The 57671-nt window shown below is 61.5% G+C and carries 50 protein-coding genes (2 of these 50 cut by a window edge); 12 read left to right on the forward strand and 38 right to left on the reverse strand.

Translation table 11 applies throughout. The features are described 5' to 3' along the window. The 3 genes from ACEXP3_RS09850 to ACEXP3_RS09860 form a co-directional block, all read right to left on the reverse strand. Window positions 1-281, reverse strand: partial view of an ABC transporter substrate-binding protein gene (locus ACEXP3_RS09850; RefSeq protein ID WP_377297101.1) — the 5' portion only. The gene continues 1318 nt to the left of window position 1, outside the view; 281 of the gene's 1599 nt are visible here — the first part of the coding sequence; the start codon lies at window positions 279-281; its stop codon lies off the left edge, out of view. 83 nt (window positions 282-364) lie between these two features. Next, the gene (locus ACEXP3_RS09855) at window positions 365-994 is read right to left on the reverse strand and encodes an SGNH/GDSL hydrolase family protein (protein ID WP_377297102.1); all 630 of its coding nucleotides are present in this window, start codon (window positions 992-994) and stop codon (window positions 365-367) included. Window positions 995-999: 5 nt separating this feature from the next. Further along, window positions 1000-2148 carry a mandelate racemase family protein gene (locus ACEXP3_RS09860; RefSeq protein ID WP_377297103.1) on the reverse strand — a complete coding sequence of 383 codons (1149 nt, stop codon included), beginning with the start codon at window positions 2146-2148 and terminating at the stop codon, window positions 1000-1002. 253 nt (window positions 2149-2401) lie between these two features. On the opposite strand from ACEXP3_RS09860, the gene ACEXP3_RS09865 reads away from it, so the two are divergent. From ACEXP3_RS09865 to ACEXP3_RS09880, 4 genes are all read left to right on the forward strand, one after another. Then, window positions 2402-3094, forward strand: coding sequence for a hydrolase (locus tag ACEXP3_RS09865; protein WP_377297104.1), 693 nt, complete (start codon window positions 2402-2404; stop codon window positions 3092-3094). Window positions 3095-3154: 60 nt separating this feature from the next. Continuing rightward, window positions 3155-3448, forward strand: a complete 294-nt coding sequence (locus ACEXP3_RS09870; protein WP_210106625.1) for a XapX domain-containing protein — start codon at window positions 3155-3157, stop codon at window positions 3446-3448. Window positions 3449-3756: 308 nt separating this feature from the next. Next, complete coding sequence (locus ACEXP3_RS09875) at window positions 3757-5370, forward strand: MFS transporter (RefSeq protein WP_377297105.1); 1614 nt, start codon at window positions 3757-3759, stop codon at window positions 5368-5370. Between the two features lie 267 nt (window positions 5371-5637). Next, a complete protein-coding gene (locus ACEXP3_RS09880) occupies window positions 5638-6474 on the forward strand; it encodes an alpha/beta fold hydrolase (RefSeq protein WP_377297106.1) in 837 nt (278 codons plus the stop codon). A 78-nt stretch (window positions 6475-6552) separates the two neighbouring features. Here ACEXP3_RS09880 and ACEXP3_RS09885 read toward each other — a convergent pair whose 3' ends face one another. Further along, entirely contained in the window at window positions 6553-7167 is a 615-nt protein-coding gene (locus ACEXP3_RS09885; protein WP_377297107.1) for a hypothetical protein, read from the reverse strand. Window positions 7168-7436: 269 nt separating this feature from the next. On the opposite strand from ACEXP3_RS09885, the gene ACEXP3_RS09890 reads away from it, so the two are divergent. From ACEXP3_RS09890 to ACEXP3_RS09905, 4 genes are all read left to right on the forward strand, one after another. Further along, entirely contained in the window at window positions 7437-8267 is an 831-nt protein-coding gene (locus tag ACEXP3_RS09890; protein WP_377297201.1) for a helix-turn-helix domain-containing protein, read from the forward strand. A gap of 461 nt (window positions 8268-8728) precedes the next feature. After that, window positions 8729-10117 carry an efflux RND transporter periplasmic adaptor subunit gene (locus ACEXP3_RS09895; protein WP_377297108.1) on the forward strand — a complete coding sequence of 463 codons (1389 nt, stop codon included), beginning with the start codon at window positions 8729-8731 and terminating at the stop codon, window positions 10115-10117. Then, on the forward strand, window positions 10114-13233 hold the full coding sequence (locus tag ACEXP3_RS09900) for an efflux RND transporter permease subunit (RefSeq protein ID WP_377297109.1): 3120 nt from the start codon (window positions 10114-10116) through the stop codon (window positions 13231-13233). The genes ACEXP3_RS09895 and ACEXP3_RS09900 overlap by 4 nt, the downstream gene beginning before the upstream one ends. Continuing rightward, window positions 13230-16349: an efflux RND transporter permease subunit gene (locus ACEXP3_RS09905; protein ID WP_377297110.1), complete on the forward strand. Its 3120-nt coding sequence runs from the start codon at window positions 13230-13232 to the stop codon at window positions 16347-16349. Before ACEXP3_RS09900 ends, ACEXP3_RS09905 begins: the two co-directional genes overlap by 4 nt. 150 nt (window positions 16350-16499) lie before the next feature. Here the strand turns inward: ACEXP3_RS09905 and ACEXP3_RS09910 are convergent, their stop codons facing one another. From ACEXP3_RS09910 to ACEXP3_RS09970, 13 genes are all read right to left on the reverse strand, one after another. Beyond that, window positions 16500-16757 (reverse strand): hypothetical protein, encoded by a 258-nt coding sequence (locus tag ACEXP3_RS09910; RefSeq protein ID WP_377297111.1) that lies wholly within the window; start codon window positions 16755-16757, stop codon window positions 16500-16502. Window positions 16758-16952: 195 nt separating this feature from the next. Then, window positions 16953-17726: an SDR family NAD(P)-dependent oxidoreductase gene (locus ACEXP3_RS09915; protein WP_377297112.1), complete on the reverse strand. Its 774-nt coding sequence runs from the start codon at window positions 17724-17726 to the stop codon at window positions 16953-16955. Next, window positions 17723-19033 carry a histidinol dehydrogenase gene (gene hisD, locus ACEXP3_RS09920; RefSeq protein WP_377297113.1) on the reverse strand — a complete coding sequence of 437 codons (1311 nt, stop codon included), beginning with the start codon at window positions 19031-19033 and terminating at the stop codon, window positions 17723-17725. The genes ACEXP3_RS09915 and hisD overlap by 4 nt, the downstream gene beginning before the upstream one ends. Window positions 19034-19087: 54 nt before the next feature. Beyond that, on the reverse strand, window positions 19088-20023 hold the full coding sequence (locus ACEXP3_RS09925; RefSeq protein ID WP_377297114.1) for a 3-hydroxyacyl-CoA dehydrogenase: 936 nt from the start codon (window positions 20021-20023) through the stop codon (window positions 19088-19090). Window positions 20024-20028: 5 nt separating this feature from the next. After that, window positions 20029-20919, reverse strand: coding sequence for an N-acyl homoserine lactonase family protein (locus ACEXP3_RS09930; RefSeq protein WP_377297115.1), 891 nt, complete (start codon window positions 20917-20919; stop codon window positions 20029-20031). 49 nt (window positions 20920-20968) lie between these two features. Continuing rightward, complete coding sequence (locus ACEXP3_RS09935) at window positions 20969-21514, reverse strand: hypothetical protein (protein ID WP_377297116.1); 546 nt, start codon at window positions 21512-21514, stop codon at window positions 20969-20971. Then, entirely contained in the window at window positions 21514-22533 is a 1020-nt protein-coding gene (locus tag ACEXP3_RS09940) for a LacI family DNA-binding transcriptional regulator (RefSeq protein WP_377297117.1), read from the reverse strand. Before ACEXP3_RS09940 ends, ACEXP3_RS09935 begins: the two co-directional genes overlap by 1 nt. A gap of 136 nt (window positions 22534-22669) precedes the next feature. Next, window positions 22670-23881 carry a sugar ABC transporter substrate-binding protein gene (locus ACEXP3_RS09945; protein ID WP_377297119.1) on the reverse strand — a complete coding sequence of 404 codons (1212 nt, stop codon included), beginning with the start codon at window positions 23879-23881 and terminating at the stop codon, window positions 22670-22672. A 42-nt stretch (window positions 23882-23923) separates the two neighbouring features. Then, complete coding sequence (locus ACEXP3_RS09950; protein WP_377297120.1) at window positions 23924-24940, reverse strand: ABC transporter permease; 1017 nt, start codon at window positions 24938-24940, stop codon at window positions 23924-23926. A 2-nt stretch (window positions 24941-24942) separates the two neighbouring features. Beyond that, window positions 24943-25884, reverse strand: a complete 942-nt coding sequence (locus tag ACEXP3_RS09955; protein ID WP_377297121.1) for an ABC transporter permease — start codon at window positions 25882-25884, stop codon at window positions 24943-24945. A gap of 59 nt (window positions 25885-25943) precedes the next feature. Next, on the reverse strand, window positions 25944-27503 hold the full coding sequence (locus tag ACEXP3_RS09960; RefSeq protein WP_377297122.1) for a sugar ABC transporter ATP-binding protein: 1560 nt from the start codon (window positions 27501-27503) through the stop codon (window positions 25944-25946). A 182-nt stretch (window positions 27504-27685) separates the two neighbouring features. Further along, window positions 27686-28759 (reverse strand): four-carbon acid sugar kinase family protein, encoded by a 1074-nt coding sequence (locus ACEXP3_RS09965; RefSeq protein WP_377297123.1) that lies wholly within the window; start codon window positions 28757-28759, stop codon window positions 27686-27688. Then, window positions 28752-29525 carry a DeoR/GlpR family DNA-binding transcription regulator gene (locus ACEXP3_RS09970; RefSeq protein ID WP_377297124.1) on the reverse strand — a complete coding sequence of 258 codons (774 nt, stop codon included), beginning with the start codon at window positions 29523-29525 and terminating at the stop codon, window positions 28752-28754. Before ACEXP3_RS09970 ends, ACEXP3_RS09965 begins: the two co-directional genes overlap by 8 nt. Window positions 29526-29676: 151 nt before the next feature. On the opposite strand from ACEXP3_RS09970, the gene pdxA reads away from it, so the two are divergent. Further along, the gene (gene pdxA, locus ACEXP3_RS09975; RefSeq protein WP_377297125.1) at window positions 29677-30690 is read left to right on the forward strand and encodes a 4-hydroxythreonine-4-phosphate dehydrogenase PdxA; all 1014 of its coding nucleotides are present in this window, start codon (window positions 29677-29679) and stop codon (window positions 30688-30690) included. A 113-nt stretch (window positions 30691-30803) separates the two neighbouring features. On the opposite strand, the gene ACEXP3_RS09980 is transcribed toward pdxA, so the two are convergent. From ACEXP3_RS09980 to ACEXP3_RS10055, 16 genes are all read right to left on the reverse strand, one after another. Beyond that, a complete protein-coding gene (locus ACEXP3_RS09980) occupies window positions 30804-32015 on the reverse strand; it encodes an MFS transporter (RefSeq protein ID WP_377297127.1) in 1212 nt (403 codons plus the stop codon). Continuing rightward, complete coding sequence (locus tag ACEXP3_RS09985) at window positions 32012-33631, reverse strand: GMC family oxidoreductase (protein WP_377297128.1); 1620 nt, start codon at window positions 33629-33631, stop codon at window positions 32012-32014. Before ACEXP3_RS09985 ends, ACEXP3_RS09980 begins: the two co-directional genes overlap by 4 nt. Before the next feature lie 4 nt (window positions 33632-33635). Further along, window positions 33636-34484 (reverse strand): fumarylacetoacetate hydrolase family protein, encoded by an 849-nt coding sequence (locus tag ACEXP3_RS09990; protein ID WP_377297129.1) that lies wholly within the window; start codon window positions 34482-34484, stop codon window positions 33636-33638. After that, entirely contained in the window at window positions 34481-35182 is a 702-nt protein-coding gene (locus tag ACEXP3_RS09995; protein ID WP_377297130.1) for a hypothetical protein, read from the reverse strand. The genes ACEXP3_RS09990 and ACEXP3_RS09995 overlap by 4 nt, the downstream gene beginning before the upstream one ends. A 5-nt stretch (window positions 35183-35187) precedes the next feature. Further along, the gene (locus tag ACEXP3_RS10000) at window positions 35188-35988 is read right to left on the reverse strand and encodes an ABC transporter ATP-binding protein (RefSeq protein ID WP_377297131.1); all 801 of its coding nucleotides are present in this window, start codon (window positions 35986-35988) and stop codon (window positions 35188-35190) included. Then, on the reverse strand, window positions 35955-36734 hold the full coding sequence (locus tag ACEXP3_RS10005) for an ABC transporter permease (RefSeq protein WP_377297132.1): 780 nt from the start codon (window positions 36732-36734) through the stop codon (window positions 35955-35957). Before ACEXP3_RS10005 ends, ACEXP3_RS10000 begins: the two co-directional genes overlap by 34 nt. 68 nt (window positions 36735-36802) lie before the next feature. Continuing rightward, window positions 36803-37801 (reverse strand): ABC transporter substrate-binding protein, encoded by a 999-nt coding sequence (locus tag ACEXP3_RS10010; RefSeq protein ID WP_210106649.1) that lies wholly within the window; start codon window positions 37799-37801, stop codon window positions 36803-36805. 73 nt (window positions 37802-37874) lie between these two features. Next, entirely contained in the window at window positions 37875-38918 is a 1044-nt protein-coding gene (locus ACEXP3_RS10015; RefSeq protein WP_377297133.1) for an NAD-dependent epimerase/dehydratase family protein, read from the reverse strand. Between the two features lie 72 nt (window positions 38919-38990). After that, complete coding sequence (locus ACEXP3_RS10020) at window positions 38991-39647, reverse strand: TetR/AcrR family transcriptional regulator (RefSeq protein WP_377297135.1); 657 nt, start codon at window positions 39645-39647, stop codon at window positions 38991-38993. 338 nt (window positions 39648-39985) lie between these two features. After that, window positions 39986-40837: a 2-hydroxy-3-oxopropionate reductase gene (locus ACEXP3_RS10025; RefSeq protein ID WP_377297137.1), complete on the reverse strand. Its 852-nt coding sequence runs from the start codon at window positions 40835-40837 to the stop codon at window positions 39986-39988. 3 nt (window positions 40838-40840) lie between these two features. After that, the gene (gene otnI, locus ACEXP3_RS10030; protein WP_377297138.1) at window positions 40841-41626 is read right to left on the reverse strand and encodes a 2-oxo-tetronate isomerase; all 786 of its coding nucleotides are present in this window, start codon (window positions 41624-41626) and stop codon (window positions 40841-40843) included. 11 nt (window positions 41627-41637) lie between these two features. After that, window positions 41638-43350 (reverse strand): ABC transporter ATP-binding protein, encoded by a 1713-nt coding sequence (locus ACEXP3_RS10035; protein WP_210106653.1) that lies wholly within the window; start codon window positions 43348-43350, stop codon window positions 41638-41640. An 8-nt stretch (window positions 43351-43358) separates the two neighbouring features. After that, complete coding sequence (locus ACEXP3_RS10040) at window positions 43359-44534, reverse strand: ABC transporter permease (protein ID WP_210106654.1); 1176 nt, start codon at window positions 44532-44534, stop codon at window positions 43359-43361. Window positions 44535-44543: 9 nt separating this feature from the next. Continuing rightward, on the reverse strand, window positions 44544-45530 hold the full coding sequence (locus ACEXP3_RS10045; protein WP_210106655.1) for an ABC transporter permease: 987 nt from the start codon (window positions 45528-45530) through the stop codon (window positions 44544-44546). A 28-nt stretch (window positions 45531-45558) separates the two neighbouring features. Continuing rightward, the gene (locus ACEXP3_RS10050) at window positions 45559-47673 is read right to left on the reverse strand and encodes a family 10 glycosylhydrolase (protein WP_377297139.1); all 2115 of its coding nucleotides are present in this window, start codon (window positions 47671-47673) and stop codon (window positions 45559-45561) included. A gap of 103 nt (window positions 47674-47776) precedes the next feature. Beyond that, on the reverse strand, window positions 47777-49705 hold the full coding sequence (locus ACEXP3_RS10055) for an ABC transporter substrate-binding protein (RefSeq protein ID WP_377297140.1): 1929 nt from the start codon (window positions 49703-49705) through the stop codon (window positions 47777-47779). A 210-nt stretch (window positions 49706-49915) separates the two neighbouring features. On the opposite strand from ACEXP3_RS10055, the gene ACEXP3_RS10060 reads away from it, so the two are divergent. After that, complete coding sequence (locus tag ACEXP3_RS10060) at window positions 49916-50932, forward strand: LacI family DNA-binding transcriptional regulator (RefSeq protein WP_377297141.1); 1017 nt, start codon at window positions 49916-49918, stop codon at window positions 50930-50932. A gap of 130 nt (window positions 50933-51062) precedes the next feature. Here the strand turns inward: ACEXP3_RS10060 and ACEXP3_RS10065 are convergent, their stop codons facing one another. Continuing rightward, window positions 51063-51854: an aldolase gene (locus tag ACEXP3_RS10065; protein WP_377297142.1), complete on the reverse strand. Its 792-nt coding sequence runs from the start codon at window positions 51852-51854 to the stop codon at window positions 51063-51065. Window positions 51855-51870: 16 nt separating this feature from the next. Continuing rightward, window positions 51871-52572: a haloacid dehalogenase type II gene (locus ACEXP3_RS10070; protein WP_377297143.1), complete on the reverse strand. Its 702-nt coding sequence runs from the start codon at window positions 52570-52572 to the stop codon at window positions 51871-51873. 87 nt (window positions 52573-52659) lie between these two features. Here ACEXP3_RS10070 and ACEXP3_RS10075 point away from each other — a divergent pair, with 87 nt between their 5' ends. Next, entirely contained in the window at window positions 52660-53517 is an 858-nt protein-coding gene (locus ACEXP3_RS10075; protein WP_377297144.1) for a LysR family transcriptional regulator, read from the forward strand. Window positions 53518-53561: 44 nt separating this feature from the next. Beyond that, window positions 53562-54317, forward strand: a complete 756-nt coding sequence (locus tag ACEXP3_RS10080) for an SIS domain-containing protein (protein WP_377297145.1) — start codon at window positions 53562-53564, stop codon at window positions 54315-54317. Window positions 54318-54421: 104 nt separating this feature from the next. Here the strand turns inward: ACEXP3_RS10080 and ACEXP3_RS10085 are convergent, their stop codons facing one another. The 3 genes in view from ACEXP3_RS10085 to nagB are tightly spaced (at most 43 nt apart) and all read right to left on the reverse strand, a layout consistent with a single transcriptional unit that may run on beyond the window. Then, a complete protein-coding gene (locus ACEXP3_RS10085) occupies window positions 54422-56044 on the reverse strand; it encodes an ABC transporter ATP-binding protein (protein ID WP_377297146.1) in 1623 nt (540 codons plus the stop codon). An 11-nt stretch (window positions 56045-56055) separates the two neighbouring features. Then, entirely contained in the window at window positions 56056-57588 is a 1533-nt protein-coding gene (ggt, locus tag ACEXP3_RS10090) for a gamma-glutamyltransferase (RefSeq protein WP_377297202.1), read from the reverse strand. Window positions 57589-57631: 43 nt separating this feature from the next. After that, on the reverse strand, window positions 57632-57671 hold the end of the coding sequence (gene nagB, locus ACEXP3_RS10095) for a glucosamine-6-phosphate deaminase (RefSeq protein WP_377297147.1). Its footprint extends 746 nt past the window's final position; the window shows 40 of its 786 coding nt (coding positions 747-786); its start codon lies off the right edge, out of view — the gene reads right to left on this strand; its stop codon occupies window positions 57632-57634.

Here is a 57671-nt window from a genome sequence, read left to right on the forward strand (position 1 = left end):
TGGAAGCGGATCGACATGCGATCCTCGGCAATCTCCCATTTCTCCGCAAGCCGCGGCTGCAGGTTGCGATCCTGGGGCGAGAGCGTGACCAGCGTATCGTAGACATTGTTGAGAACCTGCACCGTTTCCCGGCCGGTGATGGCAGCAGGATCAAGTGTGAGGATGTTGCTCATGGTGGTGGCGACCACCAGCTGATCCTTCGGCGTTTCGGCAAGGCCGGCCAGCGGCGACACGCCCGACAGAAGTATGGCAAGCGCTGCGGATATGACAAAAGTCTTCATGCTTCCTCCCTTTCGGCCCCACTCCCTGATGGCGGCCTTTGACATGGCGATCCAGCGGCTACTCCTCCTCGGATGTGGCCGGATCAAGCGAATATGGCTCTGACGGGCGCGGCAAGTGCCTGCCCGAGAGCACGCGTGCTGTCGGCGCTCAAGTGCACGCCATCGATGGGCGAGGCGCTTGCATGACGGCCGGCATCGAAAAAGGCATGGCCGAGCTCCTCGGCAAGCGCCTGGTAAAGCGGGGCAAGCCGCTTGGATTCGTCGATCCTGCGGCCGGCAGCCGGGGTCCCGGCAGGGCCTGCGACGCAGGGCGGCGGCGCTACGATCAAAAGCTTCGGAATGGCCGATTTCGGCTTGTAAGGAAAAGTCTCGACGATCTGCACCAGCCGCCGCATGCCCGAAACCGCCGGCTCTGCCTGTCCTCCATAGACCGGCTTCAGGTCATTGGTGCCGAGCATGATGATGACGAGATCGAGCGGCATGTGGCTGGCAAGCGCGACCTGAAGCGCCTTGGCGCCATTGCGGCAACACGGTCCGGTATGATCGTCATAGCACGTGGTACGCCCGCCAAGCCCTTCGCTGATGACCTTTGCCTGCCCGCCGAGCGCCCCCTCCAGCACTTCCGGCCAGCGTGCATCAGCCGGGTGGCGAAGACCCGTTGCAGGATCGGCGCCCCAGGTCAGGCTGTCTCCGAAGGCAAGGATGGTCCTCATCACGCTCATCCGATCCGGTTGTTCTCGATGAAGTCGAAATCGATATCTTCGCCGAGACCGGGACGATCGGGCACATGCACGTAGCCGTCGGCATCCATCGGGTCGGAAAGCGATTTCAGATAGTCGTGGCCGTCGTCATAGTCGAGGAAGGGATGCAGCAGGCCGCGCTCGTACCAGCGGCAATTCTTCGAGGCCGCCACCACATGCAGGTTCATGGCCGTATTGCCGTGAACCTCGCAATCCATGCCGAAGCATTCGGCCATACGCATGGTTTTCAGCGCAGGCGTGATCCCACCGACATCGTTGACGCCGGTGCGCAGGATATCGCAGGCGCCGGCCTTCACCCATTCGGCCCGATGCCAGTGTTTGCCGGCTGCACTTTCAGGGCCGACGACCGGAATATCGAGATTGTCCGCCAGCCATTTGTAGGAGGACATGGACTGCTCATCCATGGGCTCCTCGATCCAGTCGAAGCCGAGCTTTTCCAGCCCGCGGCCGAGCTCCAGCGCATCGGTGCGCGAATACCAGTGGAAGGCATCGATCATCAGCCGGATATCGGGACCGACCGCCTCGCGTACGGCCGCGCAGGCCTTCAGGTCCATCTTCACATCCGGCGCCCAGCTGACGGGTGGCATCCAGGTGTGCAGCTTGATGCCCTTGTAGCCACGCTTGACCAGCGTTTCTGCAAAACGACCGTAATCATCCGGGGTGGCAAGGCCGCCTTCCAGTTCGTCGCCGCACATGACGGACCCATAGGCCAGCACCTTGTCGCGATAGGCCCCAATCAACTTGTACACGGGTGTGGAGAGCGTGCGGCCTGCCAGATCCCAGAGTGCGCAATCGACCACGGCGAGCGTCCGATCCGTCAACTGGGCCGCCGAGCCGCGTTGCCAGTGGGCAAGATCCTGCCACAACCGCTCGCGATCCCGATGATCCTGTCCGACCAGAACCTTCTTGACGAATTTATCGATCACATGCGGGCGTACAATCTCCGATGCCGTGAAGGAATGCCCTTCGTGTCCATCTTCCGTGCGGATCGTCAGCATGGCCTGCTCCACCTCATGCGGCGGACCAGGATGCGCATGGCCGGCGCTATCGGAGTGGCGGCGCGTGGTCGTGCGGAACCTTCGCACGAAGACATCGGTAATGATCATGAGACTTCCTGTTCACCTGCTACGACAGCCCATCACAAGCATGTCTGATAGGTTTAAGCCATAATCACTAAAAATGTCAAATCTGTATTACAGATTTTCGAAATCCTGGCGCTTTGTGGATGAAGTGCCGAAAAACCCGCATACCATTCCCGGCGAATGTCACTTTCAGACAATTGGCCGGAAGAACGTTCAAGACGGTGCGGGCGCCCTGCGGCATTTCCTTTCCTCAGTTCAATCAGAAGGAACAGGCACGATGTCCAGCAAGCTTCAGGTTCTCACCCCTCAGAACAGCCAGATCATCTTCATCGATCAGCAGCCGCAAATGGCGTTCGGCGTTCAGTCGATCGACCGCCAGGTTTTGAAGAACAATGTTGTCGGCCTTGCCAAGGCAGCCCGCATCTTCGGCATCCCGACCACCATCACAACCGTCGAAACCGACGGCTTTTCCGGCAATACCTACCCGGAACTGCTCGCCGTCGTCCCGGACAATGACATCCTCGAACGCACCTCGATGAACTCGTGGGACGACCAGAATGTTCGCGACGCACTGGGCCGACATGCGGCCAAAGGGCACAAGAAAGTCGTGGTGTCCGGCCTCTGGACGGAGGTCTGCAACACGACCTTTGCCCTCTCCTGCATGAAGGACACCGATTACGAAATCTACATGGTCGCCGATGCGTCCGGCGGAACGTCCGTCGATGCGCACAAATATGCCATGGACCGCATGGTGCAGGCGGGTGTCGTTCCGGTCACCTGGCAGCAGGTTCTCCTCGAATGGCAGCGCGACTGGGCCCGCAAGGAAACCTATGACGCCGTCACGGCGCTGGCGAAGGAGCATTCCGGCGCCTACGGCATGGGGATCGATTACGCCGTCACCCATGTCCATGGCGGCGCCGAGCGCGTCAGCCACGGCAAGCGGATCGGCCCGAACCCTGCTGCAATCTGATCGCGACGCCCCTGCCGATACGCCTTCGGCAGGGGATTTTTCTGGGAAAGGAATGCTCGGATGAAAATCTATCTGCTGTCGCTTGCGGTCGGACTTCTGGTCGGCGTCATCTACGGGCTGCTCAACGTCCGCTCACCGGCTCCACCGATCGTGGCCCTCGTTGGCCTGTTCGGCATTCTTGTCGGCGAACAGATCGTGCCGCTCGCCAAAAATCTCTGGAGCCGGGAGCCTACCGCGGTGTCCTGGCTTCACCAGGTAAAGCCCCACATGTTCGGCCATCTGCCGAAGGGAACACCCGTGGTCAGCGACGCGACGGCGCGTCCGAAGGATCAGTCGCCCGGTCAGAGCGGATGACGACACCTCACTTGAGGGGCAGAAGCGCCCTGCCCTCTCCGCATGCACGGCAATATCGGGATGCAACGGCGCCAGTGACTGCAACGTCCATGGACATGACCATGCGGCAACCTGAACCGCGAAATTCCCGATTGCCGATGTCAGGGGCTTTTCGGTGCGCGCTGCGCTCCCGCTGGGCCGTCTGAGGAAAACAATATGACAGTGACACCAGCAGGACAAGGCGTCCTCACCTCACCCCTCCTCCGGTTCCTGGCGCTCCTTGCCTGCGTTCTGGTTGCGGCCCTCGACACGATAACGGGAGGAAGACGATGACCGTTTCCAAATCCACCGGCGGCAGCTTTGCGCCACTTCGCCAACCGGTATTTGCCGTTCTCTGGGCTGCGACCGTCCTTGGCAATACCGGCAGCTTCATGCGCGATGTCGCCAGTTCCTGGCTGATGACCGATCTTTCGGCCGCACCGGCCGCCGTCGCCATGGTCCAGGCGGCCGGCACGCTACCGATCTTCCTTTTGGCCATTCCGGCCGGCGTGCTGACGGATGTACTCGACCGGCGCAAGTTCCTGATCGCCATCCAGCTACTGCTGGCGAGTGTCAGCGTCACGCTGATGATCCTCTCCCATACGGGTCTGCTCTCCGTCAGCTCCCTTGTCGGACTGACCTTTCTCGGCGGCATCGGCGCCGCGCTGATGGGGCCGACATGGCAGGCCATCGTGCCGGAACTCGTGTCGCGGCAGGAGGTGAAAAGTGCGGTTGCCCTCAATTCGCTCGGCATCAACATTGCCCGTTCGATCGGGCCGGCCGTCGGCGGTCTGATGCTTGCGGCCTTCGGGGCGGCCGTGACCTATGGGGCCGATGTCGCAAGCTATATCGTTGTGATCGCAGCCCTCGTCTGGTGGCCGCGCGCCAAAGATGCCGACGATACCCTGTCAGAGGGGTTCTTCGGCGCCTTTCGCGCGGGGCTTCGCTATACACGGGCAAGTCGTCCGCTGCATGTGGTGCTGCTGCGCGCCGCCATCTTCTTTTGCTTTGCGAGTGCTGTCTGGGCGCTTCTGCCGCTTGCCGCAAGGCAGCTCCTCAACGGTGACGCTGGCTTTTACGGCCTTCTTCTCGGTGCTGTCGGCGCCGGAGCGATCGGCGGTGCGCTTGTGATGCCACGCCTGCGCGAGCGTCTTGATGCCGATGGGCTGCTGCTGGGTTCGGCGATCGTCACGGCGCTTGTCATGGCGATCCTCTCCCTGTCACCGCCACAGTGGCTGGCAATTCTCGTCCTGCTCTTCCTCGGCGCGGCCTGGATCACCGCGCTCACCACCTTGAATGGCGCAGCGCAGGCCCTGCTGCCAAACTGGGTGCGCGGGCGCGGCCTTGCCGTCTATCTGATGGTGTTCAATGGTGCGATGACGGCAGGAAGCCTTGGATGGGGTGCCGTCGGCGAAGCGGCAGGCGTGCCGGCAACCTTGCTGATCGCGGCTGCTGGACTGCTTGCGGCCGGCATTCTCATGAACCGGGTCAAGCTTCCGGCCGGCGAGCCTGATCTGGTGTCATCCAACCACTGGCCAGAACCGCTTGTCGCCGAGCCCGTCTCCCACGATCGCGGCCCGGTGCTCATCCTGATCGATTACCATGTGGAAAAGCACAGCCGCTCGAAATTCCTGCATGCGCTCCATGGCCTGTCCTTTGAACGGCGCCGTGATGGCGCCTATGGCTGGGGCGTGACGGAAGATGCGGCGGACCCGGAAAAGATCACCGAATGGTTCATGGTGGAATCCTGGGCGGAACATCTGCGCCAGCACCGGCGCGTGTCGAAAGCCGATGCTGATCTGCAGTCAACGGTTCTGCAGTTCCACTCGGGCGATGAAAAGCCGCTCGTGCGGCACCTCATCTCGATTGCGGGACGCGAAGCCTGGGATGGAGGGGCCACCTGATAAACCATCCACTATTGCAAAAATCGCAATAGACTTGAAAGAAATATTTCACTTGTGAAAAACCTCTGCCGGCCGCACTATGCCTGCAGACACACGAACACAGGACGAAGATCGCTTCCAGGCGCCGGAGCCGACATGCCGCCCACGCGTTGACGCAGTGCCCTGCCTGCAGGCGCTATCGTCACCGCAAGCGTTGCACTTTCGATCCGGACCATCACCGCAGCATCCGCTGCATCCTCAACCCTTGGAACGACAGGAGAAAAGACCATGGGCTTCGTTACCACTGCAGACGGCACCGAAATCTTCTACAAGGACTGGGGTCCCAAAGATGCCCAGCCGATCGTATTTCACCACGGCTGGCCGCTCTCATCCGACGATTGGGATGCGCAGATGCTGTTCTTCCTCTCCAAGGGTTTTCGCGTTGTCGCCCATGACCGCCGTGGCCATGGCCGCTCCACCCAGGTCGCGGACGGTCACGACATGGACCACTATGCCGCCGATGCCTTTGCCGTTGTTCAAGCGCTCGACCTCAAGAACGCCGTTCACATCGGCCATTCGACCGGCGGCGGCGAGGTTGCCCGCTATGTGGCAAAGCATGGCGAACCGGCCGGACGCGTGGCGAAGGCCGTTCTCGTTTCTGCAGTCCCACCGCTGATGCTGAAGACCGCAGCCAACCCGGAGGGCCTGCCGATTGAGGTGTTCGACGGCTTCCGTTCCGCTCTTGCGGCCAACCGCGCCCAGTTCTTCCGCGACGTCCCCGCCGGCCCCTTCTACGGCTTCAACCGCGAAGGTGCCACGGTCCATGAAGGTGTGATCCAGAACTGGTGGCGCCAGGGCATGATGGGCGGAGCAAAGGCCCATTACGACGGCATCAAGGCCTTTTCGGAAACGGACCAGACCGAGGATCTGAAGGCGATCGGCGTGCCGACCCTCATCCTGCATGGCGAGGACGACCAGATCGTGCCGATCGCGGATTCGGCCCACAAGGCCATCAAGCTCTTGAAGAACGGGACGCTGAAGACCTATCCGGGCTTTTCGCATGGCATGCTGACCGTTAACGCCGACACGCTGAACGCCGACCTCTTGTCGTTCATCAAAGGCTGATGATCGGCTGAATGCCCCTTCGAAGCACCACCTGCAGACGGTTGCACCTTCCGCAGGTGGCCTCCCGGCCTTAAAAATTCAGTCTGCGCCGGGACCTTTCGCACGACGCGCCCGCGCCGTGATCGGTTGATCGGGTTCCGACAGGGGCCGGATTGGAGGCTGCCCGTAGCGGTGTGCCAGATGCGCGACCATGGCGAGCCCGACATGGGGAAGAAGAACGTCTTTGACTTCATCGGGCAAGTCGAACATCGGCAGGAGCGCCGAACCCAGGTTCCAGATCACCGGGTCCTCCGACCCGCGACAGGTTTGGAGGTAATCGACAAGTGGTTCTCCCGCCTCTCGGCTGAGTTCAACGAAATGCGCGCTCGGAATATGGAAGGCCAGTGCGTCAAGATATCCCCGAACGGAGATGCTCGCGCCGCCTTTCAGGCTGACGAGGCAGATCGTTCCCTTCTCATAGGTCTTCAACGGCGACGGTGGGCGGTCCGGCCAGAGATCGGAATGCTGAACATCGACGAGATACAGCATCACCAGAAAGGCATCCTCTGGCGGAAGGACAACCGGAGCGTCATCGTCCTCGTACACGCGCTCCAGATGGACGACAGAGAGTTGCGCATCCTGTAGCGGCCTGACGACCAGTGTTCTTGCCGCTTGTATACCGAAACCTGCCGCAATTCTGTCGCATGCTGTCAAGCCGCCATCCTCAATCGTTTGACCCGGACTGATTGTTCAGCCAAAATGGTTCCGCATCCAAGATTGTCCTATCGTTCATTCCAGTTTCGATCTTGTCGAAAAGCATCGTCACCGCCTGAATTTGCCAGCACGCACAGGCTGGAGGCCGCCGACAAGATGAAACGGATGGCGTCGCGCCCTGTGGAGGTCACATGAAAGAAATCGTCGTGGACCAACATCCCGTAAAGACTGCCACGGATGCGTTCGGCTGCACGCTGAAGCAATTGTCGATGGATCAATCCATGTCGACCACAGACATGGCGATCTTTCGAAAAGGAACGTCAGGCGACAAGCTGGATCAGGTCAAGACGCCCGCAAGCGATCGAGGCTTTGTTCTCGGAGTCTCCACGCTCGGCGGCCACAAGCGGCAGATTTTCCACAAACACCACATGACGAGCCACATCTTCACCGAAAGCTCGATCTATCTTCGCGACCTCTCCGAACCCTACAAGGCCGATCTGCACAGTTCCTTCGATTTCCTGCTGTTCGAAATATCGCCCGCCTCGCTGATGAAGTTTGCCGAAGAGGCCGAACTTCCGGGCGTAAACTCTCTGTCTGCCGAAACCGCATCGAAGGATCTCGTCCTTTCCAATCTGGCACGGGCGCTGATGCCGGCACTGGAGAGACCGAAGGAGGCAAGTGCGCTGTTTGTCGGGCAGATGACCACGGCCATCGGAACCTATCTTGTGCAACGGTATGGCGGACGGGCCGCGGTAGACGCGGTCCGGGCAGGAATGCTATCGCGCAGCCATGAAGCGCTTGCCAAAAACATGCTGATCGAGAACCTGGGCGGCGAAATCTCCATTGCGGACGTGGCACAGGCCTGCAATCTGTCCCGCGGCTATTTCATCCGCGCCTTTCGGGAAACAACCGGGATGACACCGTATCAATGGCTTCTCGGCGAACGGGTAAGGCGTGCCCAGAAATTGCTGCAGGCATCGGACACGCCGCTTGTCGAAGTTGCGATGGCCTGCGGCTTTGCCGACCAGAGCCATTTTACCCGGGTGTTTTCCACGCTGGTCGGCGCATCGCCCGGCAACTGGCGGCGAAACGCACACTAGCGCCTTCCAAGCTTTACGGAAGCGTATCCAGTGTTCCCGCGGTAATTCTCGCACCTGATCTGGTTGATATGACGATCGGGATCGACACCATGCGCGCGACAAGGTCGCTCCGCACCATCCGCGTCTCGGCATGCCTGCTGCAGTTCCTCAATGTCGAGCTATCCTTCGGGCGCTCTTCGAAGGCGCAAGTGTCGAGGCATGCAATCTTGATGTGCAAGCCCAGTCCAAATCAAGACGGCCCACCCACCGGGCGCCCTAGAACGAATTGGATGTCAGGGCACTATCGACGAGACTAAACAGGCCAATCAATGTCGGCCTACATTACTTTCTTGTAAGTGGTTTTTTTTAAAACTTGTGTTTGGTTGGTCGCCTGCCCATCAGGGTGCAAGGTTTCCTGATGCCAGTGCGCATGCATCTTAACATGCACGCATCTTCTCTATACCTCGCTTGAGCGGTCGCCGATGAAAAGAAGTACGAAGATCACCCTGTTCGGCCTCGTGCTTGCCGGCTGCGGAATTGTCTATGCCGCTCGACAGCCGCAGGTGCAAACGCAGGTCCAGGCCATCACCGGCGCCTGGTTCGGGACGAAGCAGAACGACCGCCAGAGCGGGCGCGACCGCGCCATCCCCGTTGTCGCTGCAACGGCTGCAATCGCTGATGTGCCCGTCTACGTCACCGGCGTTGGCAGCGTGAAGCCATTGAATACGGTGGTCGTGCAGCCGCAGGTCAGTGGGCGCATTACCCGCATCGCCTTCCAGGAGGGGCAGGATCTCAAAGAGGGCGACCTGATCGCCACGCTCGACGATGCCCTTTACAAGGCCCAGCTTGACCAGGCGATCGGCAAGAAGGCGCAAGACGAGGCACAGCTCAACTATGCTGTCCTGGAAATGCAACGCCTGCAGCGCCTGATGGGCAATTCCGCGACCACGCAGCAGCAGCTCGACAACCAGGTGGCGCTTGCCGCGCAATACAAGGCGCAAGTCCAGTCGGACCAGGCCTCCATCGAGGCCGCTCAGGCGCAGCTGAACTACACGGTGATCAGGGCGCCGATCAGCGGTCGCACCGGCATCCGTGCCGTCGATGTCGGCAATATCGTTTCGACGGGCGACACGAACGGCATCGTCACCCTCTCGCAGATCCGGCCTATCACCATTCTGTTCTCCGTTCCCCAACAGGATCTTGTCCGTGTCAACGCCGCCGATGCGAGAGGACCACTTGCCGTCGATGCCCTCGGCGACGACGGCAAGACGGTGGTGGCCAAGGGCAGACTGATCGTCGTGGACAATCAGGTCGACACCACCACTGGAACGGTTCGGTTGCGGGCCGAATTTCCCAATGACACCCTGCAGCTATGGCCCGGCGCCTTCGTCAATGCGCGGCTTCTGGTCGAGACGAAGAAGAATGTGGTGACGGTTCCCTCCGCCGCCGTGCAGCGCGGCCCGGGCGGCACCTATGCCTACATCGTCCGGGACGACCAGAAGGTCAGATTGCAGGCAATCACTGTCGGCCTGCAGGATGACCAGACCGCGGTGATCGACAAAGGGCTGTCGGCGGGCGAAAAGGTCGTCACAACCGGCTTTGCCCGGCTGGAGGACGGCGCGCAGGTGCGCGTTTCGACGCCGGAAGAGGCAGACCCCGCCAACATGGCGGTGCCGCTTACCGATGATCAGAAGCCGCGCGGCCAAAGACGCGGCGGCAACCGCGGCAACGGCCAGAACAGGCAGCCGCCGCGCGATGCGGGCGCTGAGCATCCCGCGGCAGCACAGCTCGGCGCGCCCGGTTCTCCAGCGCCTGCCGAAGCCGAAAAACCCTCAGCGGACGCAAAGCCCTCGGCTGGCGTGTCCAGATGAGCATCTCCACCCCCTTCATCGCGCGACCGGTCGCCACCTCGCTTCTGAGCATCGCGACGCTGCTGGGAGGGCTTCTGGGTTTCTTTTCGCTGCCGGTTGCGCCGCTGCCGCAGGTGGATTTTCCGACCATCCGCGTCACCACGCAACTGCCGGGCGCCGATCCGGACACCATGACGGCGCTGGTGACGGCGCCGCTTGAGCGGCCGCTCGGCCAGATTCCGGCGCTCGCATCGATGACCTCGTCCAGCGCCTTCGGCATCAGCCAGGTGACGCTGCAGTTCAATCTCGACCGTGACATTGATGGCGCCGCGCAGGATGTGCAATCGGCCATCAATTCCGCCAGCGGCAGCCTGCCGAAGACCCTGCCCTATCCGCCGACCTACGCGAAGGTGAACCCGGCCGATACGCCGACCATTACGCTGGCGCTGCATTCGGACACCTACCCGATCCGCAATCTCAGCGATTTTGCCGACACGATCATGTCGCAGCGCCTGAGCGAAGTGTCCGGCGTCGGCGACGTGCGCGTCCAGGGCGGCGTCAGGCCGGCGATCCGCGTCCAGGCGGATTTGACCCGGCTCGCATCCTACGGGCTGTCGCTCGAAGACCTGCGCAGCACCATCACCAATGCCAATGTGTCCGGCGCCAAGGGTGCGGTAGACGGAACCTTTCAGTCGTTCACCCTGTCGGCGAACGACCAGATCCATGATCCGGACGTCTACCGCGACACGATCATCGCCTATCGCAACGGGGCACCCGTGCGCCTTAAAGATGTCGCCAGTGTCGTCGAGGGGCTGGAAAACAGCCGTGTCGGCGCCTGGTATCAGGGCCGGCCTGCGGTCATCATCGATATCATGCGACAGCCGGGCGCCAACGTCATCCAGACAGTCGAGGATGTGCGCAAGCGGCTGCCGCGGTTGAAGCTTGCACTGCCGGCCGGCGTATCGCTGGATATCGTCAACGACCGGACGGAAACCATCCGGGCCTCGATCCACGACGTGCAATGGACACTGGCACTCAGCGTGGCACTGGTTATTCTCGTCGTCTTCCTGTTCTTGCGCACGCTGACGGCGACCTTCATCGCCGGGGTGGCGCTGCCGCTCTCACTCATCGCCACCTTCGGCATCATGTGGTTCTTCGGATTCAGCCTCGACAACCTGTCGCTGATGGCGCTGACCATCGGCACGGGTTTCGTGGTGGACGATGCCATCGTGATGATCGAGAACATCGCCCGCCATATCGAGGAGGGCGAAAACCCGATGCAGGCGGCGCTGAAAGGGGCCGGCGAAATCGGATTCACGATCATTTCGCTCACCGCCTCGCTGATTGCCGTCTTCATCCCGCTGCTGTTCATGACCGGCATTGTCGGGCGCATGTTCCGGGAATTTGCCCTGACGCTCACCATTGCCGTGGTGGTGTCTGCCGTCATTTCGCTGACGCTGACGCCGATGATGTGCGCCCGCATTCTGCGCGCACCGAAGGAGCGCAATTCCGGCGTGCTTGGTCTGGTTGATCGCGGCATGGACTGGATGAACGAAGGCTATCGCCGCAGCGTCATCTGGGCCGTCAATCGCGGCTGGCTGATGCTGGCACTGACGGGGGTGACGCTTGCGGTCACCATTGTTCTCTATGTGACGATTCCCAAGGGCTTTCTGCCGGTACAGGATACGGGCCTGATCTCTGCCGTGGTGGAAACGGAGCCGACAAGCTCCTTCGACGTGATGAAAGACACGCAGAAGCGCGTCGGAGACCGGTTCCGGGCCGATCCTGCCGTCGAGAGCGTGATCGCCGTCATCGGCACCAGCGCGTCCAACCTGACGCTGAACACGGCAAGCTACAGCATCGTGCTGAAACCCCGCGACGAGCGGGAGGTTTCCGCCACGGACCTCATCGACCGGCTGCGTGCCTCCGTCGCCGACATTCCCGGCATCCGCCCGACATTCCAGAGCATCCGCGACATCTCGATCAGCACGCGTGCGAGCCGCGCGCCCTACCAGTACACGCTGACGGGCACCAATACGACAACGGTGGCCGGCTGGGCCGATCGGCTGGCGGCCCGCCTGCAGCAGAACCCGCTGCTGGTCGACGTCTCCTCGGAAGTGGAGATGGGCGGTGGTCGCCTTTCGATCACCGTCAACCGCGAGACGGCAGCCCGCCTCGGCGTCTCCATGCAGGCGATCAACGACACCCTCTATGATGCATTCGGCCAGCGGCAGATCAGCACGATCTACGGCCAGGCGAACCAGTACCGCGTCATCCTGGAAGCTGGCGAGCGGTTCCAGGGCGACCCGAAATCGCTGGAACAGCTCTATGTCAGCGGCGCAAACGGCGCCATGGTGCCCTTGAATGCGGTGGCCTCCGTCAAATTCGGCACGGCACCGCTGGTGATCAGCCGCAGCGAACAGTTCCCCGCCGTGACGCTCAGCTTCGATCTTGCCCGCAACGCGTCGCTCAGCGAAGCGATCGAAGCGATCAAGACCGCCGAGCAGGACATCGGCATGCCAGCCAATATCCAGCGGCACTATAGCGGCGACACGGAAGAATTCGACCGGTCGCTGGCCGGCGAACCCTGGCTGATCCTGGCGGCGATCATCACCATCTACATCGTCCTTGGCCTGCTTTATGAAAGCGCCATCCACCCGATCACCATCCTCTCCACCCTGCCGTCTGCGGGGGTTGGCGCGCTTCTCGCGCTGATGTTGTTCGGGCAGGACCTGTCGATCATCGCGCTGATCGGCATCGTGCTCCTGATGGGCATCGTCAAAAAGAACGCCATCATGATGATCGACTTTGCGCTGGATGCGGAACGCCGTGACGGATTGCCGGCGCGCGAGGCTATCGTCCAAGCGGCGGTCATGCGTTTTCGCCCGATCATGATGACGACGCTCGCCGCCCTTTTCGGCGCGCTGCCGCTTGCCTTCGCTGAGGGCACCGGTGCCGAACTGCGCATCCCGCTCGGCATTTCCATCATCGGCGGCCTGCTGCTCAGCCAGTTGCTGACGCTCTACACGACGCCGGTGATTTATCTGGCGCTTGATGGCCTTCGCGCACGGATGCACGAGAAGAGGCCGGCGCGCGCCGCAGAGCTTGAGGAAGGCGATGCGGGAGGCGCGGCATGAACATTTCCGGCCCTTTCATCAGCCGTCCGGTCGGCACGACGCTTCTGGCGATCGGCCTGATGATGCTCGGGCTGGTCGCCTACCGTTTCCTGCCCGTGGCAAGCCTGCCCGCCGTCGATCTTCCCACCATCCGCGTCAATGCCAGCCGTCCCGGCGCCGACCCCGAAAGCATGGCTTCCAGCGTCGCGGCACCGCTTGAGCGGCATCTGGGGGCGATTGCCGGGGTGACGGAAATGACCTCCACAAGCGGCCTTGGCACCACCAATATCTTCCTGCAGTTCGATCTCGCCCGCGATGTCGATAGCGCCGCGCAGGATGTGCAGGCTGCCATCAATGCGGCAGTGGCGGATCTGCCAAGCGACATGCCGAACCTGCCCAGTCTGCGCAAGGCAAACCCGGCCGCCGCCCCCATCCTGACCCTGGCGCTCACCTCCGACACGGTGCCGGCCAGCGCCATTTATGATGCCGCCGATACGGTGGTGGTGCAGCGCATCTCGCAGGTGGAAGGCGTTGGCGATGTTTCGGCCAGCGGCGCCGACCAGCCGGCCGTGCGCGTCCGGCTTGATCCGGACCGGTTGGCGGCAATCGGACTGACCGCCAATGACGTGCGCAATGCCATCGTGAACGGAAACGCATTGGCTCCGGTTGGCGCCATCGATGGACCAAATTCCTTCTATGCGATCTCGGTCAATGCGCAGCTTGTGACCCCGCAGGACTACGGCCGACTTGTCATCCATGCCTCAAACGGAACCGCCGTGCGGCTGGCCGATATCGCCTCCGTCGAGCCCGGCGTGCGTAATCGCCGCTCGGATGCCTGGTTCAACGGCAAGCCTGCCGTTCTGCTCAACATCACCAAGGCAGCGGATGCCAATGTGGTGGCGACCGTCGATGCGGTAAAGGCTCTCATTCCCGAGGTGAAGCAGTTGATCCCGGCCGGCGTCGAAGTGGATGTGTTGAACGACCGCACGACAACCATCCACGCCAGTGTCGAAGACATGCAGTTCACCCTGCTCGCCACCGTGACGCTGGTGATGGCCGTGGTCTTCGTCTTCCTGCGCCGGCTGGTGCCGACACTTGCAGCGGGCCTCACCGTGCCCTTGTCCTTTGCCGGCGCGTTTGCCGCGATGTGGGCCACCAATATCTCGATCGACAACCTGTCGCTGATGGCGCTTGCCGTGGCCAGCGGCTTCGTCGTCGATGATGCGATCGTCATGATCGAGAACATCTACGCCAACCTCGAAAAGGGCATGAAACCGATCGAGGCTGCGCGCGCCGGCGCACAACAGATCGGCTTTACGGTGATTGCCATCAGCGTCTCTCTGATGGCGGCGTTCATCCCGCTGTTCTTCATGGGTGGCGTTATCGGCCGCTTCTTCCTCACTTTCTCGCTGACGCTCGCCTATACGATTGCGGTTTCCACCGTGGTGTCGCTGACGCTGACGCCCATGATCTGCGGACATCGCATCAAGGGTCATGATCTCGAGGCGCGGCGCAGCCGTTTCGATCGCCTCGTCGAAAACAGCCTGGATGGCATGGTCGCCTTTTACGACCGCACGCTGAAAGGCGTGCTGCACCACCGCATCCTTGCGGTCATCACTACTGCCGCCTGCGTGATCCTGACCGGCTACCTCTACACCAAGCTGCCGAAGGGTTTTGTGCCGCGTGACGACACCGGTTTCGTGATGGGCAACAGCCAGGCGGCCAGCGACATCTCCTATCCGGCAATGGTCGCCCTGCAAAGGCGGGCGCTGGCCATCGTCGAGCAAGACCCGGCGGTGCAGAACATCGGTGCCAGCGTCGGCGGCGGTTTCCTCGGCACCGCCAATCGGGGGCAGATGCAGATCTCACTGAAGCCGCCGGGAGAGCGGGATCAGACGGACGTCGTGATCGAACGGCTGCGGCGTGCAACCGCCGTCATTCCCGGCCTCGACACCTCGTTCTTTTCCCCGAGCGATATCCGGATCGGCGCGCGCTCGTCGGATTCGCAGTTCCAGTTCACGCTGTGGGATGCCGATTACAACGAGCTGATCACCTGGGCGCCGCGCATTCTGGCCCGCCTGCGCCAGGAACCGCTGCTGACCGACGTCAACAGCGACCGGCAACCGAACGGGCTGCAGGCGAATGTCGTGGTGGACCGCACCACAGCGTCCCGCCTCGGCGTCAAGATCACAGCCGTCGATACGGCACTCAACAATGCCTTTGCACAACGGCAGGTGACCATCGTCTACGGGGAGCGCAACCAGTACCGCGTCATTCTGGAGGCCTATCCGGATTTCGCCAAAGACCCGGAACATATCCTGAAGATCTACGTGCCCGGCAGTGGCAATACGCAGGTCCCGCTCGGTGCCTTTGCCAAGGTTGAGCGGACGCTGGCGCCAATCGGCGTCAACCATCAGGGCCAGTTTCCGGCCGTCACCATTTCCTACAATGTCGGGCCGGAAACGACGCTGTCGCAGGCCAATGACGCCGTGAAGGCCGCCGTGGCCGGGATGCATCTGCCCGATACGCTGCATGCGGAATTTGCCGGAGACGCCGCCAATGCCGCCAAATCCTCCGGCAACCAGCCGATGCTCATTCTCGCAGCACTGCTCGCGGTCTATATCGTGCTTGGCATTCTCTATGAAAGCCTGCTGCACCCGTTGACCATCATCTCCACCCTGCCCTCGGCCGGGCTCGGCGCGCTTCTGGCGCTTTGGGTGAGCGGCACGGAACTGACGATCGTCGCCTTCATCGGCATCATTCTCTTGATCGGCATCGTCAAGAAAAACGGCATCATGCTCGTGGACTTCGCGCTGGAGGCCGAGCGCCATCGCGGCATGTCACCGGAAGATGCCATCCATGAAGCCTGCCTCAAGCGCTTCCGCCCGATCATGATGACCAGTCTTGCCGCCTTCATGGGCGCGCTGCCGCTGGTTCTGGCCACAGGCCCCGGTGCCGATCTTCACCGCCCGCTCGGCATCACCATCATCGGCGGACTGATCGTGTCGCAGGCGCTGACCCTCTACACGACGCCGATCATCTACCTGATCCTCGCAAGGCTTTCGGCGCGCTTTGGCAGACGTGGCAATAGAGCGGCAAATGGAAGGGATTTCTCATTTCCCATGCGGGCGGAATAAGGGGACGGCTGCGGCGGCTTCAACGCCACGACGGTCCTAGCCGCCCGGGAGCTGGAGAAATTCCGCCCTTACTGGTTCGAGGCAGTCCAGACACCGCATGTCCATCTCATGCACAATCGTCGGTATAAGAACTTCCGTCGACCGTGCCAATTAATAATCCACGCTCCGAGCCAATATGGTCGTCCGCTTCGGATGGGTGCAAAGCTCCACGTAATCGGTACGCGGCTCATAGGGTTTTCTGTACTCCACCTGCAGGACTGCGCAATCGCGGGCAGGCGCCACCACGTAGTAACGGTGCTTGTGCTGTGGGGCCGCCCGATAGCCATCAATCATGTCTGCCGCGTGAGAGGGTGCTGCAACGGCGCACAGAGCGGTAAGCGACATTACCCAAAACGACAATTTCTTCATGTTTATCTCCTCGTTGGCGCAACAGCATCTAGGGCGCCCTCTGCATAAGTCGAGTATCGAGACCAAGCGACTTAAATAGAGTGACCATAGAATGTTCGATCCTGAAGAGCCGACCTTTGGGAGATCAGGTCGGCCCGCGGCATCCTGTTACGGCCCGAGACGCAGCCGCGTCAGGCGTCCATATTTCCTTCGCCGTCAGTCTGCGGTCCAGCCGCCGTCGACCATCAGGGCCGTGCCGGTGATCATGGCGGCGGCATCCGAAGCGAGGAAGGTCACCGGGCCCATGATGTCCTCCACCTCGCCGACGCGGCCGAGCTTGATCTTTTCCTTGATCCAGCGAACCCGATCCGGATTGGCGAAAGTCTGTTCGGCAAGCGGCGTGCGGATGAAGGTGGGGCAGATCGTGTTGACCCGAATGCCGTGGCTTCCCCATTCGATTGCCATTGACTTTGTAAAGCCTTCCACCGCGTGTTTGGTGGCGCTGTAGACAGCCCGGTCGATGCCGCCGACATGGGCCATCTGCGACGAAATGTTGATCAAAGAGCCTGGACGCCGCGACGCAATCAGCCTCTTCGCCACTGCCCGCGTGAGGAAATAGGCCCCCCTCAGATTGATCCCGACGACGGCATCGAAATCGGACGGCACCGTATCGACAGCGGGACCGTGGCGGGCAAGGCCCGCGCTGTTCACGAGAATATCGAAGGGGTCGAGCGAAGCCACGATCCGTTCGGTCGCCTCGACGTCCTGCACGTCGAGCATCAGTGACCGGGCCGAGAAGCCGAGGTCCGCCAGCTGCCTCACCGTCCCGTCCAGCTTGTCCGCCGAGCGGGCGGCAAGCGTGACCTGCGCTCCCGCTTCGGCAAGCGCGACTGCCGCCGCCTGCCCTATGCCCGAAGACGCACCGACAACGAGTGCCGTCTTGCCCTCCAGGCGAAAGGAGGGTGTGCGCGGCAGGGTGGCGGCCGTCATTCCGCGGCCTGCCCGTAACCGACGTTGCGGCGACCGTAGCGGCGGACGCGCACATTGCACTGTTCCGCGTGGCCGACGAAGCCTTCAAGAATGCACAGCCGCGACCCGTAAGCGCCGATCATCGCCGCCGCCTCGTCGGTCAGCACCTTCTGGTAGCTATGCGTCTTCAGGAACTTGCCGACCCAGAGACCGCCGGTGTAACGCCCGGCCTTCTTGGTCGGCAGCGTGTGGTTGGTGCCGATCACCTTGTCGCCATTGGCCACGTTGGTGCGAGGACCGAGGAAGAGCGCACCGTAGCTGTGCATGTTTTCGAGATACCAGTCGTCGCGATCGGTCATCACCTGCACGTGTTCGCTGGCGATGTCGTTGGCGACGTCCAGCATTTCTTCATGGGTGTCGCAGACGATGACCTCGCCGTAGTCTTCCCAGCTCCGCCGCGCCGTCTCGGCAGTCGGCAGTATGGCGAGAAGGCGTTCGATCTCTTGCAGCGTGGCTTCGGCAAGCTTGCGGCTGGTGGTGAGCAGGACCGCCGGCGAGTTATACCCGTGTTCAGCCTGGCCGAGCAGGTCGGTGGCGCAGATTTCCGCATCGACCGTGTCGTCGGCAATCACCATCGTTTCTGTCGGACCCGCGAAAAGGTCGATGCCGACACGGCCGTACAGCTGGCGCTTGGCTTCGGCGACGAAGGCATTGCCGGGGCCGACGAGCATATCAACCGGCTTGATCGTTTCGGTTCCGAGCGCCATGGCACCGATTGCCTGAATACCGCCCATGACGAAGATCTCGTGCGCACCGCCAAGCTTCATCGCGGCGATGACGGCCGGGTTCGGCTCGCCTTTGAAGGGTGGTGTTGCAGCAATGATGCGCGGTACGCCGGCGACCGATGCCGTGGCGACCGACATATGCGCAGAGGCGACCATCGGAAACTTGCCGCCCGGCACGTAGCAACCGACCGACTGCACCGGAATGTTGCGATGGCCCAGAATGACGCCGGGCAAGGTCTCCACTTCAATATCCAGCATGGAATCCCGCTGCGCGCGGGCGAACTTGCGGACCTGCTCCTGGGCAAACTTGATGTCTTCCATGTCACGCGGCGCGACCTTGTTCATCAGCGCCTCGATCTCCCCTTCACTGAGGCGGAAGGACGCGGGCGAGTACTTGTCGAACTTCTCCGAAAGTTCGCGGACAGCCGCGTCGCCGCGCGTCTCGATATCGGTGAGAATACCTTCGACGGTCGTGCGAACCTTCGCATCGTCTTCAGAACGGGCATCCGCCGGCTTCCCGCGCTTGAGATAGGTGACAGTCATGGGTCATGATCCTTTATGACAAGAATGTTGGCCCTGCCCGGTGGGCAAGGGAATTCAGGTGCCGAGGCCGGCATCCTTCTTGAAGGCAGCAAGTCTGGTCAGCATGCGGTCCCGCCAGTCGCGGCGCCTGGCAAGGTCACCGGCGGCGATCGCTGCGCGCCTCTCTGTTTCAGCGCGGGCAACTGTCTCTGCGGCCCAGGGCCCCGGCGGCGGATGACGGACCTGCCCGGCATACATGGGGCCGAGACGCGACGCGTAATCGGAGATGCCACCCGGCGCATTGAGATCGATCGTTTCGAACGGCCCCATGAAGCTCCACCGAAGGCCAAGACCATGAGAAATGGTCGCGTCGATATCGGCAAGGCTCGCATAGCCGTCGTGATAAAGCGCCCAGGCTTCCATCAGCAAGGCGCCCTGCAGGCGGTTGAGGATGAAACCGTCGATCTCGCGCGTGAGTGTCACCGGCGCCTGCCCGACCGCCTGCATCAGATCGCGCGCTGCAATCGTTGCATCGGCATCGGTCCAGGGAGCCGGCACCAGTTCGACCACCGGTACCAGATGCGGCGGATTGACCGGATGGGCGATGAGAAACCGGCCACGGTTGCGGCAGCCTTCGGTAAACCGTGAGGCCGGAATGCCTGAAGAGGAAGAGCCGACGACCGCGCTCGGCTGCATCACCGCATCGATCGCAAGGCTCACCTTCGTTTTGGCTTCCACCGTTTCGAAGACAGATTCCTGAATATAAGAGGCTCCATCCAGAGCCTCCTCAAGCGTATCCGTCACGGTCAGGCGGGAGAGCACATCGGCCGGATTTTCGATGAGCCCGGCCTCTGCCAAATCGCCGAGACTGCGTTCAGCCCAGGGAAGGATGCCGTCGCGCACAGAGGCCGAAGGATCAAACAACCGGGTATGATAGTTGGCTCTTGCAAACACTATTCCCCAACCGGAGCCGACGAGGCCGGCCCCAACAACCGCAACGGTCTTCTTCATATGCGTCACCCCGCGACTCGTGAGGTTTCGCCATCAGCCAGGCAGATCTCGGTGATCCGCAGGCCTTCCTTGGTGATGCGTGACGGGAAGGTATCGCGCAGCCGCTCCTCGTGGACAGGAATGACGCGATGGGCGTCATATCCCGCCTGTTTCATCATCTCTTCGGTCGCCAGAACGAGGTTCGTCTGGCTGCCGACCGCAAGGCCCACCGGCACGTAAATTTCCTTCTCGCCGACGGCAGCGCCCGGCCCCCTGATGTTTTCGAAGACATAGACGAGGTCGCCCGCCAGCACCCACGGATCCTCAGACTGGGTCTTGCCGTCATTGCGAACGGTGACCCACATCGAGCCCCAGGTATGGCTGTCGTCGGCGGCATGCAGATCAATGCCGGGCAGCACGTCGGTGACCGAACCGTTCACCGTCGTCAGCCGCTTTTGCTGGGCAAGCTCGACACCGCGTACGATATCGCCCGGATCAACGGCGACCATCATCCAGCGCAGCCGGTCGGGCAGCGACATGGCCCAGACCCATTTCGAAATCTCGCGCTCTTGGATGTAGAACTTGGCTTTCGGGAAATCCTCGACATTGCCGAAATGGTCGAAATGCGCATGGGTGATGAAGCAGGTATCAACGTCCTCCGGCTTCACGCCGATCTCAGCCAGCACCGTCGCCGGGCTGCGCCAATTCTCGACTGCGAAGCGGTCAGCAAGCGTCTTGCCGTAAGCCTTGTCGTTATATCCGACATCGACCATCGCGATATGATCGCGGCCTTTGATGACGACGTAGCAATAGGGCAGCTTCACATAACCCTGGTTGTGCGCACCGTAGAGCACACCGCTCTTGTGGTAGTTCGGCACGAAGGAATATTCGCAAACCCAGATAGAATAATCAGCCATGTTGTCCTCCCGTTTGAATTCCTCATGTCGCCGGTCCTCGTCCGGCGGTTCAATGCCTGCAACTGCAGCAGGCATGGGTGAAATCGACCATGTTCAGGCCGGCCTTCTCTGTGCTTGCCGCCGAAAGATGGGCGTAGGCCCGCTTTGTCAGCCCGACCATCCGGTCAAAGGCCGCGTCGTTGTCAGCCCTCTGCCCCAGGGCTGAGAACGTTTTCAGTGCCAGACCTGAAAATAGGCATGCGGCGACAAGTTGCTCGCGATGGGGCTGGGCAGCCTGAGGCGCCGCAAGGGCAGCCGTTCGCTCGTCGGCATCGTTCCAGCGTGCCTGGCAGGCGGCAAGTTCCGGCAGATCGGCAACCTCGATGTGCCCGGTCAGGCGGGCGAGAATCATCAGACCGGAAATCTGCCCGATGACGCGGCGCAGGTTTTCGTAGATCGGTTGGCAGTCTCCGGCATAGCGCGCCAAGGCATCCGAGCCGAGCGTGACGGCAAGCGTTGCGGGGTCGGCGACCGGCTCGGGCGCGGGCCCTTCGGCAATCGCCACGCAGTCCGGCTTGTGGACTGTCGCCAGCCGCATGAAAAGGTCGTTCGTCATCAGGCTCCTCCTTCCTCATGTCTCAGACGGTTGCGGGTGGTATTGCGCACCACGAGCCTGCCGGGCGCAATGCGCAGCACGCGTTTGTCCGCGTCGCCATTGCCCGCAAGCTGGCGTGCCAGCGCCACGGTCGCCTCCATCATCTCCTCCAGTGGCTGCGCCACCGTGGTCAGTCGATGCGAGGGCCACGCGGCCATCGAAATGTTGTCGAAACCGACGACCGATATGTCGTCGGGTACCCGAAGCCCGAGCCGTTCCTCGACGCCTTCGATAAAGCCGATCGCCACGATGTCGTTGGCGCAGAAAACACCGTCAGGCTTGCGCTGCAACTGGGCGACGCCCAGTCCTGCCGCATAGCCGGCCTCATAGGAGAAGCGGCCCGCCTCGATAATCTGCGGCCGCGGCAATCCGCGCTCCACAGCCCGTTCGCAGAACCCCTTCTGGCGCTCGACATTCGTAGAGGCACCCGGAAAGGCCGAAACATACAGAAGGTCGCGGTGTCCGAGATCAATCAGGTGGTCGGCCGCGTTGCGGCCGCCCTCGCTATTGTCGCAGGTAACGCCGAAGCCACCACCATTGGCCGCCAGGCGGTTGAAGAAGATGCAGGGCGCCCCAGCGCTTTCGCATTTCTCCTGGGCGTGGGAATCGAGATTGGTGGCAAGCACGATCATGAGATCAGGCTGGTAGGTCAAAAGCAGTTCCACTGCCTCGTCGATCCGGTCCGGCTGTTCGGCACAGGCAAGCATGACATTCATTCCGACACCCTGCAGCATCGCCGTCAGCCGGGTCATCACTTCGGGATAGAAGGGGTTGGTCAGGTCGGATACGACCATGCCGGCAATCTGGGTCTTCTTGGTGATGAGGCTCTGGGCAAAAGGGTTTGGCCGATAGCCGATCGTGGTCGCCCTTTCGAGAACCAGGCGTCGCGTTTCGGAGGCGATCACGGCATCCGGATAAAAGGCGCGCGACACCGTCGAAACCGACATGCCGAGGTCGCGGGCCAGGTCCTTGACCGTCACCTTCCTCTTCGTTGCTCGTTTCTGTTCGCTCACCACATTCATCTCCGCCGGGTTCTCCGTTTGAGGCCACAGCAAAACCGGTCCTGCCGGTGTGGGAGCCCGGATCGGGGCGGGCTCCCACACTGTCATGGTCATTTCAGGGCTTTACCGTCGCTTCGACCTTCGTCAACTTGTATTGATCCGCCGCCGGTTGGCAATTATTGCAATTGATCCCCGGCTCGTTTGCGGCCTGTTTCACGTCGGCCGGAAGCGGCTGGATGGTTGCACCGGCAACCGGCGTCCCGTTCAGCGCAGAGTCGATGTTGAGTTCCGGCAGCAGGTCGGGGTTGAGCACTTCCGTCACGAAGGACGACGGAACACGCTTTTCCGAGAAGACATTGCAGCCATTCTCGAACTTATCGCCCTGGCACACCTTCACCTTGTCGGCCGGCACCCATGGCAACGGATATTCGATGTTCATCGGCTTCATGGTGCGCTTTTTGGTGAGAATTTCCATCATCAGCTTGAACGCATAGCCGGACTGCGCTGGCGGGGAGCCGGCAGAGACACCCTTCAGGCCCTTTTTCTGCATCGCGGGATCAGCAAGTGCCAGACGAAAACCATTGGAGTTTTCGCCGGTCATTGCAACGAGATCGCCCCCACGGTCGAGCAGCGCCTGGATCGCACCATATTCGCCGGCCTGCGCCCAGATGCCGTTGACGTCAGGATGGGCCGTGAGAGCCTTGGCGGTTTCCTGCTGGGTCGTGCGGTCGTCCCAATAGGAGTAATATTCCGAAACGACCTGGATGCCGGGATACTTCTTGAAGACGCTCATGGCGCCATCGGTGTGGCGCTGATCGACCGAGTTGCCGGGCACGCCGCGCGACAGGAAGATCTTGCCCTTGCCGCCAAGCGCATTGACGAGCGCCTGGGCCGAATTTTCACCGAAGCCGGACGAAAGATAGCTGACATTGTAGGCGCATTTTTCCGTCACGGTCGCATCGTACATGAAGAACAGCACGCCTTCGTCGCAACCGCGCTTGATGGTGCGGTTGAGCGCGTTGGAGGAGATCGGGAAGCTGATGATGCCGGCGGCACCGTCATCGATCATGCTTTCATACGCCGATATCTGCGCCTGCGGATCGGTGCCGGTGATCACTTCCTTCAATTCAACCGTCTGGTCGTAAGGCGGGGTCTTGGCCAGCGCCTTCACGATGTTGGCCGCTTCGGACTGCCAGGCGTTGCCGGAATAGCTGAGGCTCAAGTAGATCTTGAATTTCCTGCCGTCAGCAGCCTGCGCCGTGCCGGCAATCAGCCCGGTCGCCATGGCAACGCCGGCAAGCGCTGCAAAGAGATTCTTCATTTTCATCGGTATCCTCCTCCCAATGGATAATCGTGAATGACAGTTCGTTCAGCGCAGCATGGAGCGCAGCCGCTGAAACAGTTCTTCGCGCAGCAGAAGCAGGGCCACGAGAACGATGGAGCCTTCGATGATGGTGCGAAGGCCGAATTCCAGCCCGAGGGCCGAGATGATGGTGCCGAGCGTCGTCAGCAGGATTGCCCCGCCCACAGTCCCGAGAAAGGTGCCGCGCCCTCCGAGGATCGATGACCCGCCGATGACGACGGCCGCGATCGAGGGCAGCAGGTAGCTGTCGCCCATGCGCAGCGTCGCGCCATTGGAATAGCCGACCAGCATGATGCCGACGAACCCGCCACAGGCCGCACTGACCGCGTAAGGCAGGATGCGCGCCAGGTTGACCGGAACTCCGGCGATGCGGGACGCTTCGACATTGGTGCCGACGGCATACAGATAGCGACCGAAGATCGAGCGGCTCTGAAACAGCCAGCCCAGGATGACGAAAACAATGAGGAAGATCACCGGCGCCGGCATGCCGAACAGGCGTTCCTTCATCAGCGCCACTGCGGCTTCCGGTGCGGCACCGCGGGGCGTGCCCATGGTGTAACCGAGCAGGCCGGAGGTGATGATGATCGACATCGCCATGGTCATGATGAAGGGGGGCACGTTCAACCAGACGATGCCGATGGCCGAGACGATGCCGGTCGCCGCACAAACCATGAGGATCGCCGGCAGCAGCCACCAGGCCTCCGGATTTCCCGATCCGACGATGCTCGTCGCCAGAATGCCGCCAAGCGTGATGGTTGCCGGAAGCGACAGATCAAGACCGCCCGACAGGATCACCAGTCCCTGGCCAAAGGACAGAACGACCAGGAATGAACTGAGGACCAGCACCGTTTCCACCTGTGCCCAGGAGCCCAGCGAGGCGCTGACGAACCGGGCGCTGATGAGCAGGATCATGCACAGAACAGCAACTGCAATGGCGCTGATCGTTTCCCGGCTGACACGGGCGCTGCCGCGGCTGTCGCCTTGCTGTGCAAAGCGCGTTTCAGGGGTCTGTTCCTGGGTCATGGTCATTTTCCTTCTCCGATGCGGGTCAGCAGGCCGCTGACGACAACGGCAAGAATGAGGATGACCCCCTGGAAAAGGCCGGTGTAGAAAGACGAGACGCCACTGGAAAACAGAACTTTCTGGAGGAGCATCAGGACAGCGGCGCCCACGATGGAGGCAAAGACGCCGCCGCGTCCGCCAGAAAGTGAGGTGCCCCCCAGGGCCACGGCAGCGAAGGACAGGAGGAGAAGCGGCGTGCCGGCCGTCGGATTGCCGGTTGCCGTCTGCGCGCTCAGCATGAAGCCCGCGACACCATAGATCATTCCAGCCCCGACGAAGGTGATCAGCCGAACACGGCGGGTGTTGATGCCGGACAGCGCGGCAGCATGCTCATCCGCGCCGATGGCATAGAGCGAGGCGCCGAAATTGGTTTTCAGCGTAATCGCCCAGACCACCGCCAGGGCCGCGATCACCAGACCCGACACCGGGATTGTACGCCACAGCCGATCCGTCATTTCGTAGGAGATCCACTCGGACACCTGACCACCGGGCGCATCGAGGATGACCAGCGCAATCCCCTGGCAAATGATCATGACCGCAAGGGTTGCAGCGATCGACTGCAGTTTCAGATAGGCGACCAGCCAGCCGTTGACGGCGCCCACGAAACCGCCGATCGCCAGGCAGATCAACAACGACAACAGCGCGCCGCCCGGCCCTTCGATCGGATAGACTGCCAGGACGACATTGCAGATCGAGATCACCCCGGCGAGCGACAGGTCAAAGCCGCGGCTCAGGACGACCAGCGTCTGGCCGGCTGCGGCAATCGCCAGCGGCACGGAATTGTTGAGCAGCGAGGCAATCGCCGAGGCGGAAAGAGCCTTGGGCTGCTGCAAGGCGTAAAGCCCATAGAGCAGGAGATAGATGCAGATGATCAGGCTCGGACCACGCGTCAGACGCTCGACCATGGACATAGCCTGAGAACGTTCTCTTTGCGGGGCAGCATGTGTCTGGGGAACGGTCGTCATCATGCCACCTCTTCTGTTTTACCACGATGGCCGACCATGGCTGCGACGATATCCTGCTCGTTGATCGCCGCGCCTTCGAAGCTGTCAAAAATCTGGCCGCCGTAGAAGGCCATGCAGCGGCTGGCGAGCTGGACGATTTCGGGAAGCTCCGACGAATAGAACAGCACCGAGCCGCCCTCCTCGGCAAAGGCACGGATGGCTGCGTAGATCGATTGCTTGGTGCCGACATCGACGCCACGGGTCGGGTCGAACAGCAGCAAGGTCTTGGCGCCGGTGGCCAGGCATCGTGCAATGAGCACCTTCTGCTGATTTCCGCCCGAGAGATCCGAAATCGCAAAATTGAGATAGCGCTTGTTGAACTCGACCTTTTCGCCGGTTTCGCGCGCCAGCTTCTGTTCAGCCGACGAACTGATGAGCGTCAGACGGGACACGCGCGGCATGACGGGCAATGCCACATTGGTGGCCGCCGTAAGACCGGCGAGAATGCCTTCGACTTTGCGCTCTTCCGGCAGGTAGGCAATGCCGCTTCCGGATTTCAGCGCCTTGCGCGGATTGCTGAGCGAAATCGTCCGGCCATCGAGCGTAATCGAGCCCGCCGCCGGCTTATCGAGACCGGCCAGCATGCGAAATAGATCGCGTTGCCCCTGCCCTTCCAACGCCGCGACGCCGAGAATTTCTCCCGGGCGCAGTTCGAAGGAGACGTTGCGCAAGGCGCCGCCGGCCAAACCATCAACGACGAGACGCGGCTCGGCCCCGGCAAGCTTCGGCGCCACGCGGGCGGCATCGCGTTCGGCATGGGCCCGTCGACCAACCATCATTTCAAAAATATCGTTGTCGCTTGCATTGGCGAGGTCGACGGAAGCGATGCTGCGGCCATTGCGCAGCACGGTTGCCTCACTGCAGACTTCCCGCACTTCGGCCAGCCGATGCGAAATGTAGAGGACGGCAACACCCTTGGCCGTCGCCTTGCGGATACGCTCGAAAAGCCAGTCGGTTTCGGCAAGAGACGCGGTGGGCTCATCAAGGACGAGCACCTTGCCGGCATATTCGATCGCGCGGACGATTTCGATCCGCTGGCGGTCGGCAAGCGGCAGCGATGAAATCTGCACATCCGGACGGACGCGCGACAACCCATGTTTTTCTAGAATTGCCGCACCGGCTTGGTTGCTGAGGCGCGTGGAGGCGAGTCCGAGCCGGCCCCGCGGCAAACGCGGCATCAGGAGGTTCTGGGCTACCGTCAGATTGGAAACGAGACTGAGCTCCTGAAACGCGGTCGCCACCTGCAGTCTGCGCGCGTCAAGAACCGAATGCGGAACATAAGGCTGGCCGTCGAGATAAATCGCGCCCTTGTCGGGGCGAACAGCGCCCGTCAGGATGCGCACCAGCGTGGATTTCCCGGCACCGTTTTCGCCCACCAATGCATGCACCCTCCCCTTCTTCAGGGTGATGTCGGCATTCTCGAGCGCGACCGTTGCGCCATAGGCTTTGCCCAGGCCGCTGGACACCAGCATACCCGAGCCGCCGCCATGGCTGGCAGCTTCTTCAGCAATGTTTAGCAATGTCTCCTCCCAAGCTCTCAAGTCGTCAATGAAAACGTTCCCTGAGAACGTTCCCATACTTGCACAAGCGTTTTTACTGTCAAGCCTCCGTCTCTATTTTTTCTCCGGGAAAGTGATGATGGGCCTCAATCGCACGCCGGGACGTGCGCCCGTTCCAGCAGAACCCCGTCCAAGCGCGGGGCCTACGGCGCGGATCGGGATGCCGACAAAAGATGGGCAAGAAGGTCATCCCCACCAAAACCGCCGGATTTGGTGAGGAGTGTTACCCCGTCGAGGCGACCGCCACGCACTTGGCTGATCGGAACGCCGCGCGCGGCCTCGCCGATGCAGAGCAGATCGCAGGCCTCAGCTGCCACCAGCACTGTCACCAGCGAATCGCCACCGATCACGACCGCCGCCTCATCCCTCCCGGGGATGGCAAGCGACCTTGCGAGTTCACCAAGACGTCGTGCAGTCTGCGCAGGCGACGTGCTTGTCACGGATGGAGAATGGATGGTCAATCTCGAATGGGGATCGCGCCCGGCGGATAAACGCTCAAGCTGGCGAAGCGTGACCGGATGCCGCGTTCCCGTAATGACGGTCGTTATCGGTGGGATCGGGATCGACGGTCGTGCACCGGCATTGGCAAGAGCGAGCGCCAGGCCGCCGCTGCCGGACCAGAGAACGCGACCCGGAAGAGATCCGGCAATCCGCGCTGCAGCCTGTTGCAAGTCCTGCTGGGTCTTCGCGTCGACAATCCAGACGCATCCACCGGTCCGCGCTTCGTTTGCAACGATTTCATAGGGAGGGCGAAGAAGATGCGCCGTAAGGCCGTGCCCGGCAAAGGCTGTGACGAGGGACGGACCTTCGGCGCGGCGAAAGTTGCCGACGCCTTCCTGCAGCATCTGCCATCCATCGATGGTGAGGCGACCGAGATCGGGGAAAGCGGGCGCGAAAACCAGATGATCAAATCCCCCTGCCCGATAGAGCGCAATGGTTTCGCCGACCGGATGGCCGCGCAGGACGCTGTCGACCTTCTTGAACCACAGGGTCGCGTTGCATGTCTCTTCGTTCAGCAAATGGAAGACGTTTTCGACCGTAAGCATGCTCTCGGCTTCTAAGAGGTGGCGGCTTTCGGTGCTGATGGCCATGCGATTGCCTGAGGGTGGCGGTGTGGTCCATCCCACCGGCACGGGCCACTCCGGCGAGGCGAAGGCGCAGGCACTGTCGAGCGCCCCCGTCAGATCGTCCGCGATAATCCGCAAACCGCTATGCATCGGCGATTTCCACCGTCGCGCCGGCCGACTCGATACTTGCACGATGGACGTCGGAAAGGCCGCTATCGGTGATGACGAGATCGATATCGGCCATACGCCCGAAGGCGCAGAAGGCCCGCAACTCAAATTTCGAACTGTCCGCCAGAAGCACGATGCGATCGGCTGCGCGCAGGACAAGGCGTTTGAGATCGGCAATCTCGGGCGTCGTGTCGGTCAGCACCGTGTCGAAAATGCCATGCACGCCAATGAAGGCAATATCGGCATGCAGGCGGGAGAAGAAATCCGCCGCGCCTGCACCGTAAAGCGTCGGCGAGCCCGGCCGCACCTGCCCACTCGCGACCGATACGCCGATATGCGGTCTTTGGCCAAGAATAAGCCCGATCCTCAGGTCGTTCGTTGCGGCATAGAAGGGCGTGTCGCGCTCGCCGGCTGCGGCGGCGGCCGCCGCCGTGGTCGAGCCGCTGTCGAAGATCACCGATTGCCCGGGCGTTATCAAGGTCGCCGCATGGCGGCCGATCGCCCGTTTCTGCTCGCTGGCCATCGCCTCGGCAATATCCTGCGCGGGCTCGAAGCCGGCGCGCATCGTCGGTTTCAGCATCGCGCCACCGTGGGTGCGCTCCAGATGTCCGGTTTCGCAGAGATAGTCGATGTCGCGGCGGACGGTGGAAAGAGAAATACCGATTCGCTCACTGAGATCCCGGACAGTGGCGGCCTCCTGCAGGCGCAGGTGCTCGATGATGCGCGCGCGTCTCTGGGCTGGAAACATACCGGTATCTCCTGTCGGGCAATGCGGCGATGCTAGGGTGCGCGCCACAAAACGTCAACTACCTTCACAAAACACCAATAATAGGTGCAAAAAGGTTGCCGCCCTGGTGTTTTCTGGTAGAGTTCTGAAAAAGCTGACCTCTGGAGCCACGATGACCGTCAAGACGATTGCAATCACGATGGGTGATCCCGCCGGTATCGGCCCGGAAATCTGCCTCAAGGCGGCACAATTTCTCTCTGAAAGACTGCAACGCGAGAGCCTGCGCCTGCTGATCGTCGGAAATCCGGAGATCCTGAGCAGGACCGGAACGGCGCTCGACCTGCCGGTGCCGACGGTGACAAGCCTCGATGCGCTGGAAGACGCGAGCGTCACCGCCATCTTGCCGGTGCCCGCCGCGGCCGCCGTTCAAACCGGTTGCATTGGCGCCGAGGGTGGCCGACAGGCCTACGAGGCGGTCCGTATCGCCGTCGAGCTCGCACTGGCTGGGCGCATTTCGGCAATCGTCACTGCACCGCTGAACAAGGAAGCCATGCATCTCGCCGGGTATCACTATGCCGGCCATACGGAACTGCTCACCGAACTGACCGGGTCGAGCGGTGGCGTGATGATGCTTGCCCATGATGCTTTCAGGGTGACCCACGTCACCACCCATTGCGCCCTTGAAGACGTCCCTCGCCGCGCCACTGCCGACCGCATCGGACGGGTGATCGAATTGACGCATGAAGCGCTGGTCAGTCTGGGGATCAAAAGGCCGCGAATCGCCGTCGCGGCCCTCAACCCCCATGCCGGCGAAGGTGGTGCTTTCGGCCGGCATGACATCGACATCACGACCCCGGTGATTGAAAGCTGGCGCGCCCGCGGGCACGATGTCGAAGGTCCTGTTGCGGGCGACACGGTCTTCGTCAAACTGCGCGCCGGTCAATACGATGCGGTGGTCGCCATGTATCACGACCAGGGACACATCCCCGTCAAACTGCTCGGCTTCCAAGTCGATCCAAAGACCGGGCAATGGGTCGGATTGTCCGGGGTCAATATCACGCTCGGCCTCCCAATCATCCGCACCTCTGTGGACCACGGAACAGCTTTCGACATTGCCGGCAAGGGGATCGCTCACGCATCCAGCCTGGTCGAAGCCATCGACTACGCCGTCAAGCTTGCCCGCTGAACGGAACGCCGAAATGTTTGCCGCGAACCTTTTTGCGTCGGGCTTCTGTGGGGGTGCCCATGCGCCATCCCCGATATTCTGAACGCTCAGGCCTATCTATCGGGCAGGATGTTTCAATCGCCTCGATGATTTAATCGTCCTTGCAACTCTGGCACAGCTGCTGCGCCCTCTCGATCCTTCAGCAACAGGGCCAAACAAACGCCCAGAAAACAGCATGGCCCGATAAGGCCAAGGCTTCCTGTCCAGGTGCCGGTGACATCCACGGCGGCGGCGGCGAGAAGCGGCCCCGCCACCTGCCCGATTCCGCCGGCCTGATAGTAGAGGCTGGCGATAAAAGGCGCGCTGCGGCCCGAGCGCTGCACGAGGAGCGGAACCTTTGCCCAGAGCACACCGGGTACGATGCCGACGCAGATCTGGAAGCCTGTTCCCCCGACAACCCGGCTCCAAACCGGCAGGCTCGAAAGAAGGAACAATGCGGAACAGAACCCCATGCCGAGGAAACCCAGGGCCAGCAGCCGGCGGGTGGACATTCCGCGGGTGAGACAGACGACAGCCAGCATGTTGCCGGCAATGATCAACAACGCCGCGAACCCGCCATAGAGAGCAGCATATCGCTGGCCAAGGCCGAGATCCGCCTCGGCAATGCTTGGCAGGAACCCGGTCACAATCAGGTTTACTCCTGAAAACAGCAGAAAGGCCCCCGCCATCATCCAGACATCCGCCTTCAGCCGGCCGCTGCGCGCAGATTTTGTCGCGGCGGGCGCAGCTGGCCTGGACAGAAGAAGCCCGCCGATTGCAAGGAGCGGCACGACCCCGCACCACAGGAACAGGTCACGCCGCCCGCTGGCATGGCCCGCCATCGACATGGACAAGAACAAAGCAAGCGCCACACCGAGGGGTAACCAAGCCGCCCAGATGCCGCCGACCAACTGGCGCCGCTCGGGACCAGCCGCCGCCTGAACGAGAGCCGGCATGGTCGTCACCACCAAAGGCAGGCCAAGCGATTCAACCGCCCGGCAGGCAAGAATGACCGGCCAACTGTCGATCATTGCCGCGGTCAGGCTCGCGCCGGCAATGAGCAAAAGGCCAAGAATGCCGGCGCGCAACACCCCGAACCGCCGGGCCGCGATCCCCAGAGGCACGCCCAGCAGCGCCGCTCCCAAACTGAACAGGGCGAGATAGAGGGAGGCCTCGGTCAGGGTCAAAGCGAATTCGCTGCGCAGCAGAGGTATCGCCGCGCTTGCCTTGCCGATCTGCATGGATGCTGCGGCCCCGCCGCATAAAGCCGACAGAACGACCGGCCATCTCACTCCGGACGCTGTCATTCCGCTGCCCGTTGCAGGATCATGTCTGCTGCCTTTTCCGCAATCATCGTCACCGGCGCATGGGTATTGCCGCTCGGTATAGTGGGCATGATCGAGGCATCGGCAATGCTGATGCCCTGCAGCCCTCTGACCCGCAGCCGATCGTCGACCACCGCCATCGCATCCTGCCCCATTCGTGCGGTGGAGACCGGATGAAAGATCGTTGTCGAGATATTGCCGGCAGCATGAGCCAGTTCGTCGTCCGAGCCCAGGGCCGGCCCTGGCAGGATTTCGGTCGGCGCGTATTTTCGCAAGGTCTCGGTTGCCATCAACCGCCGCGCATGACGGATGCTCTCTACGGCGACCTCTCTGTCGACCGCATCGGCGAGATAGTTCGGCCGGATCGCCGGTGGCGACCGCGGATCGGCGTCCCGGATATGGATAGAGCCTCGACTGCGCGGCCGCAGGTTACAGACCGAAACCGTCAGGGCGGGAAACCGATGCAATGGCTGACCGAAGGCATCCAGCGACAGCGGTTGCACGTGATATTCGATATTGGCGGTGTCGTGTCGATCCGACGATCTTGTAAAGATGCCGAGCTGGCTTGGCGCCATCGCCATCGGACCGTTGCGCGCAAAGAGATACCGTGCGGCGATGCCGAGCCGCCCGGCGAAGCTCGCATTGATGTCGTTGAGCGTCTTTGCCCCGGTGATGCGAAACACGGTGCGGATTTGAAGATGATCCTGCAAGCCTTCCCCGACGCCCGGCAGATGATGGCGGACATCAATGCCGTGGCTGGAGAGGAACGCGCTGTCACCGATCCCGGACAATTCCAGCAGCTTGGGCGTGCCCACGGCGCCGGCGCTGAGCACCACTTCCGCTCCGGCCTTGGCGTGATGAAGTTCGCCGTTTCTGCGGAAGGTGACGCCCGTGGCGCGCGTTCCCTCCAGTGTCACACCGGTCACTTCCGAATCGGGGAGCACCGTCAGATTGCGCCGTCGCCGAACCGGATCCAGGAACGCCTTGCGCGCATTCCAGCGGATCCCGTCCCGCTGGTTCACCGGAAAATAGCCCACGCCTTCATTGTCGCCGCGGTTGAAATCGTCGTTGGCCGGTATGCCCAGTTCGATGGCCGCTTGCCGAACGGCATCGAGGATCGGCCAGTTCAGGCGCTGGCGCTGGACATGGAGCTCGCCGCTGTCGCCGTGCATGTCGTCGGCGCCGCCCTGATGCCGTTCCGATCGCCGGAAATAGGCCAGCACGTCGCTCCATCCCCAGCCTTCATTGCCCATCTGGCGCCAGATATCGTAGTCGCGCGCCTGGCCGCGCATATAGATCATGCCATTGATGGAAGAGCAGCCGCCGAGCACCTTGCCGCGGGGATAATTCAACGCCCTTCCGTTCAAGCCGGGCTCCGCCTCCGTCTTCAGGCACCAGTCGAGCCGCGGATTGCCCATGGCATAGATATAGCCGACGGGCACATGAACCCAGATGTGATTGTCGCTGCCGCCGGCCTCGAGCAGCAGCACGCGCCGGCGCGGATCCGCCGACAGGCGGTTGGCCAGCACGCAGCCGGCAGACCCCGCGCCGATGATGATAAAATCATAGCTGCCAGCATCGCGCGGGGCGCTTGTCATGGTCTTAACGCCCTTCCACGCGGACATGCTGCTCCTGATGGCCAAGCCCTTCGATTTCCAGGCGCATCACATCCCCATGCTTCAGCCAGACCTGCGGGCGCATGCCAAGACCAACGCCCGGGGGCGTTCCTGTCGTCACGACGTCGCCCGGCTCAAGGGTCATGAACTGGGACAGGTAGCTGACGAGATAGGCAACGCCGAAGATCATCGTCCTGGTGCTGCCATTCTGCCTTCTGACCCCGCTCACGTCGAGTGTCATTGCCAGCTGGCCCGGATCGGCAATCTCGTCCGCCGTCACGAGCCAAGGCCCGAGCGGTGCAAAACCGTCATGGCTTTTGCCCTTGGTCCACTGTCCTTCGCGTTCCGCCTGCCAGTGGCGGTCCGAAATGTCGTTGCAGATCAGGTAGCCGGCGACATGAGAGAGGGCCTCGGCTTCGGTGACGCGCTTGGCCTTTCGACCGATGACAAAAGCCAGTTCCACTTCCCAATCCGGCTTGATCGCATCGGCCGGCAGCACGACGGCGTCATAAGGGCCGGCAATCGCCGATGTCGCCTTCATGAAGACGATGGGCTCCTTGGGTATCGGCAGGTTGGATTCCGCCGCATGGTCCGAATAGTTCAACCCGATCCCGATCAGTTTTCCCGGCCGTGCCAGCGGTGGGCCAAGGTGTGGATTTTCGGGCGCAAGCGGCAGTTCCGTATGGTCGATTGCAGCGAGCCTTGCCAGCGCGTCCGGCTGCAGGGCATTGCCATCTATCTCGGACAAATGGCCCGAGAGGCTGCGAATGCGGCCGTCCTTATCGAGGATGCCGGGCTGTTCCGCCCCGATTTCACCATAGCGGACCAGTTTCATTGCATGCCTCCATAAATCGCCTGGGAATGATGATAAAGCTCCAGCCAATACTGGCCTTTGACCTCGCCCTTGCGGGCCGCAAGCGGGGGCGCTGCCCTGTCTCCAGCGTGCAGCGCATCACCCTGTTCAGCGTGCGGCAGCATGGATTCGATCAGCAGCAGCAGGTGGTCACCGGCGGCGGACCCACCATAAATCTTGCGTTCAGCTGTCGCGAGACCGGAGGTTGCGACATCCGCCCGCCAGAGCTGGACGCGCCCGATGCCGGCCTCCGCCGCGATCGCGCCCAGCCAGTCCCGCACCGCATCGGCTCCAGCCTCGCCGGAGAGCGTGAAGCGCAGCGCGGTGATCCAGGTGGCGCAGAACGGCCCCTCCTCTCCCTCCTGATGGGCGATCGAGTAGATCCCGCGATTGGGATTGCGGAAGTGGGTCAACGCCTCCTTGGTCCACGGGGTCGGTACGTTGAGCTTGGCCATATAGGCATCCGACGCCAGGGTGCCGGGGTTCTCCGTCTCGTACATCATCAGGAAATGCGGGGCACCCGTCACGCAACGATAGCGCCGGCCGCGACGAAAGCCGGGCGTCGAAACGCGCTCCGGCACATGCTCGCAGTTGTGCCATTGCTGGTAACGCATCAGATAGTCGTCATCGATGTCGGACCAGAAGGCCATGAGCCCGGTCCCATAATCGGATCTTGTCATCAGGATCACTCCATACCGAGAAGCGAATAGACCCGGCGCGTATAGACGCCAAAGTCCTCGTGGGTCTTCATCTCAAGCCGCCGGGGGTACGGAAGCTTCACATCAATCATCTCTGCCAGCCGAGCCGGGCCTGCCGTCATGACCGCAATCTTCGAACCGAGCAGCACGGCCTCACTGATGCCGTGGGTCACGAACAGGATCGTCTTGCCACTCTCTTCCCAGATCCGCAGCAGTTCGAGGTTCATCTTCTCGCGCGTCAGCGCATCCAGCGCGCCGAACGGCTCGTCCATCAGCACCAGTTTCGGGTCGTGGATGAGCGATCGCGCGATCGACACGCGCTGCTGTTGTCCGCCCGAAAGCTGCTTGGGATATTTCTCCCCCTGCTCAGAAAGCCCGACCAGCTGGAGCAGGTAGCGTGCGCGTTCACGCGCTTCCTTCATTGGCAGACCGAGAAACTCCGCTGGCAGCAAGATGTTCTCGGTGACTGTGCGCCATTTCAGCAGCAATGCTTGCTGAAACACCATGCCGATATGCCGGTGTGGATCGAAATCACCCTGCGCAGTGCCGATCTGCAACTCTCCGGCTGATGCCTTGTGCAAGCCGGCAATGATCATCATCAACGTGGATTTGCCACAGCCGGATGGTCCGACGATCGAGAGAAGCTCTCCTTCGTTGACGGTCAAGGTGACATCGGACAAGGCCACATAGGGCTTGGCACCGCCTTCGCCATAGACCTTGCGCAGGCCCGATATCCGGATGAACGGTTGATCTGTCATGCCTGCCCCCCGCGATTGACCAGCAGCCATTCGAGCAGCGCCACGGCACCATAGAGCGCAACACCGATCAGCGTTATCAGCAGCACGGCCATGAACATGGATGCCGTATCGAGATTGACCTGCACCTGAAGCATCAGATAGCCCAACCCCTTGTCCGAGCCGATGAATTCGCCCACCACCGCACCCGCCACCGCCAGCACGGCCGAAACCTTCATGCCTGAGAAGATATAGGGAAGCGCTCCGGGAAACTGGATCTTGCGGAAAATCTGCCAGCGCGAGGCCCGCACTGTCCGGGCCAGATAGAGAAGTTCCGGCTCGATCTCGGACAGCCCCTTGGCGGTCGTAATCACGACGGGGAAAAAGCAGATGGCGAAGGCGATCATCATATTGGTGATCAGGCCATAACCGAACCAGACGATGATGAGCGGACCAAGCGCCACCTTCGGAACCATGTTCAGCGAGACCAGCAGGGGCATGAAAAGCAGGAGCGCCGTCCGGCTCCAGCTGAACACCAGCGCCAGCGCGACACCGATGACGACGGCCAGCGCAAAGCCGCCGACGATCTCGATCATGGTGACGACAGCGTTCTGCGCCCACCGGTTGCCGGTCTCGGAAAGGGTCGCGAGCATCTCCGTGGGCGACGGCAGCATATACGGGGGTAGCCCGCCATAATCGGCAACCAGCTGCCAGATGAGGATCAGCACCAGATGGATCAGGACGGCTCCGCCATAATCCTGGAGGAACCCGGCCGCTGTGTTTTTGAGAAATTGGCTCATGGCGGTCGCCGCCGACCCTGACGATGAGCAAGGCCTCCCTTGGCATCGTCAAGCTCAGCGGTGCTCCTTCACTGTTTCGGGGCGATCATCCGGACCGCGGGGTCGATGAACTCGTTCGAATAGAAGGTTGCCGGGTCAAAAGGCTGCGCGACCTTGAAATAGGTGCTCACCAGCTTGTAGTCGGCAGCCACCCGATCCGGATCGAAATAGCCGAGCCCCTTCGTCGTGGAGAATTTATCCGCCATCAGATCGACGGTGACGTTCCAGTTGGCCTGCTCGTTCTTGACCACCAGTCCGGACGCATATTCAGGCAGGATGGCGACGCATTCCTCGCGTTTCTCGGCACAATGAAGATAAGCGCGCTGCAGGATCTTGACAGCCTTGCCGACCAGTTCCTTGTGAGCTTTGAGGAAAGTGCCATTCGCCAGGATGGAATTGCCATAGGGGTTCAGCCCCTTGTCCGACCAGTCGAACCAGCGCAGGTCGTCGCCGAAGGCATTGGCCATCACATGGTGGTAATTGGCGAAATAGGTGGTGCCCTGGATCGCGCCGGAAGCCATCGAACTCGCCTTGGCATTGGCCGCGATGTTCACCCATTCGATCGAATTGGCGTCCATTTTGTTGACGCCCGCGAGCGCCGGCCACATGGCCCGGGCGGCATCGCCCGGCGGGTTGCCGAATTTGTGGCCGGGGAAATCCGCCAGATCCTTGATGCCCGAACTCGCCAGCCAGTAGAACCGGTAGGGTGTTTTGGCATAGACGCTCATGACCGCCGTCAGATCCGCGCCGGCCCCCTTTGCCACCATGGCCGTGCCGAGATCGGCAATACCCATGTTCGATGCGCCGGCACCGACGCGTTGCGCCGCCACACCCGAGCCCTGCCCCTGCTCGATGACGAAATCGATGCCCGCTTCCTTGAACCAGCCGGCGTGTTTCGCCCAATAGATGGCCGCATGCTCCCCGGCCGTCACCCAGTTCAGGGTGAATGTAATGCGCTCCTCGGCCGCAGCGGGTGCTGCAAACATCGCGGCAAGCGCGATGGCCGTAACTCCAAGAGCTACCCTCATGCTCATTCCTCCCGTAAGCACCCTCCTCCGCAACCAAAGGGGGCGGGCGCACCTCCCCCATCGGGCATTTCAATCAGAATGCGCCCTGCCGCTCCTCATAATGCGTGGGTTTTCCATGGCTTGGCATGTCGCGCTCGATCCAGTCCGCGACCCAATCGATCATGACCGCCAGCGGGATGGAGGGGTAGCCGAACAGCCGCTGCGCGTTCAGCGTATTGTTGTACCAGCCGTCGGACTGCACCTCACCAGCGAAGACGGGCTCCTTGCCGAAACGCCGTCCGAACTCCCGGGCGGCCAGAACGACGCTCATATGTTCGGGACCGCCAATATTGAGCGGACTGGTGGGAACGGTTGCATGGGCAAGCGCACCCAGGATCTGCGCATTGGCATCACCCTGCCAGATGACCGAGGCAAAGCCGGTTCCAAGTGGAATGGGCGTGCCCGCGCGCACCCAGTTGGCGATATCGTGCAGCACGCCATACCTGAGATCGATGGCATAGTTCAGCCGCGCCAGCCGGCCCGGTGTCTGGTACTTGCGCGAGAAATAGCCGAACATCCGCTCGCGTCCGACGCAGCTGGTCGCATAGTCGCCGGTCGGACCCGGTTCGACCTCTTCACCGAAACCTCCCTCGGCGATCGGCGCGAAGGGATAGACGCATAGAGTGGAAAAAGCGACGATCCGCGACGCACGATATTTTTCGGCCACCAGCGCAGGCACATGGGTGTTCATCGCCCAGGCGAAGCTGCGGTCACCATCGGTGCCGAATTTCTTGCCGGCCATATAGACCACGTTCGCGGCGTCAGGCAGAGCCTGCACCGCATCGCGGTCGAGAAGGTCGCAGGACACTGTCTCCACCCCCCAGCTGTCCAGCCGGCGCCGCACATCGGCATCGGAAAAGCGTGCGACGCCGGTTACTTTCTTTTCCGGCGCGGCGCGCTTTGCCATGCGGGCAAGGGTTGGCCCGACCTTACCGGCCACGCCGAGAACAAGAATGTCGCCCTCAAGGGAGCGGAGCTTGTCGGAGAGCCACGAGGGCGGCGTGGACAGCAGATCCTCCAAGGTTTCTTCGGATTCGATGGATGCGGGCATGCCGCCGGCAGCAACAAGATGTGTCATGGGCCTCCTCCAGAAATTAAGTAAACACTTAACGCAGGCTCCGCAGGCAGTCAATCTTTTTTAAGTGCTCTATTAATTTCCTGAAGGAAGCCGGAGATAGGACAGGATCACGTCGAGAACATGCGCTTCCCGCCGCGCGAGGGCTTCGTCCGTCATGAGGTCCTGCTTGAGAACGAAACCCATCGTGTGCCTGTTGGAGAGATGAAAATAGCTCTCGGCATTGATCGTCAGGAACAGTTGGACAGCATCGACATTCGATCGGAAGATCCCGGCTGCCACCCCACGCTCCAGCGTCTCGGCGATCAGATCGAGAAGCGGGTCGTAGAGGGTGCGGATCTTCTCCGACTGCTTGATATGGCAGGCCTCATGCATGTTTTCGGAGTTCAGAAGCCCGATGATATAGAGATTGCCGGCAAAGAAGCGGAACGTCGCGCGCACCAGTTCCGCCATTGCCTCCTCAGGGCCCAAGTTCCGGACATTGGTGTCGTTATGATGGGTCCGGATACGGACATAGGCCTGCTCCATCACTGCGATGAACAGCGCCTCCTTCTTCCCGAAATAATGGTATACGAGATTGATGTTGACGCCCGCGGCCCGGGAAATGGTTTCCACCCGTGCGCCATCGAAACCCTTTGTCGAAAACTCGTGCGTCGCAGCCGCCAGGATAACGCCGCGCAGATCGTCGCCATCCTCTTTTAGAATCCGCCCTCTGCTTCTTTTCTGCTGCATCGTAATCGACACCTCTCCCAAACATCAATTAAGTGATATTTTAATTGATTGCCTATTGCTAGTCTGTTGTCGAAGATCCAGGTGCAGATGTCTTGAGCGCTTTCGCTGAGTTCGAGGCTGGTCTTCGCAGAGAGCGGCAAGGTGGAAATAGAACCAGCCGTGAAGCGGGAGGCCCATCGGGTCGCGGCGGGCCTCTTTGCAATGGGGACGTCGATCGTCCACGCATCAGGCCATTGTGAAAATAGCCTGGCATTCCCATCGAACGAGGCAAGGGAAAATTCGGAAGAACGGCACGACACAAAAGATTGGGATCGGCGATAGCGCGCCGCAGACCGGCCTCATATTGCCTTGATCAGCGCCGAGTGGTCCTTGTCACCCAGCCCCTTTTCCAGGGCAGCGTTCATCAACTGGTGTACGATGGCGGTGTTGGGCAGCATAAGCTCCAGCAGCCGTGCCGATTCGAGCGCCAGGGACAAATCCTTGTGATGCAAGCGTATCCGGAAGCCGGGCTCGAAGGTTTCGTTGATCATTCGCTCTCCATGGACGTCGAGAACGCGCGACGCTGCAAAACCGCCCATCAGAGCCTTGCGGACAGTGGCGGGATCGGCGCCCGCTTTGGCGGAAAACCTTAGCGCTTCCGATACGGCCTGGATGTTGAGGGCAACAACGATCTGGTTGGCGACTTTGGCGATCTGGCCATCGCCGGCGCCGCCGATCAGCGTGATGTTCTTGCCCATCTTTTCAAACAGCGGTCTTGCTCGCTCGAACACCTCGGGCTTTCCACCGGCCATGATCGTCAGCGACGCAGATTTGGCGCCCACTTCTCCACCCGACACCGGCGCATCGAGGTAGTCGCAGCCGAGAGCCTCGATGCGGGCGGCAAAATCCTTGGTCGCCAGCGGCGAGATCGAACTCATGTCGATCACCAGTTTTCCGCGGCCGAGCGCCTGCGCAACCCCGTTCTTCCCGAAAAGCACGTTTTCGACATCGGGCGTGTCGGGCAGCATGAGAATGACAACTTCGGCGGCCTGCGCCACCTCCATGGCAGAATGGCAAGCTTGAGCGCCATGCTCGACGAGATGCGCCGAAACAGGCTTCACCCGATGCAGGTAAAGCTCGTTGCCTGCTTCGATCAGATGCTGCGCCATCGGACGCCCCATGACGCCCAGTCCGATAAATCCGATTTTCAACGCTCACTCTCCTCCCTGATATGCCTTCATCCAGCCCAGTCCCTCGCGGGTGCCGGCCGCCGGCCGATACTCGCACCCGACCCAACCCTCGTAACCGAGCGCGTCCAGACACTTGAAGATGAAGTCGTGGTTGATCTCTCCGGTGCCCGGCTCATGGCGACCGGGATTGTCGGCGATCTGGACATGGCCGATTTTGTCCTGCAGCCGCTCGAAACCCGCGACGAGATCTCCCTGCATGATCTGCATGTGATAGAAGTCGTACTGGATGCGCAGGTTCGTGTGTCCGACCCGGTCCATGATGCGCTCGGCCTGATCGGTTGTCGTCAGAAGGTATCCCGGAATGTCGCGGGTATTGATCGGCTCGAAGACCAGCGCAATGCCGGCCTCGGCCAGCCGTTCCGCGGCATAGCGCAGATTGCCGACAAGCGTGTCTTCGAGGCTGGAGAGGTCGAAACCGGCAGGCGCAATCCCGGCAAGGCAATTGACCTTGCGGCATCCAAGCGCGTTGGCGTAGGCGATCGCCCGGTCGACCGATGCCTCGAATTCGGCGGTCCGGTCCGGAAGGCAGGCGATCCCACGTTCGCCGGCCGCCCAATCGCCCGCAGGGAGATTGAAGAGGGCCTGTTTCAGTTCATGGCGCGCCAGTTCGGCAGCGATCGCCTCAGGGGCGTGCTCATAGGGACTGACATATTCCACTGCCTTGAAGCCATCGGCGGCGGCAGCGGCAAAGCGATCGATGAACGAATGCTCCGTGTAGAGCATGGACAGATTGGCTGCAAATTTCGGCATGCTGGACGGCCTCAGGCTTGATCTGCGCGCAGGCGGTGAAGCATGCGCTTGTTGCGGGGATCCGGATTCGGAACGGAGGAGATCAGCCGCTTCGTGTACGGCTGCGACGGCCTCGTGCAGATGATCGCGGCATCGCCGACTTCGACGATCTTGCCCCTGTGCATGACGGCCACCCGATCGCAGAAATAACGGACGACCGAGATATCGTGCGAGATGAAGATGAAGCTCAGTTGCAACTGCTTCTGGATGTCGATGAGGAGATCGAGGATCTGACTGCGGATCGATACGTCGAGAGCGGAAGTCGCCTCGTCTGCAACGATGACTTTCGGGTTGAGGGCAAGGGCCCGAGCAATGCCGATCCGCTGGCGCTGGCCGCCCGAAAACGCGTGGGGATAGCGTTCCATCACGAGCGGATCCAGGCCCACCTTGCTCAGAAGTTCGGCAACGCGCGCCTCCACTGCCTTGCCGGACATGTTCCCGGATATGACAAGCGGATCGCCAATGATCTGCTTGACGGTCATGCGCGGATTGAGGGAAGCGAACGGATCCTGAAAGATCAGGCGGACGTCCTGATGATACCGTCGCAGATCGGTCTTGCCGAGCGCGGTGACGTCGATCGGGTCGGCGTCGGTTTGAGGGTGATACGCGATCGTGCCGGACGTCGGCTCGACAATGCGCAGGATCATCCGTCCGAGTGTGGTCTTGCCGGAGCCGCTCTCACCGACAATGCCGAGGTTTTCGCCGGGATAGAGATCCAGGCTTGCATCATCGACAGCCACCAGCCCACGACCACTGGTGCGGGAGAACAATCTGGAGGGTGCGCCGTAGATCTTGGTAAGATTGCGCAGGGAAAGAAGCGGCTCGACGGATGGGGAAAGCGAGGTCGGCAGCGCGCGCACGGCTGCTGCGCCCTCGAGCTTGACGGTGGCATCGAGAAGCTGGCGCGTATAAGGGTGCTGGCTGGCGTGGAAGATGTCGTCGACCGGCCCCCGCTCTACGATCTTTCCGAAGCGCATGACAGCCACTTCATCCGCCACTTCGGCGACAATGCCCATGTCGTGGGTGATGAGCAGCATCGCCATGCCGCGCTCGTCCTGAAGCCGCTTGATGAGGTCCAGGATTTCGGCCTGGGTGGTGACATCGAGCGCGGTCGTGGGCTCGTCAGCGATCAGCACTTCGGGATCACAGGCCAGGGCCATGGCAATCATTGCTCTTTGCCGCATGCCGCCTGAAAATTCGAAGGGGTAACGGCGGGCCATCAGCTCCGGTTCTGGGATCTCGACCTGGCGCAGCAGTTCGATGCAACGCGCGCGCGCCTCCTTCTTCGAAACCCGGCGGTGCAGGCGAACCGCTTCGACGATCTGCGATTCGATCGTATGGACAGGCGACAGAGAGCTCATCGGCTCCTGAAAGATGAGACCGATCCGGCCTCCACGCATTGCGAGAACCTCGCGGCTACCTTCCGCAAATGTCGCGACATCCACCTGTCCATTCGGTCCGTCGAGCAGGATCTGGCCGTCGGTCATGCGTCCCGGCTTGTCGATGATTCGCATCAACGCCCTTGCCGTCACCGATTTGCCAGAGCCGCTCTCCCCGACGAGCGCCAGCGTCTTACCACGGTTAAGGTCGAAGCTGACGTCGCGGACGGCATGCAGCACATGCGTTCGCAGACGGAAGTCAATGGACAGGTTTCGCACGGACAGCAATGTTTCGGGCTTCATCATAGTCCCTCTCAATTGTCGTAGGGATCGGCTGCATCACGCAGTCCGTCGCCGAAGAAATTGAACGACAGCACGGCCAGAACCACAGCGAGGCTCGGCCAGATCAGCAGCCACGGCGCGGTGGCGACCGTCCGGACGTTCTGGGCATCCTGGAGCAACACGCCCCAGCTGACGACCGGCGGCTTGAGGCCAACGCCAAGGAACGACAGCGAGGTTTCCGCGACGATCATCGTCGGGATGGCGAGTGTCACGACGGCAAGGATGTGGCTGGTCAGCGACGGCAGGATGTGGCGGAAGATAATCCGGCGTTCTCCGGCACCGTCGAGCCTTGCAGCCGTCACGAAGTCATCGCCGCGCAGCGCGAAAAATCGTCCCCTGACCTCGCGCGCCAAGCCCGTCCAGCTCAAAAGCGAAACGATCAGCGTGACCATGAAGTAGACCGAGAGCGGAGACCAGTTGAGCGGGATCGCGGCTGCCAGCCCAAGCCAGAGCGGAATGGTCGGCATGGCGCTGACGATCTCGATGATCCTCTGAATGAGGGTATCGACCCAGCCACCGTAGTAGCCAGATACCGCTCCCATGATCACGCCGAGCGACAGGGAAATCGCCACACCCACAAGTCCGATCGACATCGAGACCCGTGTTCCATAGATCAGGCGGCTCATCAGGTCGCGACCGAGGCGGTCGGAGCCAAGCAGGTACATCGGCTCGCGGGCATCCAGAGGACCAACCAGATGGGTTTCCATCGGAAGGATGCCCCAGAGCTTGTAGGGAGCGCCTTTGACGAAAAAGCCGATCGGAATGATCTTTGTCTCGTCAACGACGAAGCTGCGGCGCAGCGCCTTGGGCTCGATTTCGATCTTGTAGCCCTTCACGTGTGGCAGAAAACCGGTCCCGCCATCAGCCTTCTGGGCAAACAGCGCGATCCTCTGCGGCGGCGCGAAGGTGAACTGGGGTCGGGACATGTTGGGCAGGCCCGGCGCCAGGAATTCGGCGAAGGCGCCGATCAGGTAGAGAACCAGAATGATGCCACCGGCGAAGGCTGCGACCTTGTGGCGGAAAAAGCGCTGGCGGATCAGCGTCCATTGCCCGGCGGCCTCCAAGGTCTTCACCTTGCCGTTTGGCTTGAGCGGGCTGATGGCGGGGCCAGTCTCGAGGACGGCAGTTGAATTCCTATCGGTCAACATAGCTACTCCTCAGTTGAACCGGATCCGCGGATCAAGCACCGCCAGGAGAATGTCGGAGATCAGCATCCCGACCAGCGTCAGCACACCCATCAGCAGAATGAAACTGCCCGCCAGGTACATGTCCTGTCCGACCAGCGCACGGAGCAACAAGGGGCCGGCTGTCGGCAGATTGAGGACGATTGCCGTGATGGTCACCCCGGAAACAAGGTCCGGCAGCACCCACCCGATCGAGCTTACGAACGGATTGAGGGCGATGCGGACTGGATATTTCAGAATGACCTTGCGCTCAGGCAGTCCCTTGGCGCGCGCCGTGATTACATAAGGCTTGCTCAGTTCATCGGAGAGGTTTGCCCGCAGGATCCGTATCATGGCGGCGGTACCCGACATGGCGATGACAATCACTGGGATCCACATGTGGCTGAGGAGATCCGTGAGCTTGGCGAGGCTCCAGGGAGCATCAACAAAGTCGGGCGAGAAGATGCCGCCGACACTTTGTCCGAGGAACCGGTAGCTCGCATACATCAGGGTGAGTGCCATGATGAAGTTCGGCACCGCGAGCCCGATAAACCCCAGCAGCGTGAAGGCGTGATCGCCGAACGAATGCCGCTTGACCGCCGAATAGATGCCGATCGGCAGCGAAATCGCCCATACGAGCAGAAGGCTTGCCAGCGAGATCAGCAGCGTCGATCCCATCCGGTCCCAGATAAGAGTGGAGACCGGTTGGTTCCATTCGAACGAGTAGCCGAAATCGCCGCGGGTCAGGATCCCGCTGATCCAGACGAAATACTGAACATAGACCGGCTGGTCGAGGCCATATTGGGCGCGCAGCCGCGCGATCGTCGCCTCGTCGAGGTTCTGTCCGCCGTCAGCCATGGTGGACAGAAGCGATGTCAGATAGTCGCCCGGCGGCAACTGGATGATCATGAAGGCGATCAGCGACATGCCGAACAATGTCGGTATCATGTACAGAACGCGCTTCGCCACATAAGCCAGCATGGTTTCCTCCCGCTGCGTACGACCTGGCTTACGACTGCCAGGTGAGATGAACCGTTTCCAGCGCATCGACCGAGGGCACCAGGACCTCCACCCGGCCCCCCACGACACGACATGAAACGACTTCATCTTTCACCAGCAGCCTTGCCGCCGCCGATGTGCGTCCCTTCGGCAATGCGATCGAAAAGGTCTGCTTACCGATTGGATAGACCTCCCTCAGGGGACCTTTCATCATCATCGGGTTGGTGAGGTTGACCAGGAAGATCGCCATGGCGTCGTCGCTTTCGTAAACGGCGATATCGATGATCCCCTTGCCTTCGACGCGGACGCGATGATCCTTGCCGATCGCCCAGTTCACCGCATTGGCGATCAGCCGGCCATGATCAGGGGCAAGCACTTTCCAGAAGACCTCGCCGATGTTCCATGGGATGTACACGACACGGCCGCCCTGTCCGGTCTCTCGGGCAATGACGGCGGCGCCCGTCGGCGCCTGTCTCGGATAGACCTCTTCCATCGGCAGATCGGGAAAGTCGGGAACGTAGAGGAACGGGGTCTCGGCCGCGGCATCCGCATCGACGGCGATCAGATGGGTTCCGCCAATGATGCGGGTGGCGCCTTCGTAACCTTGGTTCACCGGATGCGGCGCAGACAGCGCCACATAGGTGTTCTTGACCGGACCGCGGGGCGCCGCCGTCAAGGATGCGCCGAAAACACGCGACAGACCGAAATCCTCCCGTCGCGTCCCGACTTCGTCGTAAAGCGAGGTTTCGTGCGCCGCCACGACTGATCCGCCGCGCTGCACATACTGCTCGATCGCCGTGCATTGCTCGTCCGACAGATATGTCGCATTGGCCAGCACGATCAGCTTGAAGCGATCGAGCGCTTCCGGCGTCATCACCTGGTCGGACAGGAATTCAAACGGAATGCGCGCTTCCACCAAGGCATGGTAGAAACCAAGATCGTTATGCTCGGCGATATGCCTTTCCTCGGGTGCCCAGTGGCGCAGGGTCGTGGACGGATCGATGATGGCGATCTCGGCTGTCGGCTGCATTCCCTCAACCTGCGGCTCAAGCGAGGCATGCAAGTTGAATGCGTCGACGACAGGCTGAACCCAGCGATCGTCAGGAACGCAGGCATTGAACTTGGTGAACCAGGGAAACAGACCCTGGGCGATGCCATCGTGGATCCACAGTTTGATCTCCTCGCCGCTCTGAACGGAATCCTTCCAGCGATATTCTTCCTCCGGCCCGATCGAGGTGATCAGTCCGACCGGGCGGTCACGGAACGTCCCGCGAATGCGCTTGCCGTTGCGGCCGGCCGACCAGCCGACCTCCACGCCCTGACGCGCCTGATGATCGACGAACAGGATTGGGCAATGCTTCTGGATGAGCGAAAGGTCGAATTCCATCAGAGACGAACCGCTCATGTTCGGGATGAAACTGGCATGGGGGCGGACGGCCTTGACCGTTTCGTCCCAATACACCACGAGTTCGGTCAGTATTCGGCGACGCCATGCGGCCCATGCCTGCCAGGCCGGGTCGCTGGCGTCCGCCTTGGCCGGCAGGTCGAAGCCTGTTTCGGCCCTGAACCGCCTCTGATTGTCCTCGCTGTAGGAAATCCCGTGCCCCTGCCATCGGTTGGCAAAGACCGCATCCACGTCGTATTTCGTGATAATCTCGCGGATCACCTCGGTGGTGAAGTCGCGATTGTAGCTGCCCAGCGCATCGGTGACGAAAATGCCCGGAAAGGCCCAATGCTCACGGTGACGTCCGTCGCGGTTGATCGCCACCCATTCGGGATGTGCCTCAGCCGCATCCGCATGGATCGCATGCGGATCGACACGCGCCATCACGTGCATTCCCAATTTGCGCGCCCCCTCGACGATGGTCCCGAACGGATCGGTGCCGCCAATGAATTTTGACACGTAATGCAGCGGGATCTCGCTGGGGTAGTAGGCGATATAGCCGCCCGCCGAGAGGCACACCGCATTCGACTTGGTGCGCCGAAACACGTCGATCCAGAATTCCGGATCGTATTTGTCCGGATCGTCTTCCGCGAACGTCAATTGCGTCCATCGGGTGGCTGACTTGTACCATTCGGGAGAACGAGCGGTGGAAACGACGGATGCGTCTGGTCGATGCAGCATATGGGCTTTCCATGGCAATAGAGTGCCTTCGCGCCGTGAGGTGCGTGCGACAGGTTGAAGTACCCGTCCCAATCCCTGTCGGGTTAGGGACGGGACGGTGTGATCAGGCCTTGAAGAAGGTCTCGGGGTTGGCAGGCCCCGGCGTCGGATATCCCCAGGAGTTGGGCATGGTCTTGGGGACGTTCTGCATGTCGTTTCTCACCACGCCATAGCTGTCGCTCGGCAGGCAAACGCCGAAGACGTAGAACTGGTCGGCAGCGATTTCGAGGATCTCCGCCATCAACTGGCGCTGTACCTCCGGATCCGGCGAGCCGAGCACGCGGTCGTATCGTTGCAAGGCGTCTTTCACCGGCTGGGGTGGTTCGACCGCTCCCTTGGAGGCGGGATCGCGGTACCACAACTGCCACCCCTTGGCGTAAAGGGCTTCGGTTGTGTTGGGGATGAAGTAGCGCGGGTCCAGGATGGCCGCAATGCCGCCATTGCCACCGAAGCGATGCGCCGTGCCATCGTACTCGATGCCCTGGCGCACCCGAACCTCCCACAGCGACCGGTCCATGCTGCGCATCTGCACGTCGACGCCGACTGCCTGGAACATCGGCAGCGCCAGTTGGAAGATATCGAGGAATGTTGCGCGCGCCTGATCGATCTCGAATATGATCGTGGCCCGCTTGCCGCTCTCATCCAGCCGGAAACCCTCGCTGTCCTTGTTCGGCAGGATCTTGTCCAGCAGCGCATTGGCAGCATCGGGATCGTACTGGGTGAACTGCGTGGCAAGACGCTCGTTATAAAGCGGATCGCCCGCCCGAACAGCGGGTTGCGAAATCGTTCCCTGACCGATGAACACCGTGTCGATGATCGCTTGCCGGTCCAGCGCCATCGATAGCGCCGCCCTGAACTCCTTGTTGTTGTAGAGCTTGCGCTTGGCTTCATTCGGATGATTGAGATTGAGCTGGAAGACCATCTCGTTGGTTTCGGTGGAGGTCAGCGTATAGAGGCCGAACTTGCCCTGCTCCTGGGAATCGTAAAGCACTGCACGATTGGCCGGTGTGGCAATGTACTGGTCCATCAAATCGATCTCACCCTGCATGGCCTTCAGCAGCAGGACCTGCGGGTCAGCCACCATCTGGTAGACGATGCGATCCAGATAAGGCAGCTGATTGCCGTCGGTATCGACCTTCCAGTAGTAGGGATTGCGCTCGGCAACGGCGCGGTCGGTGCTTTGCCCCGGCGCGATCGACATCTTCCAAGCGTGGATGACGGGGCGCCGCGAATTCTGGAAGAATTCGTTGTCCACCACAAGACCCGCTTCCCGCTGGAACAGCTGGATCCATCCGGACGCCCCCTTTGTCTTGGCTTCCTGTTCAGCGTTGGGGTTATATTTGATGTGGAACTGCTTGAGGTAATGTTTCGGCGCCCGTGTCGTCTGGTCGTCATTCGCCCATGCCAGGCGCAGCGGGAAAAGTCCGTTGGGCGCTGCGAAGATCACCTTGAATGTGACGTCATCGATGGCCTCGAAGCGCGCCTTCTTGCCGCCGGCACGCAGATGGTTCTGACCGACATCGTTCAACCCCTCGTAGTTGAAGATATCCTCATACCAGAACATTACATCCTCGGTGGTGAAGGGCTCCCCATCCGACCATTTCATGCCCTTGCGCAGCCTGAAGGTGAATTCAGTCGCGTCGGCGTTACTCTCGTAATGTTCTGCGACGTTGGGCACCACGCCCGACCAGTCCGGTGCATAACGCACAAGAGGCTCGTAAGCCTGGTAGCGGAACAGCATCGACAGCGAGCCGCCGCCGACGATCGCACTGTTCCAGTCTCCGCCATGGGTCCCGACACGATCAAGCGGCGTGACGATCAGCGGGTTTATCGGCAAACGATCCACGACGGCTGGCAGGCTGCCGGCCTTCACCAATGCATCCAGCATGGCCGGCTCTTTGGCCGGGGCTGCCCGCGCAAGTCCTGGCATTGCGGGCATGATAACGGCAGCCGTGCTCGCAGCCAGAAATGCGCGGCGACTAAATCCTTGCATGTGTTTCCTCCTCCACTCATTGCATCGCCGGATGGCCTCCCCTCCTCAGGATCGGTCCCGCGACGTGTCTTCCGAACGGTCTTCTAAATCTGATTAGCCTCCATGATCGCGTTATTGATAGCTTGTATTATGTAATTTGTTAGGTAAAGCGTTATGTTGAATTTTGTTTGCATCACCGGGCAGGCCCCGGTCTGACGGAGAGCCATGGCCATGGGCCGCATCACATTGCAGGATATCGCCAACCACACCGGCCTTTCCAAATTCGCGGTCTCGTGCTCCCTCTCCGGAAAGCCGGGGGTTAGCGAAGCGACCCGCAAACGCGTCGAAGACGCCGCCGCGAAGCTCGGCTATCTTCGGCAGAAACCCGCAGAAGAACCGCGCGAGATCACGCTGATTTTTCATGATCGGGTCGACGCCGTCAGCTACGAACTGCGCACCATGCTTCAGGACGGCATGCAACGGGAAGCGCATCGCCTCGGCCAGCCTGTTCGTCTTCAGTGGACCCACGATGCAAACAGGGTGGAGAGCATGGTGAAGGACAGCGCGGGGATCATCCTCGTCGGTCCCCATGAGCAGAGAACACTGGATATTCTCGCTCTATCCGGCGTTCCCGTCGTCCGGTTGGGCTGGGTTGCACCTCTGGAGCAGGCCGACCATGTTGGCGGCACGGACCATGAGGCGGGCATCGCGGTCGGCGACTATCTGATCGGGCTCGGCCATCGGGACATCGCCTTCGTACAGGGCGAAGAAGGCTATCGCGGTCGCATGGAGCGCTATCGCGGCCTGCGCGAGAGCCTCGAGCAATATCCCGATGCGCGACTGCATGATTTGCGGTTCGAAGAGGATGGAGGCTTCATTCCCGCGCTGCAAAGTCTTCACAATGCCGGAGTTGCACCGACGGCCTTGTTCTGCGCCCATGATGGGCTTGCGCTTACAGCCGTTTCCGAACTCCTGGCGCGGGGTTACCGTATCCCGGAGGATATGTCGGTTGTTGGCTTCGGGGACTTTTCGGCCGCAACCCAGATCTCTCCACAGCTGACGACGATCAAAGTCCAGGGTGTGGAGATGGGGGCGACCGCGATGCGGCTTTTGCTGGAACGCATCGAAACGAAAGGTCAGTCGGTGCTGGCAAGACGTATTCTCATTGCTTCGACCTTTGTCGAGCGGCGATCATCCGGGCCCGCCCCGAAACAACCGAAGCGCCTGGGGGAGACGAAAGCTGGCTAAAGCTGTTGATGAAAAACAAACCGTCGATCTTATTATTCGGCGCACCGACCGACCGTTGCAATACAGGTCGGTTCAGCCCTCCTGAACGAAGTAATCAAGCCCCCCAAGCAGACAAAGTGCTCGCCTTTGCTCATGCTTTATAGTCCGGCGAGAGGCGATCAAGCACGCGCCTGATGCTTTCCAGATGCATCCTGGCGCTTTCCGGATCGCCTTCCCGCATTTGCTTGGCGGCCTGCGAGGCAACCTCTGGCGCGACCGGCAGCAGTCGTCGTCCGGAGCTCATTGCCTTCAACTGCACCTCGGCTGCGCGTTCGAGGTAGTAGAGATCGTCCCAAGCTTCGGCAATGTTGGGCGCACAGACCATCACGCCGTGGTTTTTCATGAACAGGATGTCCTTGTCCCCGAGGACCGAGGCGATCCTGTCGCCTTCGCTTTCGTCCAGCGCCAAACCGTTGTAATTTTCATCGACGGCCACGCGGCCGTAAAATTTCAGCGCCGTCTGGCCGGCCCAGACCAGCGGCTCGCCTTCCACCATGCTGAGCGCGGTCGCATGGGGCATATGGGTGTGGAAGGCGGCCCCGACCCGCGGCGCCATCTTGTGCAGACGCGCATGGATGAAGAAGGCCGTCGCCTCCGGCACTCCATCGCCTGCGACCACATTGCCTTCGAAATCGCAGATCAGCAAAGACGATGCCGTCGCTTCCTGAAACGCCCAACCCAGGCGGTTGACGATGAAAAGGTCTGGATGGCCGGGAACGATGGCCGAGAAATGGTTGCAGATGCCCTCTTCCAGCCCCAGCCGCGCCGCCATCCTGAGACAGGCGGCCAGATCGACCCGTGCCTGCCATATCTCATCGGTATCCAACGAGACATTGCGGCGAGCATTCGCATTTGCCTTCGGGACATTGAGTTCGTGAGCCATTGCTTGTCTCCTTGTGTTACATCCAGCCGGCCGCGGCAAGCACGGCGGGAACCTTGTCGAGCGTCGGAACGATTGCGTTGGGACGGTAGTCGTCGAGAGGTTTGCGACCTGTGCCACGATCGACCCAGATGGTACGAAAACCCAAGGCGCGCGCGGCGACAAGGTCGAGATGCGGGCTGGCGCAGATATGCACCAGGTCGTTCATGTCGATGCCAAGGCTTTGCCACGCGTGATGGAATATTTGCCCCGAAGGCTTGTAGGCTCCGGCCTGCTGGGCCGTTATCACCCGATCGACATGGCCGCCAAGCTGCGCGACGTTTCCCGCAATGATCGCGTCATCCGTGTTGGATACGATCGCCAAGCGGAAACCTGCTGCCTTCAATCTCTCAAGCGTGGCAACGACTTCCGGAAACGGTGGCATTCCGCCGATCGATGATGTCAATATTTCGGCATCCGCTGCATCAAAGGGCAGTTCGAATTCGGCCATCGCTCGTTCCAGCGCCAGGGCGCTGACGTCCGCGAAATTTCGATGCGGCCGCTCTTCCTCGAGCGCATGTTCATGCCGGTCGTAGACCGAAATGAACGCCTTTTGATCGATGGCGCCGCCTTTTGCCGACAGGATCCTGTCCATGGCGGCAAGCAGCCCCTCATCCCACTGGATAAGGGTTCCATAGCAATCGAAGGTCAGCCAGGTAGGCCGTGGGCCGGCAAGAGTCATGTCTCATCTCCTTGGTTTTCGCCACATTGACAAAAGTGATGTTCATTGAGAAATTAAATCTTCTCGTATCCTTCATTGAGAACGCAAATGACCTTCGGTTTCGATCTGGATCTCCTGAAGACCTTTGCTGCCGTTGTCGATTGTGGCAGCTTCACCAGAGCGGCCGAACGGGTCCACCTGACGCAATCGACCGTGAGCCAGCAGGTCAAGAAGCTGGAAATCAATTTCGGCACTTATCTCTTGCGGCGGGATAAATCGACGGGAACCGTGGAGACGACCGAAGCGGGTGAACTGTTTCTAAGCTATGCGCGCAAGATACTCGCATCAGCCGAGGAAGCTGCCGAGGTGATGCGACGACCGTCCGCCCCACGCACCGTTCGCCTGGGCGTACCGGAAGATTTTGCCGGACGGCGCCTCATCGACCTGTTGTCGGGATTTTCTGCAGCGTCTCCGCATATCAGGCTCGACACAGTCAGCGGCTGGAGCACCGAACTACGCCGCCTGCTGGACGCCGGCGAGATCGACCTGGCATTGATAAAGCGCGAGCCCGGCGACGGCGCGTGCCTCGCAAGCTGGAAGGAAACGCTGATCTGGGTGGAAAGCGCCACCCGTCCAACCGAGACGGATCCTGTCCCGCTGGCGGTCTTTCCTGTCGGCTGCATTTACCGCGATCGCGCCATACAGGCCATCGAACGCAGCGGTCGCCGCTGGCGAATTGCCTATACCAGCCAGGGATTGATGGGGGTGCAGGCAGCGGTCGCCTCCGGCCTCGGGATCAGCCTCTTGCCGTCCGACGCCGTGCTTCCAGAACATCGACAACTGGGGCCGTCGGATGCCTTCGCTGATCAGGCGCCATCCGAAATGGCACTGGTCAAAGGACGGACCAGCCTGTCTAGCGAAGCACGCTCGGTCGGGCAATTTCTGGCGGATAGTCTAGGGTCGTAGGATCCGGGCAGTTCCGCTGCGCCAGGTCGACATGATGGGCGGGGATGCCGCCGACGCGATCATCGCGCTCTCGCAGCGTGGAGACGGTCGATGCACTGAATGCCAACTCGAAGGCGGTAAAGCTTGCCATCACCAAGGATCCTGACAGCCCGCTCGCAAAGGCCGCCGGCCTGCACGTCATGATCAACAACGGTTCCGACGCCACTCCGTCGAGCACGGGTTACACCGGCACACTCGCCGTCGCCGGCCTCGTCGTCGACAAGATCTGCGGAGGCAGCACCGCGGATTGGAACGACATCCCGCAGCTTACAGCCCAGGTCCTCGCCGAAGCAGCGAGTAAGATGGAGAGGCTCGGCGCGCTCTTCCACGACCGCCGCGCGATCGATTGCGTCGGCGCCGGCGCCTCGCTCGGCACGGCCGACGGAGCCTCGCTTCTGATCCGCGAAGCATCGCGGGTTCCCGCCGGCCCGTCCGAAACGCGCCACTATCTCCATGGACCGATGGGATCCATGGATGCCAAGACGGGCGTCCTCGTGTTTGGCGATGGCCGGGAGTTGCAATTGGCGCGCCAGCTGGAGGAAATCGGCTGCCCGGTCCTTCTCGTCACGGCGAACCCGGACATAAAGGACGGCGCCCTGCTCACCGTCATGCGCGTGCCTGCACAGGACAATCTGATCGCGCGTGCTATCCTCGACATCCTCGTCGCTCAGCTTCTTGCGGCTCAACTATCGGACGCGGCGGGACTGACGGATACCAAGTTTCGCTATCCGCAGACGGACACCAAAATCAAGGCTGCCTGATCTCTGGAGCGCCCGCCTTCACTTCAAGGCGGGCGCTCTTTCAACGAACGTATGCAGGGCGATATCGTCGCAGTCTTGAAGCGATCTGAACCACCCGCCCGTACTCAAAGAACGGGGTGCTGGATGTCCCCGGACTTGCCCGGTATCGCGGCCAGCAAGAGCTGCGTATACGCATTTTGCGGATCGTTCAGCAACTCTTTCGTCGGGCGCAGCTCGACGATTTCTCCCTGCCGCATCACCGCGATCCGGTCGCAGACCTGGGCTGCCACATGCAGGTCATGGGTAATGAACAGCATCGCCAGATCCAGCTTGCCCTTGAGTTCCTCCAGAAGTTCCAGCACCTGCTTCTGGATCGTGACATCCAGCGCCGAAACGGATTCGTCGGCAATCAGGACATCCGGCTTCAGTGCAAGCGCCCTTGCCAATCCGATACGCTGGCGCTGACCACCGGAAAACTCATGCGGCAGACGATCGATCGAACGGGGATCGAGGCCCACCAGTTTCAGGAGATCGGCAGCCTGCTGCAGCGCCTCGCGCTTCGACACGCCATGGGCGATCGGACCGTCGGCAATGCTGAGGCCCACCTTCCGACGCGGGTTGAGCGAGGCAAAAGGATCCTGAAAGACCATCTGGATGCGCTTACGTGCATCTCGCAGGCCACTTGGCGCAAGTGCGCCGAAATCCTCGCCTCCCAGCATGATCTTGCCACCGTCCGGCTCGACCAGCCTTGTCACGAGCCGCGCCACTGTCGACTTGCCGGAACCGGATTCACCGATGATGCCGAGCGTCTCGCCGCGACGGATCTCGAAACTGACATCCTTCACCGCATGGACGGTGCGCTTCGGTTTGAACAGGCTGCCGCCGGTAACATAGGTTTTTCGCATATTGGCGACGGAGATTGCCACCGGCTTATCGCCGACGGCCGGGCGAAACGGCGGGATGCCGCTCGGCACAGCGGCGAGAAGGGCTTTCGTGTAGTCGTGGCGCGGCCGGCGCAGCACGTCGTCCGACGTGCCCTGCTCGACCACCACGCCTTTCTGCAGCACCAGCACCTCGTCGGCAATGTCTGCGACCACGCCGAAATCGTGGGTGATGAAGATCACCGACATCCCGCGCCGCTGCTGAATCTCGCGGATCAGCTTGAGGATCTGCGCCTGCGTGGTGACGTCGAGAGCGGTCGTCGGTTCGTCGGCGATCAGCACGACAGGTTCAAGCGCCAGTGCCATCGCAATCATCGCGCGCTGGCGCTGGCCGCCGGACAGCTGGTGCGGAAAGCTCTGGATGATGCGTGCGGGATCGGGCAGACCGACTTCCGTCGCCAGCTTGACCGCCTGCGCCTGCCGTTCCTCCTGTGTCAGCAGCCCATGGGCTTCGAACACTTCCACGATCTGGTCGATGATCCTCATCGACGGGTTGAGCGCCGTCATGGGCTCCTGAAAGATCATCCCGATCTGGCGACCGCGCAGGCCACGCAGGCTCTCCTTGTCGGCCTTCAGGAGATCACGGCCGCCGAACAGAATTTCCCCGCCATCGACCCGGATCGCCTTCGGGAGGAGGCCCATCACGGTCTGCGCGCAAAGCGACTTCCCGGAACCGGATTCTCCGACGATGCAAAGGATCTTGCGTTCCTCAAGATGGAAGGTCAGGTCATCGAGTGCATATCTGCGGTCTCCCCCGTCCGGAAGAGCAAGCCGAAGATTTTTGACCGACAGGATAGACGTGGACATGCTGATTTACCTCAATATCCGAGCGCCATCCCGTCCTTGCGGTGGTCGGATGCCCCCAGAAGAACGCCGCGCTCGTAGTCGATCATGATGGCCTGGCACCCGCCGATCGGCTCGTCCGCCCATTGGGTGTCGTGGCCGCGCCGTTCCAGCTCTATCTTCACATCCGGCGAAATGGTCGGCTCCAGGCTCAGCTTGCCATTGTGGCAGAAGCTGCGCGGCTGGTCGCTTGCCTGCTGAGGATCAAGATCCCGGTCGAGAATCTGGCTGACGATGTGCGCGTGGCCGGTGGCCTGATATTGGCCGCCCATGACGCCGAAGGCCATTCGGGTGCGTCCGTTTTCGGTAAGTTGCGCCGGAATGATGGTGTGGAACGGCAGCTTGCCCGACCCGATCGCATTCGGATGACCTTGCTGCACAACGAAACCGGCGCCGCGGTTCTGCAGCAGCACACCGGATTTCGGCGCGTAGATGCCGCTGCCGAAGGCAAAGAACACCGAATTGATCAGCGACATGGCATTTCCGTCGCGATCGACGACCGACACATAGACGGTGTCCTTGTGTTCAGGTCCATCCCACACGGTGGGAGCGCTTGCCTTATCAAGGCTGATCTTCGCCCGCATCGCCTCGATCGACCGATCGGACAGAAGCTTGGCGACATCGAAGGTTGTATGCTCTGGATCGGCAATCAGCTGGTCGCGCCTGGCATAGGCGGCCTTGCTGGCTTCGGCGAGGAGATGAATGCGATCCGCTTCGGAGAGTTTCGGGTCGCGGAGATCGAAACCCTCGAGGATACGGGCAATCAAAAGCGCTGCCAGACCCTGCCCGTTCGGAGGGCACTCGATGAGATCCATGCCACGATAGCCGGCACGGATCGGGGCGGTTTCGAATGCGCGGTAGGATGAAAAATCACTCTCCTCGTGCAGGCCGCCGAGCGACTTCAGCAATGCCGTCATTTCCTCGGCGACCGGTCCGGCATAGAAGGCGTCACGGCCGTGGTCGGCAATCCGGCGAAGGGTGGCGGCCAGCGCCGGGTTGGCCATGCGCTCACCGGTCTTCGGCGCTCGGCCGTTCGGCAGAAAATAGGCGGCGGCATCCGGATATTTCTGCACCCGGCTGGCATAGCGCACCCAATCGAGTTCGACACGGGGCGTGATGCAGTAGCCGTTCTCGGCAGCCTCGATCGCCGGCGCAAGCACGCGGCCGAGGTCCCGCCCGCCATAGGTTGCAATGAGGTGGCACCAGGCATCGACCGCGCCCGGCACCGTCACCGCGTGGGGGCTGTCGTCAGCGATCGTGGTGATGCCCCGTTCGAGGAAGTAATCAAGCGCGGCGGCCCTCGGCGCACGGCCGGAACCGTTCAGTGCAATAGGCTTTCCGCCCGCCGGCGTATAGAGGGCGAAACAATCGCCGCCAATGCCGGTCATATGCGGGTCGATGACCGATTGCAGGGCGACGGCAGCCACAGCCGCGTCCACGGCATTGCCACCGGCGCGCAGGATATCGACGGCGGCAAGGGTTGCCTGCGGATGAGACGTTGCCGCCATGCCACGATCGGAAATCGCAACCGACCGGCCTGGCTTGAAGAAATCACGCTGCTGCACTGGCACTCCCCCTTCCCTTCAATGTC

It is taken from the genome of Neorhizobium fuzhouense (genome assembly GCF_042611105.1).
GTDB lineage: Bacteria > Pseudomonadota > Alphaproteobacteria > Rhizobiales > Rhizobiaceae > Neorhizobium > Neorhizobium galegae_A.

Excerpts from the sequence above, each read along its gene's own strand:
- ACEXP3_RS10085 (WP_377297146.1), bottom strand. The coding sequence starts at position 56,044 with ATGTCCACGTCTATCCTGTCGGTCAAAAATCTTCGGCTTGCTCTTCCG.
- ACEXP3_RS10055 (WP_377297140.1), bottom strand. The coding sequence starts at position 49,705 with ATGCAAGGATTTAGTCGCCGCGCATTTCTGGCTGCGAGCACGGCTGCC.
- ACEXP3_RS09990 (WP_377297129.1), bottom strand. The coding sequence starts at position 34,484 with ATGAAACTGGTCCGCTATGGTGAAATCGGGGCGGAACAGCCCGGCATC.
- ACEXP3_RS09875 (WP_377297105.1), top strand. The coding sequence starts at position 3,757 with ATGACCGTTTCCAAATCCACCGGCGGCAGCTTTGCGCCACTTCGCCAA.
- ggt (WP_377297202.1), bottom strand. The coding sequence starts at position 57,588 with ATGGCGGCAACGTCTCATCCGCAGGCAACCCTTGCCGCCGTCGATATC.
- ACEXP3_RS09860 (WP_377297103.1), bottom strand. The coding sequence starts at position 2,148 with ATGATCATTACCGATGTCTTCGTGCGAAGGTTCCGCACGACCACGCGC.
- ACEXP3_RS09955 (WP_377297121.1), bottom strand. The coding sequence starts at position 25,884 with ATGGTCGAGCGTCTGACGCGTGGTCCGAGCCTGATCATCTGCATCTAT.
- ACEXP3_RS09970 (WP_377297124.1), bottom strand. The coding sequence starts at position 29,525 with ATGTTTCCAGCCCAGAGACGCGCGCGCATCATCGAGCACCTGCGCCTG.
- ACEXP3_RS09935 (WP_377297116.1), bottom strand. The coding sequence starts at position 21,514 with ATGACGAACGACCTTTTCATGCGGCTGGCGACAGTCCACAAGCCGGAC.
- ACEXP3_RS09925 (WP_377297114.1), bottom strand. The coding sequence starts at position 20,023 with ATGAAGAAGACCGTTGCGGTTGTTGGGGCCGGCCTCGTCGGCTCCGGT.
- ACEXP3_RS09900 (WP_377297109.1), top strand. The coding sequence starts at position 10,114 with ATGAGCATCTCCACCCCCTTCATCGCGCGACCGGTCGCCACCTCGCTT.
- ACEXP3_RS09890 (WP_377297201.1), top strand. The coding sequence starts at position 7,437 with ATGGATCAATCCATGTCGACCACAGACATGGCGATCTTTCGAAAAGGA.
- ACEXP3_RS10080 (WP_377297145.1), top strand. The coding sequence starts at position 53,562 with ATGCCGCCGACGCGATCATCGCGCTCTCGCAGCGTGGAGACGGTCGAT.
- hisD (WP_377297113.1), bottom strand. The coding sequence starts at position 19,033 with ATGACTGTCACCTATCTCAAGCGCGGGAAGCCGGCGGATGCCCGTTCT.
- ACEXP3_RS10040 (WP_210106654.1), bottom strand. The coding sequence starts at position 44,534 with ATGTTGACCGATAGGAATTCAACTGCCGTCCTCGAGACTGGCCCCGCC.
- ACEXP3_RS10070 (WP_377297143.1), bottom strand. The coding sequence starts at position 52,572 with ATGACTCTTGCCGGCCCACGGCCTACCTGGCTGACCTTCGATTGCTAT.
- ACEXP3_RS09995 (WP_377297130.1), bottom strand. The coding sequence starts at position 35,182 with ATGACAAGATCCGATTATGGGACCGGGCTCATGGCCTTCTGGTCCGAC.
- otnI (WP_377297138.1), bottom strand. The coding sequence starts at position 41,626 with ATGCCGAAATTTGCAGCCAATCTGTCCATGCTCTACACGGAGCATTCG.
- ACEXP3_RS10010 (WP_210106649.1), bottom strand. The coding sequence starts at position 37,801 with ATGAGGGTAGCTCTTGGAGTTACGGCCATCGCGCTTGCCGCGATGTTT.
- ACEXP3_RS10015 (WP_377297133.1), bottom strand. The coding sequence starts at position 38,918 with ATGACACATCTTGTTGCTGCCGGCGGCATGCCCGCATCCATCGAATCC.
- ACEXP3_RS09905 (WP_377297110.1), top strand. The coding sequence starts at position 13,230 with ATGAACATTTCCGGCCCTTTCATCAGCCGTCCGGTCGGCACGACGCTT.
- ACEXP3_RS09910 (WP_377297111.1), bottom strand. The coding sequence starts at position 16,757 with ATGAAGAAATTGTCGTTTTGGGTAATGTCGCTTACCGCTCTGTGCGCC.
- ACEXP3_RS10045 (WP_210106655.1), bottom strand. The coding sequence starts at position 45,530 with ATGCTGGCTTATGTGGCGAAGCGCGTTCTGTACATGATACCGACATTG.
- ACEXP3_RS09985 (WP_377297128.1), bottom strand. The coding sequence starts at position 33,631 with ATGACAAGCGCCCCGCGCGATGCTGGCAGCTATGATTTTATCATCATC.
- ACEXP3_RS09895 (WP_377297108.1), top strand. The coding sequence starts at position 8,729 with ATGAAAAGAAGTACGAAGATCACCCTGTTCGGCCTCGTGCTTGCCGGC.
- ACEXP3_RS10035 (WP_210106653.1), bottom strand. The coding sequence starts at position 43,350 with ATGATGAAGCCCGAAACATTGCTGTCCGTGCGAAACCTGTCCATTGAC.
- ACEXP3_RS10050 (WP_377297139.1), bottom strand. The coding sequence starts at position 47,673 with ATGCTGCATCGACCAGACGCATCCGTCGTTTCCACCGCTCGTTCTCCC.
- ACEXP3_RS09870 (WP_210106625.1), top strand. The coding sequence starts at position 3,155 with ATGAAAATCTATCTGCTGTCGCTTGCGGTCGGACTTCTGGTCGGCGTC.
- ACEXP3_RS09965 (WP_377297123.1), bottom strand. The coding sequence starts at position 28,759 with ATGCATAGCGGTTTGCGGATTATCGCGGACGATCTGACGGGGGCGCTC.
- ACEXP3_RS09950 (WP_377297120.1), bottom strand. The coding sequence starts at position 24,940 with ATGACCCAGGAACAGACCCCTGAAACGCGCTTTGCACAGCAAGGCGAC.
- ACEXP3_RS09930 (WP_377297115.1), bottom strand. The coding sequence starts at position 20,919 with ATGGCTGATTATTCTATCTGGGTTTGCGAATATTCCTTCGTGCCGAAC.
- ACEXP3_RS09865 (WP_377297104.1), top strand. The coding sequence starts at position 2,402 with ATGTCCAGCAAGCTTCAGGTTCTCACCCCTCAGAACAGCCAGATCATC.
- ACEXP3_RS09855 (WP_377297102.1), bottom strand. The coding sequence starts at position 994 with ATGAGGACCATCCTTGCCTTCGGAGACAGCCTGACCTGGGGCGCCGAT.
- ACEXP3_RS10075 (WP_377297144.1), top strand. The coding sequence starts at position 52,660 with ATGACCTTCGGTTTCGATCTGGATCTCCTGAAGACCTTTGCTGCCGTT.
- ACEXP3_RS10065 (WP_377297142.1), bottom strand. The coding sequence starts at position 51,854 with ATGGCTCACGAACTCAATGTCCCGAAGGCAAATGCGAATGCTCGCCGC.
- ACEXP3_RS09915 (WP_377297112.1), bottom strand. The coding sequence starts at position 17,726 with ATGACGGCCGCCACCCTGCCGCGCACACCCTCCTTTCGCCTGGAGGGC.
- pdxA (WP_377297125.1), top strand. The coding sequence starts at position 29,677 with ATGACCGTCAAGACGATTGCAATCACGATGGGTGATCCCGCCGGTATC.
- ACEXP3_RS10005 (WP_377297132.1), bottom strand. The coding sequence starts at position 36,734 with ATGAGCCAATTTCTCAAAAACACAGCGGCCGGGTTCCTCCAGGATTAT.
- ACEXP3_RS10000 (WP_377297131.1), bottom strand. The coding sequence starts at position 35,988 with ATGGCTGCTGGTCAATCGCGGGGGGCAGGCATGACAGATCAACCGTTC.
- ACEXP3_RS09945 (WP_377297119.1), bottom strand. The coding sequence starts at position 23,881 with ATGAAAATGAAGAATCTCTTTGCAGCGCTTGCCGGCGTTGCCATGGCG.
- ACEXP3_RS10020 (WP_377297135.1), bottom strand. The coding sequence starts at position 39,647 with ATGCAGCAGAAAAGAAGCAGAGGGCGGATTCTAAAAGAGGATGGCGAC.
- ACEXP3_RS09980 (WP_377297127.1), bottom strand. The coding sequence starts at position 32,015 with ATGACAGCGTCCGGAGTGAGATGGCCGGTCGTTCTGTCGGCTTTATGC.
- ACEXP3_RS09880 (WP_377297106.1), top strand. The coding sequence starts at position 5,638 with ATGGGCTTCGTTACCACTGCAGACGGCACCGAAATCTTCTACAAGGAC.
- ACEXP3_RS10060 (WP_377297141.1), top strand. The coding sequence starts at position 49,916 with ATGGGCCGCATCACATTGCAGGATATCGCCAACCACACCGGCCTTTCC.